Source organism: Sphingobium sp. LSP13-1-1.1 (genome assembly GCF_040676415.1).
Taxonomy (GTDB): domain Bacteria; phylum Pseudomonadota; class Alphaproteobacteria; order Sphingomonadales; family Sphingomonadaceae; genus Sphingobium.
Window position 1 is genome coordinate 497328 of the sequence record NZ_JBEGHU010000023.1, and the last position, 43320, is coordinate 540647.

Here is a 43320-nt window from a genome sequence, read left to right on the forward strand (position 1 = left end):
CTGGCTTTGCCAGTATGTCGCTGGCACCCAGGGCCAGAGCTTCGACTGCCGCGGCGCTCCCCTCCCCGCAATTACCGGACAGGATCACGACCTTGGCCCGCGGATTGGTCTTCAGGATTGCCGGCAGTGCCATGAGGCCGCTCTGTCCCGGCAGCTCTATGTCGAGCAGGATCAGGTCGACCTCATGGTCCCGCAAATAGCCGAGCGCATGTTCGGCGCTATTGGTCTTGTGCGTGACGGAAAATCTGCGATCGGCATTCAATATCCGCTCTATGACCGTCCTTACCACGACCGAATCGTCGACGATGAGGGTGCGCAGCGGCGCATCCTCACCCCGGCTGAAGGCCATGATCGGCACGTGAACGGTCATCGAAGCAAGTCTTTCTGAACAAAGGCGAACTGAACAAGCAAGGAGTGCCGGCGGGGGCACCGGATCCGGACGCGATGCCTAGATGACGCCGACGATCGTCAGCTTGCTTTCCAGAGTTTCGCGGTCGAATGGCTTCATGACATATTCGTCTGCGCCCGCTTCGACCGCGGCCTTGATATGGCTGATGCCATTTTCGGTGGTGCAGAAGATGATCTTGGGCCGAGAGGAGAGCTTGGCATCCGGCAGCGCCTGGAGGAATTCCATGCCGCTCATCACGGGCATGTTCCAGTCCAGCAGCACCACGTCGGGGACCGATGTCTCGCATTGCGTAAGGGCGTCACGGCCGTCGACCGCCTCGCTCACCGACAGGTCGAGCGATTCCAATATGTGGCGGGCGACTTTGCGGATGACCTTGGAATCATCCACCACCAGGCAGTTTTTCATAATGCGTCCCTTATTTTGCGTCCCATCCGTGCAAGTCCTAATCAGCAAAGGCGAGGATTTGGTAAACGCCGGCACGAGATCGTCATGCCCATCCGAAATCATGCCGCCTGCGTGACCGAGCCGCCCTCAATGAAGCCGCTCAGCGACACGAGCAGATAGGGTTGCCCCTCATGCTCCACCAGGCTGCGAGCATAGGGTATCCAGGCAGGGTCCAACTGGCCCCGCAGCGGCAATTCGCCCACCGGCACCTGGCAGATGTCGTGCACGGCGTCGACCATCAACCCATAGCTATGGCCACTGATGTCGGCGATGATCGCAAAGCCACGCTGCTGTGCGGGTGTCTTGCGCCCCCGTACCAGCGCCGCGACGTCGATGACCGTCAACACGCGGCTCCGCAGCGCGGAAAGGCCGGCGACATGTGCGCCCATGCCAGGCACGGGCGAAATGTCGGTGAGCTTGACCACCGCCTCGACCTCCCGGGTCTCTACCGCGATTCTCGTACCGGCCAACGTGGCGAAGAGGTAAAGCTGGTTCATTGGGCTGTCCTCCCGGCCTGACGCCCCGATCCAGCGAGCGCAGCCATCAGCGCGTCCTGATCGTAGCGATAGATGCTGCTGTCCTGGGGGCCGGTCGGACGAGGCGTCGCGCGCAACTGGACAATTCGGCAGCCCAGAAGTTCGTTGGCCGGCGACGTGTCCGATCCGGTGAACAATACCACATCCTGCGGGTCGACCGCCTCGCCAGCGGGCAGGCCCATCACCACCTCATGCCCGGCCTGGCGAAGCAGCGGCGCCAATATTTCACGGGTCCAGCCATCCTCGCTGTCGGCCAGCAGACAGCGCCCCCCAGTCCGCTCCACCATCGGCTGTTCCGGCAGTCCAGCGAAGAGGGCGAACGGGTTGATCACCTCCAGATGCTCGCCATCGATCACGGCGACGCCGCTCAACAAGCCGTGCATCGCCACCATGTCCGGCACGGCAGGCATTTCCACGATATCCAGAACCGCGGCGACCGGGTAGCAGGCCTCCCGCGTACCATCGCGCAGGCGGAGCGCGGCGACCTTCTCCCCGGCAAAGGCGTGATGGCCATTGGCCACCGGCACCAGCCGTCCGTCCAGCCGCACGAAGCCGCGCCCGCCCGACTGGCCGAACAGCCGGGCATCGATGTCCTCCACCCGCTCGATCAGCGAAAGCTTGAGCAGTCGCCGCTCCCCCGAATATTCCTCGAACCGCAAGGCGGACACCATCTCGACGCCCTGCGCTTCTTCCTTTTGCCCCACCCGGCCCTCCGCCTGGTCGTCGACGATGTTGGGCAAACGCGCCGCATTGGCCAGTCCCGCCGCATCCAGCAACAGCATCGGCTTACCATTGTCGGGCAAGGTCATGCCGGCATAGACACCCGACGCCATCACAAGCGGCGAGGCGGGACGGATCACCAATTCCTCGTGATTTTCGACCGCCGACACGCCCATGGCAAAGGGAACGCCGGTTGCGGAACGCACCACCATCAATACGCGCGGTCCGGGCTGCGCGACCCGTTCCATGCCCAGCACATCTTCCAGGTCGATCATGGAATGGCGGACCGACCGGATCGTCGCGATCTTGGCGCCGCCCACTTCCGCGATGGTCAGCATCTCATTGTTGTCATGCAATATTTCCACGACCGCAGCGCGCGGAATGGCGAAATGCAGGTCGCCTGCTCGCACGATCAGTCCCGGAATGATCGTCAGCGTCAGCGGCACCCGCAAGGTTATGGTCAGCCCGCAGCCCGGACGGTTGTCGAGCGCGATGACCCCGCCGATCCGCTCCACATTCGCGCGGACCACGTCCATGCCGACGCCGCGTCCGGAAATGGCCGTGACCTGGTTCGCGGTCGAAAGGCCGGGGTGGAAGATCAGGTCGAGCCTTTCCGCCTCGCTCATTCGCGCTGCGCCATCCGGCGTCAGGCGACCCGCCGCCACCGCCTTGTCGACCAGGCGGCCGGTATTGATGCCCTGCCCATCGTCGGAAATCTCGATGACGATCTGATTGCCCGACTGACGCGCCTCCAGCCTCAGCCGCCCCGCCTCGGGCTTGCCCAGCGCGCGGCGCTTTTCGGGCGCTTCTATGCCATGGTCGATGCTGTTGCGGACGATATGGGTAAGCGGGTCGACGACCATCTCGACCATTTCGCGATCCATTTCGACATCGCCGCCCTCAAGGCTGAGGTCAATGCGCTTGCCCAATTCCCTGCTGAGGTCGCGAACCATGCGCGGGATGGCAGTGAACAATCGATCGACGCGCTGCATCCGAGTCTTGGAAATGGCGTCACGCATGTCAGCGACGCAGGTCGACAGCCGTTCGAAGGCGCTTTCCAGTTCCGGATCAGTCGACCGTTCTCGGAGCTTGCGCGACAGTTCGTTCCGCGCCAGCACCATGTCCGACACGCCATTCATCAATTGGTCGATCAGCGACAGCGGCAAGCGGATCGTACGCGGCGCCGATTGTCCCGCGGAAGTCCGCATGACAATCGGCGCCGACATCTCCTCGTCCGTTACGGTGGGTTCCGTCTCAGCGAGCCTGCCGGTCAGGGCCGCGATCAGATAATCGTCATTCTCCTGCGGCAACGCGGCGCCAATGGCCACCGCCTCGGCAAGTTCCGCGATGCGATCCATGATGCCCAGCACGGCGCTGACAGTAGCAGGATCGGCAATCCGCTTGCCCGCCCGGATTTCCGAAAGAACATCCTCGGCGGCGTGGCTCAACCGTTCGAAGCGCGGCAGGTTCAGGAAACCACAACTCCCCTTCACCGTATGGAAGAAGCGGAAAATGGCATCCAGGCGATCGCGGTCCGCAGGGTCCGCTTCCCAGGCGACGACCTCCCCCGCCAACGCTTCCAACGTCTCGCGCGTTTCCGATATGAATTCCTGGAGTAACTCGTCCATTCCACCGCCTCATGGATAGGCGGCGGACCATGAAGCAGCCGTGGTTAAATCCCCGTTAAAGAGGACCGATCCCGCAATGCAAAAGAAAGGGGCGCCGCGACAGACCGTCGCGACGCCCCCTGCGGCTCGGGTAGAAAGCCTGGATCAGTGCGTCTGGTTCTTCTCAACCGCGTCGGCCGCCTTCTCGCCGGCTTCGCGGGTGGCATCCGCCTTGTTCTCCAGCGCGTCGGCAGCGTTTTCAGCGGCATTTTCGGCATTGCCGCTCAGATTGTCGGCCATCGCTTCCATATTGTCAGCCTGGTTGTCGATGGCGTCCGCCTGATTCTCATACGCGTTCTCGACCTTGTTCTCCTGCTTGGAATCGCACGCAGCAAGTGCGATCAGGCTGGCAAGGCCAAGGACTGATACGAAGGTTTTCACGGCGTTTTCTCCTGTTGCGCCCCCATGGGCTGACGTCATTCGGCAAGGGGACCGGATGCCCGGAACCCTGACGCCCATCAACTGGTCGCGGGAAATATGGTTCCCGCCGCAGGCTCCTTTCGTCGCAGAAACGACCTATTTTTTAAGGGAATCCCGAATTTCGCGCAGCAGTAGCACGTCCTCCGGCGTGGCCGCCGGCGCCTCATCGGGCTTGGGCATCAGCTTGTTCACTGCCCTGACCAGCAGGAAAATGATGAAGGCCAGGATCAGGAAATTGACGAAGACCGTCAGGAATTCACCCCAGCCGAACATGGCGACATTGGCGGCCTTCAGATCGGCATAGCTGTTCGGATTGCCCTTGAACCCGGCGGGAATCTCTCCCAGCCGGATGAAATAGCCGGAAAAGTCGGCGCCCCCGAAGATATAGCCGACGACCGGCATGATCAGATCGTCCGTCAGCGACTTGGTGATGGTTGCGAATGCGCCGCCGATGATCACGCCGACGGCCAGGTCCATGACATTGCCGCGATTGATGAACGTCTTGAATTCGGAAATCAGCCCCATGGCGAACCCCTTGTCCTGATTGCGATATTGACAGCATGGACCGTTGCGCAGGCTTCAACAACCGCCTATTTCGTCACACGAAACAAGCCTGAGGATGTTCCATGACGATCCTGCGCCAGTTCCGACTTTTCCTCCTGCCTCTGTTGGGCGCCTTTGCGCTCAGCGCCTGCGGCATCAACAGCGTCCCTGCCGCAGAAGAGGTCGCCAAGGCCAAATGGGCCGACGTGCAGGCCCAATATCAGCGCCGGGCCAATCTGGTCGGCAACCTCGTGGCCACGGTGAAGGCCGCGGGCAAGCAGGAACAGGACACGCTGGTAAAGGTGACGGAAGCCCGCGCCAAGGCGACTTCGGTCCAGGTCACTGCGGCCGATCTGTCCGACCCAGCCAAGGTGCAGCAGTTCCAGCAGGCGCAGGCGCAGTTGAGCCAAGGGCTGGGCCGTCTGCTCGCTTCGGTCGAAGCCTATCCCGAGCTCAAGACCAACCAGAATTTCCTTGATCTGCAGTCGCAGCTTGAAGGAACGGAGAACCGCATCGCTGTCGCCATCCGCGACTATAATGAAGCGGTGCGCGCCTATAATACCCGCATCCGCACCTTCCCCGATGCGATCGGCGCCAAGATCATCCATGGCGCCAAACCCATGACCCCGTTCCAGGCCACGACGCCAGGCGCGGAAGAGGCGCCGAAGGTCGATTTCGGCAACTGAGCCGGTGATGCTCCGCCGCCTGCTCCTGATCCTCGCGCTGCTGGCTTTCCTGCCTGCCGCGGGGATGGCGGGAATTGCGCCTGCCGCGCAGGCCCAGACCTTTCCCAAGCTGACAGGGCGGGTGGTGGACGACGCCTCCCTGCTGTCCGCGCAGCAGAAACAGGCCCTGACCGACAAGCTTGCTGCGCTGGAAAAGCAGAGCGGGCGTCAGTTGGTGGTTGCGACCCTGCCGGACCTTCAGGGTTATGACATATCCGATTATGGCTATCAGCTCGGCCGCGCCTGGGGCATCGGCTCCAAGGACAGGAATGACGGCGCACTGCTGATCATTGCCCCCAAGGAGCGCAAGGTCCGGATCGAGGTCGGCTACGGTCTGGAGGGCATCATGACCGATGCGCTCTCTTCCCAGATCATCCGGAACGACATCACGCCCCGATTCAAGGCAGGCGACTTGCCGGGCGGCATCGATGCAGGGGTGGATGCGATTGGCAAGCTGCTGAGCCTGCCGCCTGAAGAAGCCAGGGCACTTGCGGCGCAGGCCGAGGCCAAAGCACGCGACGCGTCGGACGATGGCGGGACATTCATGCTGATATTCTGGCTCATCGTCGTCGCGATCATCATCGTCGCCATGCTTGCCGGACGAGGCAAAGGACGCCGCTATCGGGGCGGGTCAGGACCGATCATCCTCTGGGGGCCCGGCGATTCCGGCTGGGGCGGCGGGGGCGGATCGGGCTGGGGCGGGGGCGGCTGGGGCGGCGGAAGCGACGGCTTCTCCGGCGGCGGCGGCAGCTTCGGCGGCGGCGGCGCCTCGGGAGACTGGTGATGCGCCTGATCATGAACGAAGCCGATCGCGACCACGTAACGGCCGCCGTCGTCGAAGCGGAGAAGGCTACCGATGGTGAGATCGTCACCATCGTGGCACGCCGGTCCGACGCCTATCATGACGCCGGACTGCACTGGGCGATAGGCGTGGTGTTCCTGGCCCTTTCGGTGGCGGCAGCCTTCCCGCAGCAGTTTCGCCGCCTCTGTTCCTGGCTGCTGCAAAGCTGGGAACATGAGATCGAGGATTGGAAGCTGCTGACGGTCCTGCTGGGCCTGCTGATCCTCAAATTCCTGATCGTCCGCTATGCGCTCGCCTGGATGCCGCTGCGCATGGCGCTGACGCCAAAGGCCACCAAGGCCCGCCGTGTGCGCCGCCGCGCCATCACGCTGTTCCGCGCTGTTGCGCAGGGACGAACGCGCGGGCGGACCGGCGTGCTCATCTATCTCTCGCTGGATGAACATCGGGCGGAACTCGTCGCGGATGCAGCGATCAATGAAAAGGTCGCGCCCGAGGTCTGGGGCAAGGCGATGGCCGCGCTGGTGGATGGTGCACAGGCAGGTCGCGCCGCTGAAGGCATGGCGGAAGCTGTACGGCAGGTCGGCCGGGTGCTGGCCGAACATTTTCCCGCGACCGGCGACAATCCCAACGAATTGCCCGACAGGCTGATCGAACTATGAGCGAACATGACGGAACCTCCCCCGAAGAGATCATGTGGGAGGGGAGATTCATCACGGCCAAGCGGCGGGGGCGCTGGGAATATGTGGGCAGGGCACGGGGCATCCATGCCGCCGTCATCCTGGCCGTGGATGAGGCGGCAGATGGACGGCACGTGCTGCTGGTCGACCAATTCCGCGTACCGCTGGGCCGCCGCTGCATCGAACTTCCCGCCGGGCTGGTGGGCGACCAGGAAGAAGGCGAGGAAGCCATGCTGGCCGCTACCCGGGAACTGGAGGAGGAGACCGGCTACCGTCCGGGCCGTCTGGAAAATCTGGGTGAATATTATAGCTCACCCGGCATGGTGTCGGAAAGCTTCAGCCTGTTCCGGGCGCATGACCTGGTGAAAACCGGGGAAGGCGGCGGTGTGGAGGGCGAGGACATCCGGGTTCATCGCGTTCCGCTGAACGCCATCCATGAAAGGATCGCGGCATGGCGGAAGGACGGTTTCGCCATCGACGTGAAATTGCTTCTGCTGCTTGGCGCAGGATTTGTGGATTAGGACATTGTCACAAGTGGAAATCGATCATCCACTTATGACGATGCGACAATATGAATCCGGAGCGCGCCACCTGCATCTGATGCAACGGCGCTCCAAATGCCTCCCGCCGTCGGATCAGAGACTGCCAAAGCCGGGGGCTTCTCCGCGAGCATTGCCGTCTATGCGCGTCGGTCGTTTCCACCCGATCCGGGGCCGCTTGCGCAGGCGGAGCGTGGGCCAATCGCCCCGGTCGGTACGCTCGGCCAGACGCATCCCCTGGGCACGATAGGCGGCGAGCACCGCGTCGGCCTGTTCCTGCAGCAAGCCTGCAAGCAGGATGGTGCCGCCTTCCTCCACCATCGCGCAGAGCGACGGGGCAAGTTCGATCAGCGGACCGGCCAGGATATTCGCGATCAGCAGGTCATAAGGCGCGCGCGTAGCGATCGCCGGGTGATCCACCCCCGCCGCCGCGTAGAGCGCCAGTTGCCCCTGGCCTTTGCCAAGGGTAACGCCATTCACTGCCGCATTGGCTGCGCTGATCTCGACCGCGACCGGGTCGATGTCAGACGCGGTTGCATAGGCGTGCGACCAAAGATGCAGCGCGGCAAAGGCGAGCAGGCCTGTTCCCGTGCCGATGTCCGCGACATTGCCGAAGCGCATGCCGATCCGGCGCATGCGGTCGAGCATGATCAGACAACCCGCCGTCGTTTCATGCTGGCCGGTTCCGAACGCGCGGCTCGCCTCGATCAGGAAATTGACATGGCCGGGCGCCGCAGGATCACTGGGCAGGTTGCGGACGTGGAAGCGCCCGGCAGTGACGGGTTCCAGCCCCTGCTGGCTGAGCGTTACCCAGTCTTCGTCCGGCAATTGCTCGACCAGCGGCTTGACGCCGGCGGCGCTGGGCACAAGCGAACGGAGCAGCCGGATCGCGGCCTGGCTGGGCCGACCTTCGAAATAGGCGTCCAGCCGCCAGCTATGTTCATTGTCGGGTTCCGCCTCGCTGGTCATCAGCACGGGGGGCCGATCCATCAGGGCAAAGGCGGCGATGTCGCCATCCAGCGCCTCGGCCTCGGCGCGCGTGCAAGGGAAGGTGACTTTCCAGCTTTGCCCCCTGACGGCTGGCGGCGATGATATGGCAAGGTCGTTCATGCCGCCGCCTTTAGACCTTTGGCGGATGAAGGGGAAGCAGGACAGGCTTGATGGCGGAAAATGATCGCCATCGACTCGTCCGGCCTGCCGCCTACCCCGCGTACAGGTTGGTCGGCAGCCCATGCGTGCCGGGGAAGACTTCAAAAAGCGCACCATCATACTCGCTTTCCGGCAGGCCGATTGCCGCCGAACTGACGAACATGCGATCCAGTCTCTCTCCGGCGAAACAGATGTTCGTCACCTGTCCGGCAGGCAGCGCTATCGATCGATCGAGCCTGCCCTCCGGCGTGAATCGGCTGATCCGTCCGCCGCCCCAATGGGCGACCCAAAGATGCCCGTCGGCATCGACGGTCATGCCATCGGGATAGCCATCCTCCTCGGCAAAACGGATGAAAGGCTGGCGGTCTGCCAGGCCGCCGCCGGCCGTCCGGGAGAAACGGTATATCTGCCGCCGCGCCGTGTCGCTGTGATAGAGCCAGTCACCGCCGGGCGAGAAGGCGGGACCATTGGGCACGCGATAGCCGCTGTCCGCGATCGCCCAGCCGCCATCAGGATCGAGCCGGTAGAGCAAGCCAACGTCCTGCCCTCCCGTCATGTCCATGGTGCCGCACCAGATGGCGCCGCTCTCATCCGCCTTGCCGTCGTTCATGCGGCTGCCGGGCAGATGCGGTTCGGGATCGCCCAGCGGCGTGATCGTCAGAGGATCGAGCGTCAACCATTTGAACCCGCTCTGGAAGCCGCCAACGAAGCCCCCGCCCGCCCGTTGAACCACCCAGCCGAGCGGTTCGGGCATGGCCCAGCGCTGGATGACGCCGTCGGCGAGCGACAGACGATTGAGCGCCGGCGCGACTATGTCGGTCCAATAGACCGCATTCTCCCGAGCCGACCATAAAGTCCCCTCGCCCAGCGTATCACGCACGCCGCGGTCGATCTTGCGCCATTCAGCCATGCCGGACATCCCTTCAGCGCTTGACCGACAGGCGGTAGACCATCTGATGGTGATAGGGCTTGCCCGGATCCACCCGCGCCGACAGGAATTTGGGCTGGTTGGGCGAATTGGGGAATTTCTGCGGCTCCAGCGCAATGCCGTCGCCCATGCGGTAGAGATGCCCCTGCTTGCCGATCAGCGTGCCATCGAGGAAATTGCCCGTGTAGAATTGCACGCCCGGTTCTGTGGTCAGCACGTCGAGCACGCGGCCCGAAGCCGGATCTTCCAGACGCGCGGCAAGTTCGGGCGCCTTGGTCGCACCCTTGTCCAATGCAAAATTATGGTCATAGCCGCGTCCAGCGACGATCTGCGCATCGCGCCCGTCGCGGATCCCGTCCGCGACGCGGCGCGGCGCACGAAAATCGAAAACCGTACCCTCCACCGGCTTCAGTTCGCCGGTCGGGATCAGATTGGCGTCCACGGGCGTGAACGCCTTGGCCGGGATGGTCAGCAGATGGCCCAGCGCGCCGTCCCTCGACCCTTCACCTGCCAGATCGAAGATCGCATGGTTGGTCATGTTGACGATGGTCGGCTTGCTGGTCCTCGCGTCGAAGGCGATGCCCAGATTACCTGCTTCGTCCAGCGTATAGGTGACGGTGGCGTCGAGCTGCCCCGGATAGCCGGCGTCGCCGTCCGGGCTGGTGAGGGCCAGGACCAGCGTGGCGGTCGGCCCATCCTTCAGCGACACGACTCTCCATGGCTGCTTGTCGAAGCCCTTGCCGCCGCCATGCAGCGAATTGACCTTGTCGTTGAGCGGCAATTGATAGCTTTTGCCGTCCAGCGTGAACCTGCCCCCGGCGATGCGGTTGGCATAACGGCCGACGGTCACGCCGAAATAATTGGGATGGTCGACATAGCCGGCAAGATCATCATAGCCCAGCAGGACGTCCGCGATCCGGCCATTGCGATCCGGCCCGGCCAGCTTCTGCAGCGTCGCGCCATAGGTGAGGATGGTGGCCGACACGCCCTGCCCGTTCTTCAGCGTGATTGACTCGATCGCGGTTCCATCGGCCAGCGTGCCGGCCGGCGCGCGGCTCGCCTCCGCCGCCAGCACTGTCGAGCTTGTCATCATGAGGGCAGCACCGTATGACAACGTTGACAACACCGATCTGTTCATAAAGGCCTTTCGCATGCGGTTCCTCCCTTGACGCGATTGACGCGCCGTTGGAGGAGATATACTCATACAAAATAATCAGGCGCAACCCCGTTCAGGTGCGCCCCGTTTCGACTCTTCCGGAGAAGGATGAATGGCAGGACCCATTTCCCCCACTGCGGCGCCCGCCGCGGCCCATAATCCCGGCACGCGCTACGGCCCTGCCCTGACGTTGCTGGCCAGCCTCTTTTTCATGTGGGGCTTCATCACGGTCATCAACAACACGCTGCTGCCGCACCTGCGCAGCGTGTTCGAGCTCAGCTATACGCAGACGACACTGATCGAGTCGGTATGGTTCATTGCCTATTTCGTCGCGTCCATTCCTTCGGCCAAGCTGATCGAACGCGTCGGCTACCAGAAGTCGCTGGTCACCGGCCTGCTGATCATGGCCGCGGGCGCGCTGGGCATGATGCTGGCGGCGTCCATCCCCTCTTATGGCGTGACGCTGATCATGCTGTTCGTGATCGCCAGCGGCATCACCCTGCTTCAGGTGGCTGCCAACCCCTATGTAGCGGTGGTCGGCAAACCGGAAACCGCGTCCTCGCGCCTGAACCTGGTCCAGGCGATGAACTCGGCCGGCACCATGCTCGCTCCGATGTTCGGCGCTTACCTGATCCTTGGCCGATCGAAGGGCGGCACCGCGCAGGGCGATATCGTGCTGACGCAGGCTGAGCGGCTGGCCGACGCCCAGTCGGTGATCCTGCCCTATGGCCTGGTTGCCGTCGTGCTGGTCGTGCTGGCGGTCGTGATCGCGCGTTTCCCGCTGCCCGCCATGGGCGCGGCCGCGACGCGCCTCGCCAAGGAAGAGCGGAAGAAACATTCGCTCTGGGCGCACCGCAATCTGGTGTTCGGCATTCCGGCGATCTTCATCTACCTCATCGCGGAAATCGGCGTCGCCAACCTGTTCGTGAACTTCGTCAGCCAACCCGACATCGCCAATCTTACCCATGAACAGGCGGGCCGTTACCTGACCTTCCTCTGGGGTGGCATGATGGTCGGCCGGTTCGCGGGATCGGCGATCATGCAGCGGATCGATGCGGGCAAGGTGCTGGCTGCCTTTTCCGTCGGCGCCTTCATCGTGATGATGATCACCGTCTTCGCTCAGGGGCCGGTCGCCATGTGGTCGCTGATCCTGGTCGGCCTGTTCCACTCGATCATGTTCCCGACGATCTTCACCCTCGGCATCAAGGGGCTTGGACCGTTGACCGAGGAGGGATCGGGTCTTTTGATCATGGCCATCGCCGGCGGCGCGCTGGTGGTGGTACAGGGCTGGCTGGCGGACCATTTCGGGTTGCAGACCAGCTTCCTGCTGACGGCGCTGTGCGAACTCTATATCCTCTTCTACGCACTTTGGGGGTCCAGGCCGACCCACGCGCTGCCTGATCAGCAGATCGGGTGACGGAAAGCTCGAAGTCGGAAAAGGCCGAAGCGGGATGTCCGCTTCGGCCTTTTCCTTATCCCGTCACCTTGCCATGGCGCTCGCCGTATCCTCCAGCGCCAGGTCGACGAGCACGCCCATAGCCTCCGCCGCTGCGGCCGCGTCTCCGGCCGCAATAGCGTCAAACACGCGCGCATGGTCCGGAATGGGATTGCGCGGCAAGGCGCGTGCCCTTTGCTTGTATTGGGTGGTCCAGTTCACCGCCGCGCCGATGCTGGCCGATAGCGTCCGCAATGCGTCGTTGCGCGTCGCATTCAGGATCGCATTGTGAAAGTCGCGATCCGCCCCGCGCCCGGCATCGGTCGCCAGCGTATGGCGGCGCATGGCAGCCAGGGCGTCCTTCATCAGCCTGATGTCTTCCTTGGTTCGTCGCTGCGCCGCGAGTCGAGCCGCCGCGGGTTCGACTATGGCCCGCAGTTCGAACAGATCGCGCACGAACTGCACGTCCGGTTCCCCGGCAAAGGCCCAGGCCAGCACCTCGGGATCCAGCAGGTTCCAGCGATTGCGCGGCAATACCCGGGTCCCCGCCTTGGGCCTGCTTTCGACCAGCCCCTTTGCGGTCAGCACCTGTATCGCCTCGCGATAGGCGCTGCGCGACACTTCCAGTTCCTCGGAAAAGGCGACTTCACCCGACAAGACATCGCCCGGAGCATATTGGCCGGACAATATCGCCGTTCCCAGCTTGTGCGCAATCGCGCCGTGCAAGCGCCTGCCAGGACCACGCACCTCCTTCGATGCACCTCCAGCACCCTCTGCCGTCCCCTTGGAAAGCTGTTTTTCTTTAGCCATTGATGCGCCTCCGCCCCGCTTTCCTAGCAGTCCATCGGATAAGGCGAAACATGTCATAGTCTTTTCGATCATACCGATATCACAAGGCGGCCAGGATCATGCAGGGCCAGAGGCGGTTTGCCATGCTGGACGTGCAAAACCCAATCCGGAACGGCGATCCGATTCAACTCGACCGAAGCTGCTCGAAAGGGCATTGCCACGCTGGCGGGCGGCGCATATTGACCGCCACCATTTGAAAAATGGGAGCGCTTGTGAAGAAGATCGGATTCCTCTCCTTCGGTCACTGGTCCGACGCAGCCTTCTCGGAGGCCCGCACAGCGTCGGATGTCCTGCATCAATCGATCGACCTCGCGGTCGCGGCTGAGGAACTGGGACTCGATGGAGCCTATTTTCGCGTGCATCACTTCGCGCGCCAGCTCGCTTCGCCCTTTCCATTGCTGGCGGCCATCGGCGCTCGCACGAAGCGGATCGAAATCGGCACCGGCGTCATAGACATGCGGTATGAAAACCCCCTCTACATGGTCGAAGATGCCGGGGCGGCGGACCTCATCGCCGGCGGGCGGCTACAGCTTGGCATCAGCCGGGGATCGCCGGAACAAGTGATCGATGGATGGCGCCATTTCGGCTATGCGCCGGCTCAAGGCGAAAGCGGCTCCGACATGGGGCGCCGGCATGGCGAGGTATTCCTCAGATTGCTCAAGGGCGAGGGTTTTGCCGAGCCCAACCCACGCCCGATGTTTCCCAATCCGCCCGGCAAGCTGCGCCTCGAGCCACATTCGGCTGGGCTGCGCGACCGGATCTGGTGGGGTTCGGCATCGAACGCAACCGCGGAATGGGCAGCGCGCATGGGCATGAACCTGCAAAGCTCGACACTCAAGGCCGACGAGACCGGCGAACCCTTTCACATTCAGCAGGCCAGGCAAATACGGGCCTACCGCGAAGCCTGGGCCGCTGCCGGTCATGATCGCCAGCCAAGGGTGTCCGTGTCGCGCTCGATCTTCGCGCTCGTTGACGAACGCGACAGGCGTTATTTCGGACGGGATGACAGCGCGGACCAGATCGGGGTGATCGACAATATGCGCGCGGTTTTCGGTCGATCCTATGCTGCCGAACCCGACAGGCTGATCGAACAGTTGCGGGAGGACGAAGCCATTGCCGAGGCCGACACCCTGTTGCTGACCGTGCCTAACCAGCTTGGCGTCGACTATAACGCCCATGTGCTGGAGGCTATCCTGACCCATGTCGCGCCCGCGCTGGGCTGGCGCTGACTGGGACGCGCCGATGCGGCTGGAGCGCGCGCACTGCGGCAATTCCGACGCAGTGCGCGGCGTGTATCAAGCCAATGTTCGACGACTGTTGATGGCCGGCCCAAGCTCGTGCACCAGGCAATTCACGACTTGCTGGACCTTCTGCGACAGATGACGACGCTGCGGATAGACCGCCCAGATCGGCTCGTCATTGGGTTGCAGATCATCGAAAAGCAGTTCCACCATGCCATGCTTGAGATAGGGCAGGACGTAGAAGTCAGGTAACTGGCAAATGCCCAGACCCGAAACGCAGGCTTCCATCACGGCATGGCCGCTATTGCACCTGAAGCGCCCCCTGGGTCGATGGATGATTTCGCGTTCGCTGACCTTGAAATGCCATGTCGCCGCCGTACCGGCGATGCATTCATGGGACGCCAGGTCCTCGATACGCTTCGGGCGCCCCGCAGATGCAAGATAGCTTGGCGCGGCGCAGGTGTAGAGGCTTCGAGACGCCACCTGTGTCGCTATCAGCCGGGTATCACTTACCGAACCTGTTCTTATCGCGAGATCAAACCCTTCGCCAACCAGGTCGATGACACGATTGGACAGTTCGATGATCACGTTCAGCTTGGGATGCTGCATGGCAAAGCGTCGGATGATCGGCGCCACGAACCGCTCGCCCAGCGCTGTCGAACATGTAACACGCAGTTCGCCCAACAGGTCTCCACTGTCCCCGACAAGCGCAATTGCTTCATCCCTGTCCTGAGCAATGCGCTCACATCGCTCTAGGAAAATGCGACCTGTGTCCGTCAGTTTGACGGTGCGGGTGGTGCGGTGAAAAAGTTGCGCCTGGAGCCGTTGCTCCAGGGCCATGATCGACCGGCTGACATGGGTTGTCGACATTCCCAGGCTCTTTGCACCGTGTGTGAAGGACCCCGTCGTAGCGACGCTGATGAACTCGTCGATACCGTCCCAGGCGGACATCTCATTATCCCTTCAGAGAAATAAACTTTTGCGAAAAGATCATATTATCACTTCGCTGAAAAAGCGCTAGTGTCCGGCATCAAGAGGGCCTTCCGTGGTTTGCTGCCATCATTCGCATGGGCGCGAAGCTTACCAGCCATGCCACGGCATGCTCGCTTCTAAAAAATCCGAACGGAATGAGGACTGAGACATGAAAACCCGCGCCGCAGTCGCCTTTGAAGCAAAAAAGCCGCTAGAGATCGTGGAAGTGGACCTGGAAGGCCCCAAGGCCGGTGAGGTTCTTGTCGAGATCATGGCGACCGGCATCTGCCATACTGACGCCTATACGCTGGACGGTTTCGACAGCGAGGGCATCTTCCCCTCGATCCTGGGCCATGAGGGCGCGGGCATCGTGCGTGAGGTTGGCCCCGGCGTAACCAGCGTGAAGCCGGGGGACCATGTGATCCCGCTCTACACGCCCGAATGCCGCCAGTGCAAAAGCTGCCTGTCCGGCAAGACGAACCTGTGCACCGCGATCCGCGCCACGCAGGGCAAGGGGCTGATGCCTGACGGCACGACGCGCTTTTCCTACAAGGGCCAGCCGATCTTCCACTATATGGGCTGCTCGACCTTCTCGAACTTCACCGTCCTGCCCGAGATTGCAGTGGCGAAGATCCGTGAGGACGCCCCCTTCCAGTCCAGCTGCTACATCGGCTGCGGCGTGACGACGGGCGTCGGCGCGGTCATCAATACGGCCAAGGTTCAGGTCGGCGACAATGTCGTCGTCTTCGGCCTCGGCGGCATCGGCCTCAACGTGATCCAGGGCGCGCGCCTTGCCGGCGCCAAAAAGATCATCGGCGTCGACCTCAACCCCGATCGCGAGGAATGGGGCCGCAAGTTCGGCATGACCGACTTCCTCAATTCAAAGGGCCTCTCGCGCGAGGAAACCGTTGCGAAGGTGGTCGAACTGACCGACGGCGGCGCCGACTATACGTTCGACGCGACCGGCAATACCGAGGTGATGCGCACCGCGCTGGAGGCATGCCATCGCGGTTGGGGCACCTCGATCATCATCGGCGTGGCCGAGGCGGGCAAGGAAATCTCGACCCGTCCCTTCCAGCTTGTGACGGGCCGCAACTGGCGCGGCACCGCCTTCGGCGGCGCCAAGGGCCGCACCGACGTTCCCAAGATCGTCGACATGTACATGACCGGCAAGATCGAGATCGACCCGATGATCACCCACGTCATGGGCCTGGAAGAGATCAATACCGCTTTCGACCTGATGCACGCCGGCAAGAGCATCCGCTCGGTCGTCGTCTTCTGACCCTAGTTACTTCCACCTGCAAGGAGAGAAAAAATGGCCGATCCAGTGATTTCCGGAAACGAGGTCTTTTCGCATACATGCATCGGCGCGAGCGATCTTGCCGCATCGACGAAGTTCTATGACGCGGCGCTCGGTGCGCTCGGCATCAAGAACATGGGTCCCTTTGGCGACAGCTGCTTCCTCTACGGCAAGGACAAGCCCGCATTCCTGGTGCTGAAGCCCGGCAATGGCGGCGAGCCCAGCAGCAACGGCGTCACCATCGGTTTCTCCGCTGCCAGCCCGGCAGAGGTCGATGCCTTCCATGCGGCGGGAGTGGCCGCCGGCGGTACGGATGAGGGTGCAGCCGGTCCGCGCGGCCACCTGCCCGGCGCCTATGCCGGTTACCTGCGCGATCCGGCAGGCAACAAGGTCTGCGCCTACACCTTCACGGACGGCAACTGACCCATGGCGATGGAGCAGGTCAGCACGAACCGGTCCTTCGGCGGTGAGCAGGGCGTGTATAAACATGCCTCTGCCGCCACCGGGACAGAGATGACCTTTTCGGTCTTCGTTCCCCCGCATCAGCCCGGGACGAAGCTGCCGGTCGTCTGGTATCTGTCCGGGCTGACCTGCACGCACGCCAATGTTACGGAAAAAGGCGAGTTTCGCGCGGCTTGCGCGGAACTCGGCCTGATCTTCGTCGCGCCCGACACCTCGCCGCGCGGAGAAGGCGTGCCGGATGATCCGGCTGGAGCCTATGATTTCGGTCTGGGTGCCGGCTTCTATGTCGACGCGACGCAGCCGCCCTTCGACCGCCACTATCGGATGTGGTCCTATGTGACCGAAGAACTGCCTGCCCTGATCGCAGAAAATTTCCCCGTGGACATGGATCGCCAGTCGATCATGGGCCATAGCATGGGCGGTCACGGTGCCCTCACCGTCGCGCTCCGCAATCCGGGCAAATATGCATCGGTGTCGGCCTTTGCGCCCATCGTCGCGCCCGGCCAGGTGCCCTGGGGGGAAAAGGCACTGACCGGCTATCTGGGCCAAGATCGCGCGACATGGCGCCTGCATGATGCGGTGGCGCTGATCGAGGACGGCGCCCGCGTGCCGGACCTGCTAGTCGACCAAGGCAGCGCGGATCCTTTCCTGGAAAAGGAATTGCGGCCGGAACTTCTCAAAAGCGCTTGCGAGGCGGCAGGCATCGACCTGACGCTCAACCTGCGCGAAGGCTATGACCATAGCTATTATTTCATTTCAACTTTCATGGCCGACCATTTGCGCTGGCATGCGGCCCGCCTCAGCAAGGATTGATTGATGGTTCAGATTTTCGTGACTGGTCGCGACGGCACCGAACATGCAGTGCAGGCCGAGGCTGGTCTGTCGCTGATGGAAGCGATCCGGGACAATGGCCTTGACGAGCTGCTCGCGCTTTGCGGCGGATGCTGTTCCTGTGCGACCTGCCATGTCTATGTGGAGGAAGGCCCCGAAACCTCGTCGGTCAGCGAAGACGAGAATGACCTGCTCGACAGCAGCGACCATCGCAATGGCCTGTCGCGCCTATCCTGCCAGATTGCGCTGACGGCGGAACTGGATGGATTGCGCGTCACCATCGCGCCGGAGGACTGATGAACGAAACCCTTCTGTCCCGCTATTATGACGCCTTCAACCGTGGCGATGCCGGGGCCATGCTCGACCTGCTGACGGAGGATGTCGTGCATGAGCCCTCGCAGGGCGAACCGCGCCATGGCAAGGCCGCCTTCGCTGCGTTTCTCGATCACATGAACCGCTGCTACCGCGAGCAGGTGATCGATCCGGTCTTCCTGAGCTCGTCGGACGGTACCCGCGCGGCGGCCGAATTTCAGCTGGAGGGCGAATATCTCCTGACCGACAGCGATCTGCCGCGCGCGCGCGGTCAGCGCTATCGGCTTCGGGTCGGCGCCTTTTTCGACATTGTCGACGGCCGGATCGCGCGGGTCAGCAACCATTACAACCTCGCCGACTGGCTGCGGCAGGTCAGCGAAGCGGCATGATGGCCGATCAGGCCGCGCCGCTGGTGGTAGAGCGGATCGGCCGCGACGACCTGTCGCTGCGCGCGCTCGCGACGCTGCGCATGACTGTGTTCAGGACGTGGCCCTATCTCTATGACGGCAGCCTGGATTATGAAGCGGCCTATCTGGACGAATTTCTGAGCGCTGACGACGCGATCGTCATCGTCGCGCGGGTCGGCGACATTCCCGTCGGCATGGCGACCGCTTCACCCATGGCGACGCAATCGGACGTGATCAAGCGACCCTTTCTGGCTGCCGGGGTCGATATCGGAACGACTCACTATTTCGGGGAATCGGTTCTGCTTCCGCAATTTCGCGGACAGGGCATCGGCCATCGCTTTTTCGACGAACGGGAAACCGCAGCTAAGGCAGCCGGTGCGGATTGCACCGCCTTTTGCGCTGTGGTGCGGGAGGAAAACGATCTGCGCCGTCCCGATGACGCGCGGGATTTGCATGATTTCTGGCAAAAGCGCGGCTATCGCCTTGCCCCTCACTACGACACGCATCTGTCGTGGAAGGAGGTCGGGGATGTGCAGGAGAGCGAACATCTCATGCGCTTCTGGATCAAGAAATTCTAGAATGATTTCCAGGCGACCCGAACCGATCGCCGGTCAGGAAATACGAGGAATGCAGCATTCGGGCGGTGATCTGATCCCATCAGATCAAAATCCGCCGTCGGAAAGGCATTAACCGGGGGAACGGGACGAAGGTGGAAGAAGTTCGGATCGCGGCGGCACAATATCCGATCGAGCTGCTGCCAAGCTATGAAGCGTGGGAAGCCAAGATCAGCCTATGGGTGGCAGAGGCGGCTGGCCAGGGTGCTCAACTGCTGCTTTTCCCAGAATATGCAGCGATGGAACTGGCTGGCTGCGATCCGGCGGCTGCATCCGACCTTCAGCGCTCATTGGAACTGGTGATGGCACTCAGCGACCGGGCGGACGAACTGCACCGGCGTCTCGCCAGACGCCATGGGCTGGTGATCGTGGCGGGCAGCGGCCCGGTGCGCGACGACCGCGGGTTGATCGTCAACCGCGCGCGGCTTTTCTGTCCTGACGGCAGCATGGGCTGGCAGGACAAGATCGTGATGACCCGCTTCGAACGCGAAATCTGGGGTATTTCGGGCGGCACGCGGATCAACACTCTGGACACGCCCTTCGGCCCGGTCGGCATCTCCATCTGCTACGACTCGGAATTCCCATTGATCGCGCGCGCGCAGGCTGAGGCCGGAGCGCGGATCATCCTCGTACCTTCGGCGACCGACAGCATGCAGGGCTATTGGCGGGTGCGGATCGGCGGACAGGCGCGCGCGCTCGAAAATCAATGCTATGTGGTACAGGCGCCAACGGTGGGACTTGCCCCCTGGTTACCCTCGCTCGATGAAAATTACGGCGCGGCGGGCGTCTATGGCCCGCCGGATGGCATCACCCCGGATGACGGCATCTTTGCCATCGGCCATGCCAATGACGGTCAATGGTTGTTCGCGGATGTCGATCTGACTCAAGTCGATGAGTGGCGGCGGAACGGCAGCGTCCTGCCTTTCCGGCACTGGTCCGAACAAATGGTCGGCCAGGCATCGATGCCCGCCGGCATCGCCAATGACAATGCGGTGGAACCTGTAGAGAGGCAGAATGGCAGCACCCTGCCGTTGGTTGAAGGGCTGAACGAATGAGTTATTATGACGTTCTGATCGTGGGCGCGGGTCATGCTGGTGCCCAGGCGGGGATATCGCTGCGGCAGCTTGGCTTTGAAGGGTCGATCGGGATGATCGGCGATGAGAAGGATCCGCCCTATGAGCGCCCTCCCCTTTCGAAGGAATATTTTGCGGGTGACAAGAGCTTTGAGCGCATCCTGATCAGGCCGGCGAGCTTCTGGGCAGAACGCGGGATCGACATGCTGCTGGGCCATCGGGTCAAGGCGGTGGATCCGGTGGGCAAGTTCGTGACCATGGGCGGCAAGGAAACGGGCGATCGGGAAATCGGCTATGGCAAGCTGATCTGGGCGACGGGCGGCTCGCCGCGCATGTTGACCTGCACCGGCGCCGAAGCATCCAATGTCCACGCCGTGCGCCGTCGCGACGATGTCGACGCGATGATGGCGAAGATCGACCAGATCAACCATGTGACGGTGATCGGCGGCGGCTATATCGGGCTGGAGGCGGCCGCGGTGCTGAGCAAGTTCGGCAAGAAGGTCGTGCTGCTAGAGGCTCTGGACCGCGTGCTGGCGCGCGTTGCAGGCGAGGAGCTGTCGCGCTTCTACGAAGCGGAGCATCGCGCCCATGGCGTCGACCTGCGCACCGGCGCGCGCATGGACTGCATCGAAGTGACCGATGGCGATGCGGGTCCTCGGGCGACCGCCGTGCTGATGCAGGATGGCGAGCGGATCGAGACCGACATGGTCATCGTGGGCATCGGCATTATCCCGGAAACCGGCCCGCTGATCGCGGCGGGCGCCGTGGGCGGCAATGGCGTGGATGTGGACGAATATTGCCGCACCAGCCTGCCCGACATCTATGCGGTGGGCGATTGCGCCGCCCATGCCAACAGCTTCGCCCGCGGCGCGCAGATCCGGCTTGAATCGGTTCAGAACGCCAATGACCAGGCGAAGACGGCCGTCAGCCATATCATGGGCAAGGAAGAACCCTATCATGCCGTGCCCTGGTTCTGGTCGAACCAATATGACCTGAAGCTCCAGACCGTGGGCCTTTCAACAGGGCATGACCAGACGATCCTGCGCGGCGACCCGGCAACCCGCAGCTTCTCTGTCCTCTATCTCAAGTCCGGCAGGCTCATCGCGCTCGACTGCGTCAATGCGGTCAAGGATTATGTCCAGGGCCGAGCCCATGTCATTTCCGGCGCACTGCTCGACCAGGCACAGCTCGCCGACCCCGGCGTCCCACTCAAAGAAGTGGGCGAATATTCGGCCTGAACCATTTCCCGATCAGCGGCAGGTGTCGGTCGCCCGGAATCAATCTGGAGCGGGGTCGGTCTGATTAAATCAGATCGACCCCGCTCCAACAAAGCGGTTCTACCACATAGCTGCCGGGCGACAGCAGAAGCATGGGCAGTTTGGCGGCAGTCCTGTGGACTGCCGCGTGGCTAGTATCAGCCCTGTGCGACCAGACCGGCCGCTGCAATACCCGCGAGTGCAGCCGCCTCGTCATTGTCGGACGTGTCGCCGGTGATGCCGACGGCGCCCACGATCTTGCCGGCAGCATCCTTGACGATGACGCCGCCCGCCGCCGGAATGATGCCTGCCGCTGCAATGGGGCCCAGCGAAGCGACAAAGCTCGGACGCTCAGCAGCCATGTCAGCGATTGCCCGCGAGTTGATGCCAAGCGCGAGCGCACCCGAAGCCTTGCCGGTAGCGATCTGCGGACGCAGCGTCGAAGCGCCATCGGCACGCTGGAAGGCGATCAGATGACCGCCCGGGCACAGCACCGCGATCGACAGCGGCTTGAGGTTCAGCTCCTTGCCCTTGGCAAAGGCAGCGGCGATGATGATATTCGCCTGATCAAGGGTGATCACACTCATGAGTAACTCCTGTTGAAATGGGGTACCGGGGATCGGGCGGCTGGTTGTCCGGTCAACCGGTTCGGATCGCAGCGCAGCTTAGTTCCGGCCGACGTCTTCACCGAATGACAGGGCAGGACTAGATGCCGGCCATGCACAGATATTTGAGTTCGAGATAGTCCGCGATCCCGTGCGATGAACCCTCTCGCCCGACGCCGGACTGCTTGATTCCGCCGAACGGCGCCACCTCGTTCGAAATCAGGCCGGTGTTGATGCCGACCATCCCGCATTCAAGCGCTTCGGCGACGCGCCACACCCGACCAAGGTCGCGACTGTAAAAATAGCCGGCCAGTCCGAACTCGCTGGCGTTGGCCAACTGGACAGCCTCATCCTCCTTATCGAACAGGAAGATGGAGGCGACAGGTCCGAAGGTTTCCTCATGCGCCACAAGCATCTCGGTGGAACAGCCCGCCAGCACGGTCGGCTCGAAGAAGCTTCCGCCCAGCGCGTGCCTCTTGCCGCCCACGACCAGCCTGGCGCCCTTCGCCACCGCATCGGCGACATGCTCTTCGACCTTGACGACTGCAGCGTTGTCGATCAGCGGACCTTGCGTCACGCCTTCATCGGTTCCGCGGCCAACGCGCAAGCCCGTGACAGCCTTGGCCAGCTTCTCGATGAATGCGTCGGCCACCGCTCGCTGCACATAGATGCGATTGACGCAGACGCAGGTCTGGCCGCTGTTCCGGTATTTCGACACCATAGCGCCCTCGACCGCCGCATCGATGTCCGCGTCATCGAACACGATGAAAGGCGCGTTGCCGCCCAGTTCCATCGACATCTTCTTCACCGTCGCGGCACTTTGCTCCATCAACAGGCGGCCGACCTCGGTCGATCCCGTGAAGCTTATCTTGCGTACGGTCGGGTTGGACGTCAGTTCGCCGCCAATCTCGCGCGACCGCCCGGTCACGACATTGAGAACGCCGTCGGGCACGCCGCTGCGCTCGGCCAGGGCAGCCAGGGCCAGAGCCGTCAGCGGCGTCTGCATGGCGGGCTTCAACACCATGGTGCATCCAGCGGCGAGCGCCGGCCCCGCCTTGCGCGTGATCATCGCAGCCGGGAAATTCCATGGCGTGATCGCAGCCGTGACACCGACCGGCTGCTGGATCACCACGATCCGCGCGTCCGTGCGTGGGCTGGGGATCACCTCGCCATAGGTGCGCTTGGCTTCTTCCGCGAACCATTCGATGAAGCTGGCGGCGTAGATTATCTCACCGCGTGCTTCGGCAATCGGCTTGCCCTGCTCGCTGCTCAGGATCAGCGCCAGATCGTCGGCGGCATCAAGTATCGCCTGATACCAGCGCCGCAGAATCTGCGAACGCTGTGCCGCAGTCCGTTCCCGCCAGCCGGGAAGCGCAGCCTCTGCGGCCTCGATGGCCTGCCGTGTCTCATCCGCGCCATAGTTCGGCACAGCGGCAATTTTCGCGCCGCTGGCCGGGTCGGTCACGTCGATTTCGGGTGAACCGATCCATGCACCACCGATCAAGCACTGATCTTTCAGGAGGGACGGATCCCTTAAAGGCAAAGTCATGGAAAACCTCCTATCAGAGCATCAGGCGCAAGGGCTGCTCGATGAGCGCCTTGAACGCGGCCAGGTATCGCGCACCAACAGCGCCATCGACGGCCCTGTGATCGACGGACAATGTGCAGGACATGACGGTCGCCGGCACGCAGGCGTCGCCCCGGACGACCGGCCGGCGCTCGGCAGCCCCCACTGCCAGAATGCAGCTTTGCGGCGGATTGATGATCGCGGAAAAAGCCTTCACGCCGAACATGCCGAGATTGGAAATCGTGAAGCTTCCGCCCTGATATTCCGCAGGCTGAAGGAGGCTGTCGCGGGCGCGCGCCGCCAGTGCCTTTACCTCTGCCGAGATGCTGGCGAGTCCGGCGCGATCGGCCTGTTTGACGATCGGCGTGATCAAGCCGCCATCGGTCGCAACCGCGACAGAGACGTCGACATTGTGGAACTGAAGGATCGCATCGTCGGTCCAGGCCGTATTCGCCTCCGGGACCTGACGCAGCGCCAGCGCGGCAGCCTTGATCACGAAATCGTTGACCGAAAGCTTGTACTGCCCCTCGCCTTGCGAATTGAGCGTTTCCCGCAGATCGAGAAGCGCATCGATCTCGCAATCCGCCTCCAGGTAGAAATGCGGGATCGTTGATTTCGCTTCGGTCAGCCGGCGAGCAATCACCTTCCTGATGTTGGTCAGTGGTATTTCGTCATGAGGCTGGTCGACCGGTGCCGCCGGGCGTGCCCGTGTCGGGCTCGACGACGGCGCCACGTCAGCCGCGGATGCGCGGGCCGGCTCCGGACGCGCTGCGGCTGCGGCCTCTATGTCCACCCGCACGACGCGACCCCGCGGCCCGCTGCCTTTCAGGCTTTCAATCTCCACGCCCTTTTCCTGGGCAAGCCGGCGGGCGAGCGGGGAAGCGGGACTGCGACGATGCGCCAGCCCATCCGTGGACGATCCTGCTGCGGCAGACACCTGCTTCGCGACAGAAGCCGGTTGGGCGGGTGCCTGTTGAGCAGGGGCCTTTTCGTCCCCGGCGACCTCTACCGCGTCGGCGCCGAGATCGTCCGCCTGTTCACCCTCGGCGAGCAGCAGGGCGATGGGTGCGTTGAGAGCAACCGTCGCTCCCTCGGCGGCAACGAGCCTGCCAATCGTACCGGCCCGCTCCGCCTCCAGTTCCATGGTCGCCTTGTCGGTTTCGATTTCGGCGATGACTTCACCGACGGCAACCGCATCCCCAACGGATTTCAGCCAGCGCGCGATGGTCGCTTCTTCCATGCCGGCGGACAAGGCCGGCATCACGATCGTATGTGGCATTGCTATTCCTCGCGCGTTCAGGCCAGGGGCCGGCCCTGGCCGGCCATTGCCAGGCGCAGCCCAGCCTCGATATCTTCCGGTCCGGCAAAGGCCGCGGATTCCAGCACCTTGGAAATGCTGGGCGACGCCTCGCTCCCGTGCACGCGCTGGACCGGCTGGTCGAGCATGTCGAAGCAGCGGTTCTGGATTTCAGCGGCCAGCCAGCCGCCATAGGAGGTGCCGCTCGCGCCCTGCTCCACGATCAGGACGTTGCCCGTCTTGTCGATCGACTGCTCGATCAGGGCCCAGTCGACCCCAGCCCGGTCCAGACTCCGCAGGTCGATCACATCGGCATCGATGCCCAGCTTCTCGACCGCCTCCAGCACCGGCCGCACCATCGCCAGGTAGGTCAGGACGGTCAGATGCTGACCCGTCCGCACCCGCTTCGCCTTGCCCAGCGGGATGAAATAGTCGAGGTCGCCCACCGGCGCGGGGCCCTTGCTGTTGTACAGGTCGACATGCTCGAGCACCAGCACCGGATCCTTGCACCGCAGCGCGCTGTTCATCAGGCCCACATAATCATAGGGGGTGGAGGCGGCGACGATCCGCCAGCCCGGCGCCGTGGCGAAGATGCCGGCTGGATCCATCGAATGCTGCGACCCGTAGCCGGTGCCCATGGCAACCTTGGTGCGGAGCACGAGGGGCACTTCGCCGTCCCCGCCGAACATGTGGCGCGCCTTGCCGATCTGGTTGAACACCTGGTCAGCGGCCACCCACATGAAATCGGGATACATGAATTCGACCACGGGCACGAAGCGGCCGTCCATCGCGATCCCGCCCGCCAGGCCGACAAAGGCGTTCTCGGCGATCGGCGTGCCCAGAACCCGATCAGGGAAACTGCTGGACAATCCGCGGGTGGCGCCGTTCGTGCCGCCCTTCAGGCGGTGCACGTCCTCACCCATGACGACGATGCCGTCATCCTCCCGCATGCGCCGTTCCATCACGTCGGCAACAACGTCGACGAAGCGGCTCTCGGTGATCTCGCCGGTAAACTCCTCCTGCTCCACATAGCGGACATCCCGCAGTTCGGACAGGTCGCCGCGCACCCCGAAGTCGCGGAAATCGGGAGAAGGCCACAGCGACGGGACAATGCGCCGCTTGCCTTCATGCTGTTCGACCAGCTCGGCTGCCGTCTCTTCCATCAGCGCCGCGGCGCGCGCCCTCAGCGAAGCAACCTGCTCATCGCCGATCAGCTGGCGAGCCGCCATTTCCGCCGCGACCCGATCAATGGGATCGCGCGCGCGCCAGGCCTTTTCCTCATCCTTGCTCCGATATCCGAAGGCGCTGCCGGGCAGTGGCCCATTCTGGTGAAAATAGCGATAGACGTCGACTTCGATGATGGTCGGACCTTCGCCCGCGCGCATCGCCTTCACCGCCGCTTCGGACGCCAGATATACAGCGAGCGGATCCATGCCATCGACTTTCCAGGCGGGGATGCCGAAAGCCAGCCCGCGCGAGGACAGCCTCGGCTCAGCGGTCGCCTCCTCCACCGTGGTCGATACTGCATAGCGGTTGTTTTCGATGAAGAAACACAGCGGCAGCTTCCACGCCGCCGCCAGGTTCATCGTTTCCAGCACGGACCCGATGTTGACCGCGCCGTCGCCGAAATAGGTGAAGGCCACATCACCGGTGCCAGCGCGCTTGTGCGCCCAGGCGGCACCCGCCGCTCCCGGAACGCCGCCACCGACAATCGCATTGGTGCCCAGATTGCCTGATTCCGCCCAGCGCAGGTGCATGGAGCCGCCCCGGCCCTTGCAATAGCCACGCGCCAGCCCGAGGATTTCGGACATCGTGCGATCAGCGATCGTCCTGACGTCATCGCCGAACGGAGCCGCGGATTCCAGTCCCTGCGGCGCGACATACTGCAGCGCTTTCGCCAGGAACTGGTGGTGCGCGCGATGCGAACCGTTGATCTGGTCGGAACCGCGCATGGCAAGCACCGATCCGACGGCGCCCCCTTCCTGCCCGATCGCAGAATGGGCGGGGCCGTGAACAAGACCCTGCCCCGCCAGTTCCAGCACCTTCTCCTCGAACGCGCGGATCAGCACCATCGACGTCAACATCGAGTCGAGCAGCTTGGGATCAGCGGCTGCCCACGCGGCGGAATTGGTCGCCAGCGACACCCATGGAGTGCTCGGCTGCAAAGGCTCAGTGATGATTGCGTTCACGGTGTATCCTATCCGGTCATCTTGCGCCGCCGAACAACCATGATGGCGGGGAAATGTCAATGATTGGATCCGATCTTGGCATTTTTTCTTGACTGATCCATCGATTTTGCACAATTTTCCATGAATAGAATCCAATTGGAGACATTCATGGAACATCGCGGCGGGCTTCCGGGGCTGAGGGGCGTGGAGCATATTGGGTTCACGGTTCCGGACCTTGAAGAGGCCACGCGCTTCTTCGTCGACGTGATCGGATGCGAATATTTCTATTCGCTCGGACCGATCGAGGATGCCGAGGGCGATTGGATGGTCCGTCACCTCAATGTTCCCGCCCGCACCCGCGTGCGCGAGTTGCGCTTCTTCCGATGCGGCTTTGGCCCCAATTTCGAGATTTTCGAATATGGCGGGGACGGCCGGAACGCGGTGCCGCCCCGCAATTGCGATGTCGGCGGCCATCATCTCGCCTTCTACGTCGATGACTTCGATCTCGCGCTGGCGCATCTGAAGCGGCACGAGCTGCGCATTCTGGGCGAGCCGACCGTCCGCGCCACGGGGCCCAGCGGGGGGCAGACATGGGTCTATTTCCTCACGCCCTGGGATATGCAACTGGAGTTGGTGAGCTTTCCGGGAGGCAAGGGCTATGAGTCGACTACCACCCGACGGTTGTGGCACCCTGCCGATCCGGCCGCCTGAGGAGTGGAGACGATCGACAGGACAGCACCCGCGGAAACGAGCACGCATGAGACGTCGCTTACCACCGACCGCGTTACGGAAGGCATACGCGCGCTGATCCTCGCGGGTGAGCTGCCCCCGGGCAGCCGTATCGGTCAGGAAGAGCTCGCCGCCCGCTTCTCGGTAAGCCGGATTCCCGTACGCGTTGCGCTCGGCCGGTTGGAGAGTGACGGGCTCGTCGTGCTGAAACCGAGCAGCGGCGCCTGGGTGGCGAGGGTCGACCTGGCGGAATGCCTCGAAATCTACATGATCAGGGAACGGCTGGAGCCCCTGGCCTTGGCGCAATCAATCCCTAACATGACCGACGAACACATAGATCTGCTCGAGCGGCTGGTTGAAGACATGGCCGCATCAACGGACACCGAAACCTTCCTCAAACTGGATCGCATGTTTCATCTGGCGTCCTATGCGGACGCTGGAATGAAGCAGTTGCTCGCGATGATCGAGCGCTTCTGGAACACGACGCAGCACTATCGCCGCGCGTTCACCAGCCTGCTGGGTCGCGAACGCAACTGGATCATACATGCAGAACACAGGCTCATGGTCGATGCCATAAGGCGGCGTGACACGGAGGGTGCGGCGCATTTGCTGACGGAGCATATCCGTCGTACCCGGTGCGAACTGGCTCAGTGCGCGGATATGTTTCCCAATCCCGAATCGCCCCGCAAAAGACGTCGGAAAAGCGTATAGCGGCGACTTAACGATATTGGTGGAATGAAGTCTAATATCGGCTGAATCTGCCAGTTTTCACTGCTGCTTATGTCAATCCAGCCGGCGGCCGCCAGCAAGTTCTGACGGCCGCCGATATGGTACAACTCAGCGCTCGACCAGCGCCAGCACGCGGCAGGGGCTGCCCGAACCGTTCTTGATCTTGAGCGGCGGTGTGATCAGCATTGCCCCGGTAGGCGGCAGGAGGTGCAGGTTGTTCAGGCTCGACAGGCCGAACTTGTTGTTTCCATGCATGTTGTAGTGGCACGGCAGCGGTTCCGCAAAGGTGGAGGACTGCCCTGAGTCCGTGCCCACCGGCTCTGTTCCCACACCGATAACATCGCGCTCCTTCGCCAGGAACTTGGCAACCTCGGGATGGTTGCCCGGCCAGTGGCCGCCATCTTCACGGACGTTCAGAAATGCGTCGGTATAGTTGCGCGATGCCCAACCCGTGCGGATCAGTGCCCAGGATCCTGCGGGGATGCGGCCATGTTCGGCTTCCCACTTCTCGATGTCCTCGACGGTGGTGAGATAGTCTTCATGGACGCGATCGGTAATGTCGATGACGCAGGCGGGAGCGATGAACCGCTTCACGGGAATCGTGTCGACCGCACCATCCTCGTAATGCCGGCCGGAAATCCAGTGGACGGGCGCATCGAAGTGCGTGCCGGTATGCTCGCCGCAGCTGAAGTTGTTCCAGTACCAGTCCGGCCCACGCTCATCGAAGCGGGAAATCTCTTCCATGTGGAAAGGCCACTGCTGATGATTGGGCTCGGGAAGCGGAATGATCGGCGTGCGCTCCTCCAGCGTGTGCGTCAGGTCGACGACCTCGACGCTCCCCGCCGACAAAGCCTGGGCCAGTTGTTGCAAGATTGCCATCGTTAGTCTCCTTGGTAGGTCTATTGTCTCTGGAAATTCACCGACGCTTTCGACGCCGGTCAGCCTGTTTCGCCATCCGAAATCGCCACCGCGTCACCAAGCCGCCGGGGCGCCGCGCCAGGTTCAAGGACGGCCGCGGAAGAATGCGGAAGGCTCGGCTTCAGCACCGTGGTGCGCAGGATCGGATAGATGATCATCGACAGGAACAAGGTCATGACAGCCTCGATCGGCACGATCTTCGCGAGGACATAGTGCACAAGGCCGACCGAAGCGACCAGGGTCACGACACCGGCCCAGTTGATGTTCTCAGGCGTCTCTGGGACGATCGTCGATTCCTTCCCCAGCCACGCCTTGACGACATAATAGTCCGCCACGATGATGCCCGCGAAGGCCGTTACGATGACACCGAGGAACGTGACCCAGAGTTCGATCAGTTCGAGGAGATGCCCATAGAGCATGAGCAGCGCGATGATGTTGGCCAGAATGACGAAGGTCAGTCGCCCCATCCTCAGGTTCAACGCGTCGAACAGGTTCGAGAGCGAAAGAGACGCGCTATAATTGTTGAGAACCTGTGTCTTCCCCTGCGCCAGAACGAGTAGGATTGCCCCAAACGCGCCGCCCAGGACGACGAACGCAGCAACGATGCTGTCCGGATTTTGCAGAGACGCCTTCTGCGCCGCCTCTACCGTCATGCCGGTGTGGTTGACATAATAATCCACCAGCGCCGGCCCACCGGCATACATGATGATCCCGCCAACGCAGAGCATCAGCAGGACGGACAGCACGCCGAACGTCGTCGACACGCCGGCATCAACCGAGCGGCGCGCATATCTGGCAATATCCGCACCGAAAAGCGCCATGCCACAGGCGGCTCCGAACAGGACGTTGACGGCAAAGATGAATTTGCCCATCTCGCTGCCCGCCCCCATCTGCTGCAACGCGTCCGGGGAAAATTGCGATCCGAACGAGAGCAGTTCACCAACGGGCTGCTTGCCGCCGGACACCACCAGATAAGTGATATAGGCCAGCACAGCCAACGACAGTGTCAGTGTGACCGACGAAGCCTTGGCGATCAGTTTGAAGCCGTATGATGTCAGCAGGATCCAGGCCAGCGTCATAAGTCCGTAGATGACGATACGGGTCGTGACGGTGTCCGCAAGCTCGAAATAGAATATGAAGCCGCGATACAGAAGGGCATTCTCAAGCGCGAGAAAGCCGATGATCATAAAAGAGAAAATGAGGGAAGCGACGACCGAGCCGCGACGACCGAAGGCGAAATAGCGCGAGAGCACAGTGCTGGAGAGGCCCGTACGATAGGCGACATGGGCGCTGGCCCAGCTCAGCGGGATGCACACGATCGCAACGATGACGCCGGCCAGAAGCGCGAGTTTGAAACCCGCGACAAATGTCACCAGCGCGCCGAAGAACAACTGCACCAGCGAAACCACCACGCCTGCCGTGTTCCATGACAGGGCCAACCATCCCTGACGGGCGTCGTCCGGCACGCGTTCAAGGGCGTGGTCCTCGATGGTTTCCGAAAGGCTTTCAGCGCTCACTGCAGAAGTCCCTTCGTCAGGTTGCTCACTTGCATCGAATACCCCTTCGCGGGCCAAGGTTGGTAAGAAACCTCGTCCGCCCGATCCACGGTAAGGCCGTGGATCGGGCCGACCGGTGGCAGTTTATTTCACCGCATGCGCGGTCAGCTTGAGCGATTTGTAACCGCGCAGGACGTTGTTCAAAATGCGCTCTGCACCGTGAAGCTCGAACCGCTCGACCCGGGGTATCAATGCCGAGAGTATCGCCGACATTTCCAGTCGGGCGAGGTTTGCACCCATGCACATGTGAATGCCGTGGCCGAAGCCCACCTGCTCGGCGGCTCGGCGCGTGATATCGAACCGTTCCGGGTCTTCCCAATGCCGTTCATCGCGATTCGCGGATGCAAACAATATAAGGACCCGATCACCCTTGTTGAGCCGTTGATCTTCGACCGAAAAATCGTCCGTCAACACGCGGGTAAAGCCCTGCGCCGGCCCCTCGAGCCGCATGGCTTCGTTGATCGCGTTAGGGATCTGCGATGGGCTCGCGCGCAGCTTGTCCCACTGGTCGGGGTGCTGCGCGAACAGGGCGATCATGCTGCCCGTTGCAAGAATGGTCGTGTCGAGGCTCGGGCCGAGATAATCGCCCATGACCGGCCCGACCTGCTCGGGGCGGAGCTCACCAGCCTCTGCCGCTTCGTACAGCTTGGCAACCCAGCTGCCAGGTTTCACGCGATCGGCGGTGCAACTGCGTGCATAGGTCACCATCTCTTCCATGATCGGAAACGCGGCCTCGGTTCGCTCAACGCCCCTTGGGCCAAAGGAGTTGAACACCGCGCTCGCCCATATGAGCATCCGTTCACGCCCTTCCTCGGGCAGACCGACCAGTTCAGAGACCACCGTAACCGGCAGAAATGGCGCGAGTTCGGCCGCGGCATCGAAATCACCCTTCGCAACCAGGCCCTCGACCAGTTCTTCCGCGAGGCTGTAAAGGCGCTGGCGGAGCTCGGCCAATCGGGCGGGCGCGAGCGGTCGACTGACAATCGCACGCAGTTCGCTATGGTAAGGGGCATCCGTGAAGAGCGTGCTGCCCATGATCGCCTTGTTCATCAGGTCGTTCATCGCAACGCCGCTTCCGGAGGAAAACAGCATATTGTTCTTCAGGGCTCCCTGCACGTCCGCAAACCGCGACATGACGTAGAGGTCATATTTGGGAAGACGCACGATCGGCGCGGTGTCCCGGAAAATTCGATAGTTCTCGAACGGATTGGCCAGCGCCTCCGGTGCGAAAACATCGACGTCCACGTCAGGAATATTGACTGCCATATCGGTACTCCGGGATTTATTTCAGATTGACAGCGGCTTCTCCGCAGCGGCGATGGGCGTCGTCGCGAACGGGCCTGCACCACTTGACTGCGCGCTCGGTTGTCTCAGCACCTGAGCGGGGTGTTCGATGTGCCTACACCTTACGCCTGACTGTGAAGCCCGACGATGATGCAGCACAAACCCCAGAACATGTGAAACTCGCAACCACCCAGGTTCCAGACCCAACGTCCCTTGGAGACTTTGAACGCTGCCAACCCCGCGCAGATCATGAAGATGCCGCCCAGCCACGCTGCGTAGAATACGTAGATTCCCAGTACCAAACCGAGCAGTACGAGCGTCTGAACGACCAGCGCAGTCCGCACAAAAAGCCACGCGGGTTTGAGCCCAGCGGCCTCGAAAAAGCCGAAGACGGCATCCTTGGCAGTAAACTGTGCAAGGATGTGGGGAATAAACAGGAGACCACAGATAATGCGAAGTTGAACTATAGCGTCAGTGAGATCCGGAAAAACGATGGCGTTCACAATACCCTCCCAGTGTACCGCCTCAAATTCGCAACATTGAGGCCTTCCCCGCTCGAAATGCCTGCATTTGCCCCTGGCCAGTGTTGCGGCCAGGGGCAAATGCGAAGCGATCAGTCGACCTTTGCCGCGATGGCTTCCATCTCGACGACCCAGTTGGGATTGGCGAGCGCCGACACTACAACCCAGGTCGAGGTCGGCAGGTAACCTTCAGGCAGATACTTCTTCCGGTGCGGCGCCAGGAAGCGGATAGCGCTTGCATCGGTCGAATAGACGTTGAGGTGAACCAGGTTTTCCGGACCCATGTTCGCTTCGGCGAGAATGGCCAGAACGTTCTTCCAGATTTCCTCGTGCTGCGCCTCGAAGCCCTCAGCCAGCGTTCCATCGGGCCGGATGCCCGCCTGTCCAGCGATCGACAGGATGCGCGCACCGGCCGGAATCTCGACCGAATGGCTATATGCCCCCACCGGGTTGGCGATCGACTGGGGATTTCTAACTACAAACATGATATCCGTCCTTTATAAATTGAAGGGTTTGGGATTGAAGATCGGTTTCAACTGCGGTGCAGTCGTCCTCTAACCACCTGACAACGGGACCAAGCGGAGCGAAAGCTTCTCGAAACCGCGCAGGATGGCGTTGTCGGCCCGCTTGGCATCTATCAGTTCGATCGCCCTAACCTTGCCGACGAGCGCCGTGAGCATCGCGGTGATTTCCATCAACGCCAGGTTCATACCCACGCACCGGTGCGCCGAATGCCCGAAGCCGATGTGATCCGTACTGTCGCGTTCGATCTGGAAACGGTCCGGATTCTCGAAGCGACGGGGATCGCGATTGGCCGAGGCATAGATGACGAATATGCGCGAACCGGCCTTGATCGGGGTGCCGTCGATCTCCGTGTCCTCCGTTGCCACGCGCGAGAAGAACTGTACCGGGCTCTCGAGCCTGATGGCTTCGTGAATGGCGCGCGGAATAAGACTGGTGCGGGACCGCAGCAGCTCCCACTGGTCCGGGTTGTTTGCCAGCAGCCACAGCAGGTTAGACATCGCGAAGATCGTCGTGTCGAGCGATGGCATGAGATAACCCTGCAGCATGCTGAGAAACTGCTCGTAGTCGATCTCGCCGCTCACCGATGCCTCGTGCAGCTGGGCGGACCAGCTGCCGGGCCGCAGCCTGCCAGGCAGGCTGGGGTCCGCGATATAGCCCATCATCTCGCCGATCGTGGCCAGCGCCGGAGCCGTGCCGGGCATGATATCGGGGGCCATGCCATTGAAACTGGCGGCAGCCCAGGGAAGCATGCGGTCGGTGGCATCGTCAGGCATCCCGACCAACTCGGTAACTACCGAGAGCGGCAGGTGACAGGAGATCTGGGACACCGCCTCTACCTCGCTACCGTTTGCCAGGATGCGCTCGACCTGCCGTGCGCTGAGCTCGGAGAGCATGTCGCGCATCGGGGCGAGCCGCGCCGGCGTCAACGGGCGGCCGAGGATCGCGCGCAGGCGGGTGTGCTCCGGCGGGTCGGTGCCGACGATCGACCCCGCCATCGCTGCATTCATCGCGGCATTTTGCACAACGCCTTGCGCAGACGAGAAAACCCGCTGATCGGCGAGGACCCGGCGCACGTCGGCGAAGCGGCTGACCGCGTAGAGATCGAGCGTTCGCAGGTGCACGACAGGGCCCATCTCCCGCAGTTCTTCGTAGAACGCGTAGGGCTCTAGCCGCCGTTCAAGCTCGAACGGATTGACATCCGAAATGGGGATCGAAGCCACCATAGTCTTAGTCCTCAAAACAGTTTGACATTCATCATGCGGCGCATTCCGGTTTGCGCGCTGTTCGGTCTTCCCGGATTCGACAGCATGAACGGGCGATCGGCTCCTCAGGTGTGAATGATTTTCTGGGCAGATACGTCAGGCCGCCTTGTGGTGTCGTCCTGACGCAGGTTGACCTCCGCGATCGGATTCCCACTCGGTGCCACCCATGAATTATGGCGATCCCACACCTTGGGATCGTGCCCAGGAATGACCCGGTCGATCTTCTGCTTCAACGTCTCCCGAATCTGGCGGAAGACGCTCAACTGGTTCATCACGTTGCCCTGATGATAGCCCGAAGGCCACATGCTCTCGATGTTCGAATACCAGTAGACAACGTCGCCAACGACGGCGAACGGGCCGTTGCGGGTCTGCACCTCGAACCATTGGCTGCCGAAGGTGTGGCTATCCTTGGCCAGCCGCGCCGTGATACCCGGCAGAACCTCCTCGTCACCGCGAATGAAACGCACGCGCCCCTCGGCTACGCCCTGTGCGGCGCGGATCAGATCCTGGGGATCGAACGACGAAAAGATGAAAGCCTTTTCCTCTTCGGTCTCATACTGGTGCGCGGAGCACACAATGTCCGACCAGCCGAGATATTCGTCGATCTGGATGTACAGCTTGGCATTGGGAAACGCCTCGAAATTTCCAATGTGATCGAAATGCATGTGGGTAACCAGGATCACTTCGACATCTTCGGGCGTGAAACCGACGCGGGCCAGCACGTCACGCGGCTCCTCCCAGCTGGCAAACCCGTATTTCGCCGCCCAATGGTCATTGCGAAAACCGCAATCGACCAAGGCGACGTGCTGTTTGCCACCGACTTCGCCACCGACCAGCAATGTGTAGATCATTGGCACGCGAATTGTGCCCATATTGCTGAACTTGATGGAGCCACCAAAGAAATCTTGCGGCATTTCCGACTGGCAATATGCCAAAGGCCAGATCGAGTAATCGGTATCAAGCCGCGGCCCGAGACCAATGATTGGGGTACTCATTGCACAAAACTCCAGGATATTCTGTCGAGCGAATAGTTATAAACCCATCTTGGCGAAGACGCTGGCCCAATCTGCCCGGCGCATATGCGAGGTCGGGCCAAACGCCTCCTCGAGCAAACATGGCGGGCAAGGTCAGCCATCTGCGATTGCTTCCTCGCTCCACCGTGGACTTTTCTGGCGCTTGCGCGGTGCGGTTTCGACCAGGCCGCACATCAGGACAGCACCAAGCATCAGCCCACCGAGCGCCAGATAGAGCATATACTGGATCCCGAAGGTTCCGATGATATAGCCGGCGAGAAGCAGCGCCACGCCGCCTCCGAAGATCTCCCCGACACCGATGATCAACCCCGAAGCAGTAGAGAGCATCCCCGGGGGAGCGGACTCTGCGGCGACTGGCCCGGTGAGCAGAGAGAGAACCCCGAAGCTGGAAGCGGTCGCTCCGAACAGCGAGGCAAACAGATAGCCTGGCTGCGCACCCAGCGTGATGAAGCAATAGGTGAATGCAGCGCCACCCGCGAAGCCGATGATCGCCATCACCCGGCGGCCAAAGATGTCCGACAAGGCCGGGAGCATCCAAAGGCCGACAAATCCGCCAAAACCGATGGCCGAGGTCACAAGCCCCACCTGCATCGACGGCAACTTCAAATATTCGGCCAGATAGATTGGCACATTCGCGCTGACCACGAAAATGCCACACATCGCGCAGAGCAAACCGACCATTGCAAGGCGGATGTTACGCACCATGAGGACCTCGCGGATCGATGTCGGCGGTGCGGGCGTGCCAATGGTCTTCTGGTTCTGGCCGGGTTCCCTGATAACCTTCCACAACAGAATCGTGAGAATGATGCCAGGCAGTCCGACAATGGCAAAAACCCCACGCCACGACGTGAAGCCGAGCAGCCAGGTCGCGAGAATGGGACCAATCCCCAATCCGAACAAGGCGAACATGCTCTGCTGCAGGCCTTGATTGAACCCTATGCGGGAGGGCCTGGATGCTTCCGCAGTCGCCGCGAAGCTCACCGGACAAAAGGCACCTTCCGACACGCCCATCAGACCGCGGATCAAAAGCAGACTGGTGAAGCCGCCGGCCAGACCACTGAACGCAGAAGCGAGCGAGAAGATAAGAAGAGCCGGCAGCATGACCTTGCGACGACCGATCCGGTCCGAGAGGTTGCCCATGGCAACTGCGGCCACGCCCCAGGTTACACCCAAAATGGCGATCAGGACATTGATGAGCGGCAGGCTGATCCCAAGGTCCCGCATGATGGCGGGCGCCAGCGGAGCGATGATCCAGCGGTCCAGCCCCACAAGGCCGAATCCGAGGCTCAGCAGCGCCACGGCCTTCCACTCGTAACCCGGATCGTAATCGCTGGCCGGATAACCTGCCATCACCGCCTCCTTCTAGTGCCCGATCGCCTTATGTCCCGGCCGGTCGTCAGACCGGCCGGGACGCTCATTCATACTTTCATCGCGCTGTTTCTTCCTTCCGGGCGCGAACCGTTTTCACGACTGATGCAATCAGAAGTTGTAGCGCGCGCCGAGCTGGAAGAAGCGGGGCGGCTTGTAGGAAACCTCGTTGCAACCGCAGAAAGTCGCCAGGTCGAAGCCCTGGACACCCTGGTGCACGTTGGTGAGGTTCCTGATGCGGAAGTTCAGTTCCCAGCTTTCGTTCGACCAGCCAAGACCGGCATTGACCATCACAGTCCTGCCAAACTTGTCCGCGTCGAAATTGCGGAGGTTGTAGAAGAAGGGATCGGTATAGCTGGCGTCGCCCTGAACCGACAGCTTGCCGCCAAGAGCTTCCCATTCATACCGGAGGATGGCGCTGCCCTGAAGCGGCGGCGCATAGTTGGGCTGGACGTCGCGACTGATCGGACCTCCGGCACGAAGCGGCACATCCTTCACCTTCGCATCGAAGTAGGACACGGCAAGCCCGACATCGAGGCCCCTGACCGGCGAGGTGAACAGGTTGGCTTCGCCACCGATCGTCCTCGCGTCGGCATTGATGACGATGCCGCCAACGCCGGAGAAGAGGAATGCCTGATAGTTCTTGTAATCATAATAGAACGCGGATGCGTTGAACCGCGTCTTGCCGTCCGGGAACGTATATTTGATGCCGCTCTCATAGTTGGTGAGAGTTTCCGCCTTGTAGGGAAGCGCGCTGGTGGGAACCGGCAGACCGCCCGGAACGGGAGCGTTGTAGCTGCCCGCCTTCACACCGCGGTTGATGCCTGCATAGAGGAGCAGATCCGGGTTGACCTGGAAGTCGAGCTGGACCTTGCCTGCCCAAAGCGTCTTCTTGGACTTGTCCGAATAACCGGTCGGCCCGTTCGGACCGAATATCGGGCCGATGACGATCGGTGTCCCGATCTGCGTCTCACGCGAGTCAGTGGTGCCCCATATTCCCTGGAAGAAGCTCATATCCTTCTGTTCGCGAATGATGCGCGCGCCGGTGATCAAGGTGAGTTGCGGGGCGATGTGCCAATCCAATTGGCCAAAGGCCGAGTAGGAATTAGTCTTCAGCGTCGCATCGGCGCCGACATCAAATGGCGCCCCCGGCACAACGCTGCCCACGGGGAATTTCAGTCCCGAACGCGAGTTCGCCTTGATGTGCAGATAATAGAGCCCCGCCGTCCAGTCGACGAGATCGGTCTTCCCTGACAGGCGGACTTCCTGGCTGAAGGTGGAAGCGCGAACGCCCTGATACACGCCGGACTGGTTGCCCGGTCCAGAATCCGTGTCCACGAAAGCGATCTTGTAGAAATGCTTGTAGTCGCTCACCGCCGCCAATTTGACGCTGTCGCTCAAGTCGAACTCGCCATTCAGGTTGACGCCCCAGGTCCTTACACGCCCATGATCGCGGAAGGCAAAGTCGCTCGACGTGCGAGGGCCGCTGCCATCGGGATCCTTGTAGCCGAAGAAGTCGCCGCCGGGGACCGGACGGCCGAAGGGAGCACCGAAGCTGCCGGTGTTGCCGGGGTCCGAACCGCCATCGGAACCGTCAGCCGCAATCGAAGCGCGCGTTTCGTTGGGGCCTGCATTCAAAACATTGACCAGTTCGCCGGCCGAATTGAATACGCCTATCGTTGGCTTCTGCTGATACGGCGCCGTTGCCATCCGGGTTCTCGCCGCATTGACGGACAGCAGCACGCGGGCGCTGTCATTGGGCTCGAACAAGGTGGTCATGCGTCCTGCGAGCGTATCGTCATCGCCCATATTGGCGCCGGCGCCCGGACCAGGCGAACCACCAACCGCGCCCGCCGGATATTCGTTGCGCAGCCAGGGCTGAGCCTTGTTCCACATGACGGCGAAACGAGTTGCCATCATGCTGCCCATCGGCAGGTTGATCGCCGCTTCACCGTGGAACGCACCGGGCGTGCTCAGGGAGTCATAGAGCCCGTAATTGACGTCGACAAAGCCCTCGACCTTGTCCAGATTGGGCTTGCGCGTGATGTAGCGGACAAGCCCGCCGGTCGCGTTGCGGCCGAACAGCGTGCCCTGCGGCCCCTTCAGCACTTCGACGCGGTCGATGTCGAACAGGGCGAAAGTCTGGCCCTGGCCGATCGCGATGTAACCATCGTCCAGATAAACCGCGTTCGGCGCCTCGACGATATCGTTGAAGTCATTCTGGGTCACACCGCGGATCGTGTACTGGCTGTTCTGGCCAGCAAGCGCGCCGCCGAGGTGCACGCCCGGCGTAAGTCCCGCCAGTTCGCGTGAATCGGTCACGTTGAGCGCGCGCAACTGTTCGCCGGAATAGGCGGTGATGGCGATACCCACCTTCTGGATGCTCTGCTCGCGACGCTGCGCCGTCACGATGATCTCGCCCGACAAGGCCGAGCCGCCCGTGTCCGCATGATCTTGAGCCGCTTGATCCTGCGCGGGGGCGGCGGCGGGCTCGTCCTGCGCCAATGCAGGGCTGGCGAGCGCACCAATTGCAACTGCGCAAAGTAGGCTTGTTCGGATTCTAAGATCTTTCCTCATTATTATTCCCCTTAAAGTTATAATAAGACCCAACTTCCCCCTGCGAGAACCGAACTTTTTGTTATTTATCAATCAAACCAAATATTCGTATCCGTTCATTATTTCTCATCAAGGTACTCAACATGGGAGACTAGAAAATCTCGCATCCCGGCAGGCCGCAGGAAATGAGTCGGTCCGACGGGAAGTTCGTAATGATTTCGCAACCGTCCTTGGTAACAACCACTTCTTCCTCGATGCGGGCAGCACCCGATCCGTCTTCGGCGCCGCACCAGGTTTCAAGCGCGAACACCATGCCTTCGCGCAGTGGCTGGTTCTGACCGCGATAGCGCTTGGAAATGATCGGCCGCTCCCACAGCGACAGGCCCACGCCGTGACCATATTGCAGGAGAAACGCCTCGGCCTCGTCGCGATAGCCGAATTCGGTGGCATCCGGCCAAACATCCGCAATCTCGTCAGGCGTGACACCCGGCCGGATCATGTCGATCGAGGCGCTGATCCATTTCGACGCCTTCTCATAGGCATCGATCTGATATTTGTTGGGCTCCCCGCAAATGAAGGTCCGGTAGTAACAGGTCCGGTAGCCGTTGAACGAATGCATGATGTCCAGGAACACCATGTCGCCCGGCTGGATCATGCGATCGGAAAATGTGTGCGAGTGCGGGCGGCCGCGTGGACCCGACACCGAATTGACACATTCAACGCGTTCCGACCCCATGCGGAACAGACGGTCATTGGCGATCGCCACAAGTTCGTTTTCGCGCGTGCCGGGCCGGATCGCCTTGGCGATGTCCACATAAGTGGCGTCGACCATCGACGCAGCCATCTTGAGCAATTCTATCTCGTCCGGCGTCTTGATTTCGCGGGCGTCCAGCAGTGCCTGCTGACCGTCGACCACTTCGATACCCTCGGCCTCGAGCGCCCGGAGCATCGGAAGTTCCATGATATCGATGCCGAGCGGCTGCTTTTCGATCCCGAAATGAACGAGCGCCTTCTTGATCTGCTTTGCGAAATCGCCCTGCACGTTCATCCACGGCGGAAGTCCGCCCTGCATGGTCGAGATCGGCGCGGCCACATTGTCCGCGATCCACGGCGACGACAGCCGCTTGGCGGGCGGCGCCGGATCCCAGAGAAACGGAGGTCCTTCGGCCGGACAAAGCGCATAGCGCATGAACTTGTCGCGCGCCCATTCGCCGATATGCGTACCCGTAACATAGCGGATATTGTCGAAATTGAAGCACAATACCGCACCAAGGCCCGCGTGACGTACCGCCTCCTGCGCCCGCTTCAATCTTGCCTTGAACAAGCGGTCGTAATCGATGCCGCGCTCCCAGTCTTTAGCCTGGGTGCCGAAGCTTGCGCCAGCATGTGGTCGATTATACTTCATTATCAGCTTTCCCTCTCGGACGCCTAAGGCGTAATTCCGACATGCGATCACATTAGATCGCCAATCCAATATTTCGCCAAATACTTCTAATTCGTGGATATCATTAATTCTAAGGCAGAATCAGCGGACGATGATTGCGGACTGAGGCGAAAGGCATTTCTGACCCTCAAGCCATTCCTGACTGCAGCCTTCGACTTCATGAACCTCCCTGATGGGCCTGCCTTGCCCGGTGCCTTGATGCCGTCGTGAGTAATTTCGCACGAATGAAATTTACAGGCGTTAATTTCGTTAGTTTTGGCCTTTGAGCAAAGTTTGTCGATTTTTCTTGCGCTGTCAAGCGCCTCTCCATATTAAATTATGGCAACCCCGCCCTTGGACGCCGAAAAGCGAACAGAGTGGGATCGTGGCAGCATGATCTGGGCGGATAATGGCGGGCCGGCGTGCCCAAAGGCAGTGGAGGAATGCGCCGTGGACAGCGCCTTCGACATGACGAATGGCTATGCCGTGCTGAGGGTCTTGTGCGGCGCCTTCTTCATCCCTCATGTGGTTGGGAAAATCACTGCGCGTCAGGCCTCGGTAGCCTTCTTCAAGCAGGCCGGCCTGAACCCGCCCCAGTTCTGGTCCTATGTGGCCATGGGACTCGAGATTGTACTGGCAGCCTGCCTGATGCTCGGCATCCTGCCGGATTACGCCGCTTATCTCGGGTGCGTTTACCTGCTTGTCGCCGCAGCCGCGAACTTCAAAGTTTCGCGCCGGTGGTTATGGCATATTGGCGGGAGCGAATGGCCAGTGTTCTGGGCGCTTTGCTGTGCGGTTGTCGGTTATTACGGCTCGCATTGATGGACGGGCGCGGTGGACACGGAGTTTTGTAATGAAGGTAGTTTTCATAGGTCTTGGACGCATGGGGCAGGCGATGGCCCGGCGGCTGCTGGATGCGGGCCATGACCTTGTGGTGTGGAACCGCACGCCGGATCGGCTGCGCGAACTGCTTGACCTGGGTGCGACGCAGGCCGATTCGATCGCGCAGGCCGCCGCGCTTGGCGCGCCTGTCATCACCATGCTCGCCAATGACGAAGCCCTGGCACAGGTCGCCCAGGGCCCCGGCGGCCTGATCGAGAGCCTGCCGCCCGGCGGCCTGCACATCGCGATGGGAACCCACCGCAGCGACACGATCCGCGACCTGACCGCCGCGCATGCGAAGGCCGGCCAGATACTCGTCGCAGCGCCCGTGCTGGGCCGGCCTACCGCCGTGGCGGCAGGGCAGCTCGGCATCATCGCGGCTGGGCCCGCCGACGCCGTCGCGCACGCGCAACCGCTGTTCGACGCCATCGGCAGGCGGACTTTCGCCGCCGGGTCCGATCCCGCCACCGCCTCGCTGCTCAAGCTCACCAACAATATGGTGCTGGCCTGCGCGATCGAGGTCATGGGCGAGGCGTTCAGCCTGGTCGAGAAGTCCGGAGCCGATCCCGAAGCGATGCGCGATATTCTGATCGAGGGTCTGTTTTCCGGTCCGGCCTATAGCGGCTATTCGCGCGCGATCCTGGATCGCAGCTGGGATAATGTCGGTTTTACCGCAACCCTTGCCCTCAAGGATGTCGATCTCGCCCTCGCCACGGGCGCTGCCAATGACGTTCCCCTGCCCAGCGCCGAGGTCTGCCGCGAGCGACTGGTGCGCGCGATCGCCGATGGCGATGCCGAGCGGGACTGGATCGTCATGGCCCTCGCCCAGGCCCGCGCCAGCGGACTTGCCTGATTTTCAACCCAATCCTATCTGCTCAACCATCAAGAGAAAGCCTTCAACCCATGACCAGCAAGCTCTTTTCGCCGATTACGCTGCGCGAACTCACCCTCTCCAACCGCATCGTGGTCTCGCCCATGTGCCAGTATAATTCCAACGAGGGCTCTGCCAATGACTGGCATCTGGCCCATCTGGGCGGTTTGTCGATGGGCGCCGCGGGCCTGGTCATGGTCGAAATGACGAACGTCGCCCTGGACGGCCGGATCTCGCCGCGCTGCGCCACCCTGTGTTCGGACGAGAATGAGGCCGCGCTGAAGCGGGTCGTGGATTTCTGCCGCACCTATGGCGTTGCCAAGATGGGGATCCAGATCGGGCACGCCGGGCGCAAGGGCTCGCAGCAGCCGCCGGCACTGGGCGGCAAGGCATTGACCGCAGAGGAAGGCGCCTGGGAAACGGTCGGACCATCGGCCATCCCGTTCGGTGACTTTCCGGCGCCCCGCGCGCTGACCAGGGCCGAGATGCTCGACCTGATCGAAGCCCACCGCCAGGCCGTCGCGCGCGCCGAACGGATCGGTTTCGACCTGATCGAGA

The 43320-nt window shown here is 62.0% G+C and carries 43 protein-coding genes and 1 pseudogene (1 of these 44 cut by a window edge); 19 read left to right on the forward strand and 25 right to left on the reverse strand.

Annotated elements, in window-relative coordinates; translation table 11 throughout:
* The 6 genes from MRBLSP13_RS14565 to mscL form a co-directional block, all read right to left on the reverse strand.
* A protein-coding gene (locus tag MRBLSP13_RS14565) for a chemotaxis protein CheB (protein ID WP_363734411.1) crosses the window boundary here: on the reverse strand, positions 1 to 370 show its 5' end (the start). 710 nt of this gene lie to the left of the window's left edge; the window shows 370 of its 1080 coding nt (coding positions 1-370); the start codon lies at positions 368 to 370; its stop codon lies beyond the left edge, outside the window.
* Between the two features lie 78 nt (positions 371 to 448).
* On the reverse strand, positions 449 to 814 hold the full coding sequence (locus tag MRBLSP13_RS14570) for a response regulator (RefSeq protein WP_133654787.1): 366 nt from the start codon (positions 812 to 814) through the stop codon (positions 449 to 451).
* A gap of 98 nt (positions 815 to 912) precedes the next feature.
* A complete protein-coding gene (locus tag MRBLSP13_RS14575) occupies positions 913 to 1350 on the reverse strand; it encodes a chemotaxis protein CheW (RefSeq protein ID WP_133654786.1) in 438 nt (145 codons plus the stop codon).
* Entirely contained in the window at positions 1347 to 3737 is a 2391-nt protein-coding gene (locus tag MRBLSP13_RS14580) for a chemotaxis protein CheA (protein ID WP_363734410.1), read from the reverse strand. Before MRBLSP13_RS14580 ends, MRBLSP13_RS14575 begins: the two co-directional genes overlap by 4 nt.
* 144 nt (positions 3738 to 3881) lie before the next feature.
* Positions 3882 to 4157, reverse strand: coding sequence for a hypothetical protein (locus MRBLSP13_RS14585; protein WP_363734409.1), 276 nt, complete (start codon positions 4155 to 4157; stop codon positions 3882 to 3884).
* Positions 4158 to 4292: 135 nt separating this feature from the next.
* A complete protein-coding gene (mscL, locus tag MRBLSP13_RS14590; RefSeq protein ID WP_363734408.1) occupies positions 4293 to 4721 on the reverse strand; it encodes a large conductance mechanosensitive channel protein MscL in 429 nt (142 codons plus the stop codon).
* 101 nt (positions 4722 to 4822) lie between these two features.
* Here mscL and MRBLSP13_RS14595 point away from each other — a divergent pair, with 101 nt between their 5' ends.
* From MRBLSP13_RS14595 to MRBLSP13_RS14610, 4 genes are read left to right on the forward strand one after another with little or no spacing between them, the layout of a single operon-like run.
* Complete coding sequence (locus MRBLSP13_RS14595) at positions 4823 to 5425, forward strand: LemA family protein (protein ID WP_363734407.1); 603 nt, start codon at positions 4823 to 4825, stop codon at positions 5423 to 5425.
* Between the two features lie 7 nt (positions 5426 to 5432).
* On the forward strand, positions 5433 to 6248 hold the full coding sequence (locus tag MRBLSP13_RS14600; RefSeq protein WP_363734406.1) for a TPM domain-containing protein: 816 nt from the start codon (positions 5433 to 5435) through the stop codon (positions 6246 to 6248).
* Positions 6248 to 6925, forward strand: coding sequence for a TPM domain-containing protein (locus tag MRBLSP13_RS14605; RefSeq protein ID WP_363734405.1), 678 nt, complete (start codon positions 6248 to 6250; stop codon positions 6923 to 6925). Before MRBLSP13_RS14600 ends, MRBLSP13_RS14605 begins: the two co-directional genes overlap by 1 nt.
* Positions 6922 to 7464, forward strand: coding sequence for an NUDIX hydrolase (locus tag MRBLSP13_RS14610; RefSeq protein WP_363734404.1), 543 nt, complete (start codon positions 6922 to 6924; stop codon positions 7462 to 7464). The genes MRBLSP13_RS14605 and MRBLSP13_RS14610 overlap by 4 nt, the downstream gene beginning before the upstream one ends.
* Positions 7465 to 7578: 114 nt before the next feature.
* Here the strand turns inward: MRBLSP13_RS14610 and MRBLSP13_RS14615 are convergent, their stop codons facing one another.
* From MRBLSP13_RS14615 to MRBLSP13_RS14625, 3 genes are all read right to left on the reverse strand, one after another.
* Entirely contained in the window at positions 7579 to 8592 is a 1014-nt protein-coding gene (locus MRBLSP13_RS14615; protein ID WP_363734403.1) for a 50S ribosomal protein L11 methyltransferase, read from the reverse strand.
* Between the two features lie 91 nt (positions 8593 to 8683).
* The gene (locus MRBLSP13_RS14620) at positions 8684 to 9541 is read right to left on the reverse strand and encodes an SMP-30/gluconolactonase/LRE family protein (protein WP_363734402.1); all 858 of its coding nucleotides are present in this window, start codon (positions 9539 to 9541) and stop codon (positions 8684 to 8686) included.
* Between the two features lie 13 nt (positions 9542 to 9554).
* Positions 9555 to 10652: an aldose epimerase family protein gene (locus tag MRBLSP13_RS14625; protein ID WP_363755212.1), complete on the reverse strand. Its 1098-nt coding sequence runs from the start codon at positions 10650 to 10652 to the stop codon at positions 9555 to 9557.
* A 175-nt stretch (positions 10653 to 10827) separates the two neighbouring features.
* Between MRBLSP13_RS14625 and MRBLSP13_RS14630 the strand changes: the two genes are divergently transcribed.
* Positions 10828 to 12132 carry a sugar MFS transporter gene (locus MRBLSP13_RS14630; RefSeq protein ID WP_363734400.1) on the forward strand — a complete coding sequence of 435 codons (1305 nt, stop codon included), beginning with the start codon at positions 10828 to 10830 and terminating at the stop codon, positions 12130 to 12132.
* A gap of 63 nt (positions 12133 to 12195) precedes the next feature.
* Here MRBLSP13_RS14630 and MRBLSP13_RS14635 read toward each other — a convergent pair whose 3' ends face one another.
* Positions 12196 to 12960, reverse strand: a complete 765-nt coding sequence (locus MRBLSP13_RS14635) for a FadR/GntR family transcriptional regulator (RefSeq protein WP_363734399.1) — start codon at positions 12958 to 12960, stop codon at positions 12196 to 12198.
* Between the two features lie 239 nt (positions 12961 to 13199).
* On the opposite strand from MRBLSP13_RS14635, the gene MRBLSP13_RS14640 reads away from it, so the two are divergent.
* A complete protein-coding gene (locus MRBLSP13_RS14640) occupies positions 13200 to 14228 on the forward strand; it encodes an LLM class flavin-dependent oxidoreductase (RefSeq protein ID WP_363755214.1) in 1029 nt (342 codons plus the stop codon).
* Positions 14229 to 14294: 66 nt separating this feature from the next.
* Here MRBLSP13_RS14640 and MRBLSP13_RS14645 read toward each other — a convergent pair whose 3' ends face one another.
* On the reverse strand, positions 14295 to 15191 hold the full coding sequence (locus MRBLSP13_RS14645; RefSeq protein ID WP_363755216.1) for a LysR family transcriptional regulator: 897 nt from the start codon (positions 15189 to 15191) through the stop codon (positions 14295 to 14297).
* Positions 15192 to 15381: 190 nt separating this feature from the next.
* On the opposite strand from MRBLSP13_RS14645, the gene MRBLSP13_RS14650 reads away from it, so the two are divergent.
* From MRBLSP13_RS14650 to MRBLSP13_RS14685, 8 genes are all read left to right on the forward strand, one after another.
* On the forward strand, positions 15382 to 16494 hold the full coding sequence (locus MRBLSP13_RS14650) for an S-(hydroxymethyl)glutathione dehydrogenase/class III alcohol dehydrogenase (protein WP_363734396.1): 1113 nt from the start codon (positions 15382 to 15384) through the stop codon (positions 16492 to 16494).
* Positions 16495 to 16527: 33 nt separating this feature from the next.
* Positions 16528 to 16935: a VOC family protein gene (locus MRBLSP13_RS14655; RefSeq protein ID WP_363734395.1), complete on the forward strand. Its 408-nt coding sequence runs from the start codon at positions 16528 to 16530 to the stop codon at positions 16933 to 16935.
* A 9-nt stretch (positions 16936 to 16944) separates the two neighbouring features.
* Positions 16945 to 17787: an S-formylglutathione hydrolase gene (fghA, locus tag MRBLSP13_RS14660; protein WP_363755274.1), complete on the forward strand. Its 843-nt coding sequence runs from the start codon at positions 16945 to 16947 to the stop codon at positions 17785 to 17787.
* Between the two features lie 3 nt (positions 17788 to 17790).
* Positions 17791 to 18102 carry a 2Fe-2S iron-sulfur cluster-binding protein gene (locus tag MRBLSP13_RS14665; RefSeq protein ID WP_363734394.1) on the forward strand — a complete coding sequence of 104 codons (312 nt, stop codon included), beginning with the start codon at positions 17791 to 17793 and terminating at the stop codon, positions 18100 to 18102.
* Positions 18102 to 18506, forward strand: coding sequence for a ketosteroid isomerase-related protein (locus tag MRBLSP13_RS14670; protein WP_363755218.1), 405 nt, complete (start codon positions 18102 to 18104; stop codon positions 18504 to 18506). Before MRBLSP13_RS14665 ends, MRBLSP13_RS14670 begins: the two co-directional genes overlap by 1 nt.
* On the forward strand, positions 18503 to 19102 hold the full coding sequence (locus MRBLSP13_RS14675; RefSeq protein ID WP_363755220.1) for a GNAT family N-acetyltransferase: 600 nt from the start codon (positions 18503 to 18505) through the stop codon (positions 19100 to 19102). The genes MRBLSP13_RS14670 and MRBLSP13_RS14675 overlap by 4 nt, the downstream gene beginning before the upstream one ends.
* 131 nt (positions 19103 to 19233) lie before the next feature.
* Entirely contained in the window at positions 19234 to 20193 is a 960-nt protein-coding gene (locus tag MRBLSP13_RS14680) for a carbon-nitrogen hydrolase family protein (protein WP_363734391.1), read from the forward strand.
* A complete protein-coding gene (locus MRBLSP13_RS14685; RefSeq protein WP_363755222.1) occupies positions 20190 to 21449 on the forward strand; it encodes an NAD(P)/FAD-dependent oxidoreductase in 1260 nt (419 codons plus the stop codon). The genes MRBLSP13_RS14680 and MRBLSP13_RS14685 overlap by 4 nt, the downstream gene beginning before the upstream one ends.
* A gap of 176 nt (positions 21450 to 21625) precedes the next feature.
* Here the strand turns inward: MRBLSP13_RS14685 and MRBLSP13_RS14690 are convergent, their stop codons facing one another.
* The 4 genes from MRBLSP13_RS14690 to MRBLSP13_RS14705 all read right to left on the reverse strand — a co-directional run bounded on the left by MRBLSP13_RS14690 (position 21626) and on the right by MRBLSP13_RS14705 (position 27125).
* Positions 21626 to 22054 carry a GlcG/HbpS family heme-binding protein gene (locus MRBLSP13_RS14690; RefSeq protein ID WP_363735876.1) on the reverse strand — a complete coding sequence of 143 codons (429 nt, stop codon included), beginning with the start codon at positions 22052 to 22054 and terminating at the stop codon, positions 21626 to 21628.
* Positions 22055 to 22172: 118 nt separating this feature from the next.
* Positions 22173 to 23621 (reverse strand): NAD-dependent succinate-semialdehyde dehydrogenase, encoded by a 1449-nt coding sequence (locus MRBLSP13_RS14695; RefSeq protein WP_363735875.1) that lies wholly within the window; start codon positions 23619 to 23621, stop codon positions 22173 to 22175.
* A 13-nt stretch (positions 23622 to 23634) separates the two neighbouring features.
* Positions 23635 to 24918 (reverse strand): pyruvate dehydrogenase complex dihydrolipoamide acetyltransferase, encoded by a 1284-nt coding sequence (locus MRBLSP13_RS14700; RefSeq protein WP_363735874.1) that lies wholly within the window; start codon positions 24916 to 24918, stop codon positions 23635 to 23637.
* Positions 24919 to 24935: 17 nt separating this feature from the next.
* Positions 24936 to 27125 carry an alpha-ketoacid dehydrogenase subunit alpha/beta gene (locus MRBLSP13_RS14705; RefSeq protein WP_363755224.1) on the reverse strand — a complete coding sequence of 730 codons (2190 nt, stop codon included), beginning with the start codon at positions 27123 to 27125 and terminating at the stop codon, positions 24936 to 24938.
* A 147-nt stretch (positions 27126 to 27272) separates the two neighbouring features.
* Here MRBLSP13_RS14705 and MRBLSP13_RS14710 point away from each other — a divergent pair, with 147 nt between their 5' ends.
* Positions 27273 to 27815: a VOC family protein gene (locus tag MRBLSP13_RS14710; protein ID WP_363735872.1), complete on the forward strand. Its 543-nt coding sequence runs from the start codon at positions 27273 to 27275 to the stop codon at positions 27813 to 27815.
* A gap of 3 nt (positions 27816 to 27818) precedes the next feature.
* Positions 27819 to 28544: a GntR family transcriptional regulator gene (locus tag MRBLSP13_RS14715; protein WP_363735871.1), complete on the forward strand. Its 726-nt coding sequence runs from the start codon at positions 27819 to 27821 to the stop codon at positions 28542 to 28544.
* Between the two features lie 126 nt (positions 28545 to 28670).
* Here the strand turns inward: MRBLSP13_RS14715 and MRBLSP13_RS14720 are convergent, their stop codons facing one another.
* From MRBLSP13_RS14720 to MRBLSP13_RS14765, 10 genes are all read right to left on the reverse strand, one after another.
* Complete coding sequence (locus MRBLSP13_RS14720; protein WP_133654761.1) at positions 28671 to 29441, reverse strand: cyclase family protein; 771 nt, start codon at positions 29439 to 29441, stop codon at positions 28671 to 28673.
* Positions 29442 to 29500: 59 nt separating this feature from the next.
* Positions 29501 to 30997: a purine-cytosine permease family protein gene (locus tag MRBLSP13_RS14725; RefSeq protein WP_363735870.1), complete on the reverse strand. Its 1497-nt coding sequence runs from the start codon at positions 30995 to 30997 to the stop codon at positions 29501 to 29503.
* Between the two features lie 123 nt (positions 30998 to 31120).
* On the reverse strand, positions 31121 to 32302 hold the full coding sequence (locus tag MRBLSP13_RS14730) for a cytochrome P450 (RefSeq protein WP_363755226.1): 1182 nt from the start codon (positions 32300 to 32302) through the stop codon (positions 31121 to 31123).
* Positions 32303 to 32442: 140 nt separating this feature from the next.
* Complete coding sequence (locus tag MRBLSP13_RS14735) at positions 32443 to 32823, reverse strand: DoxX family membrane protein (protein ID WP_363755228.1); 381 nt, start codon at positions 32821 to 32823, stop codon at positions 32443 to 32445.
* Between the two features lie 110 nt (positions 32824 to 32933).
* Positions 32934 to 33326 carry a RidA family protein gene (locus MRBLSP13_RS14740; protein WP_133654757.1) on the reverse strand — a complete coding sequence of 131 codons (393 nt, stop codon included), beginning with the start codon at positions 33324 to 33326 and terminating at the stop codon, positions 32934 to 32936.
* A gap of 69 nt (positions 33327 to 33395) precedes the next feature.
* The gene (locus tag MRBLSP13_RS14745) at positions 33396 to 34589 is read right to left on the reverse strand and encodes a cytochrome P450 (protein ID WP_363735867.1); all 1194 of its coding nucleotides are present in this window, start codon (positions 34587 to 34589) and stop codon (positions 33396 to 33398) included.
* A gap of 104 nt (positions 34590 to 34693) precedes the next feature.
* On the reverse strand, positions 34694 to 35623 hold the full coding sequence (locus tag MRBLSP13_RS14750) for an N-acyl homoserine lactonase family protein (RefSeq protein ID WP_363735866.1): 930 nt from the start codon (positions 35621 to 35623) through the stop codon (positions 34694 to 34696).
* A gap of 132 nt (positions 35624 to 35755) precedes the next feature.
* Positions 35756 to 37012: an MFS transporter gene (locus MRBLSP13_RS14755; RefSeq protein ID WP_363755230.1), complete on the reverse strand. Its 1257-nt coding sequence runs from the start codon at positions 37010 to 37012 to the stop codon at positions 35756 to 35758.
* 129 nt (positions 37013 to 37141) lie between these two features.
* Entirely contained in the window at positions 37142 to 39535 is a 2394-nt protein-coding gene (locus tag MRBLSP13_RS14760; protein ID WP_363755232.1) for a TonB-dependent receptor, read from the reverse strand.
* A 202-nt stretch (positions 39536 to 39737) separates the two neighbouring features.
* Positions 39738 to 40991, reverse strand: a complete 1254-nt coding sequence (locus MRBLSP13_RS14765; protein WP_363735863.1) for a M24 family metallopeptidase — start codon at positions 40989 to 40991, stop codon at positions 39738 to 39740.
* A gap of 372 nt (positions 40992 to 41363) precedes the next feature.
* Between MRBLSP13_RS14765 and MRBLSP13_RS14770 the strand changes: the two genes are divergently transcribed.
* From MRBLSP13_RS14770 to MRBLSP13_RS14780, 3 genes and pseudogenes are all read left to right on the forward strand, one after another.
* Complete coding sequence (locus MRBLSP13_RS14770; RefSeq protein WP_363755234.1) at positions 41364 to 41831, forward strand: DoxX family protein; 468 nt, start codon at positions 41364 to 41366, stop codon at positions 41829 to 41831.
* 31 nt (positions 41832 to 41862) lie between these two features.
* The gene (locus MRBLSP13_RS14775; protein WP_363755236.1) at positions 41863 to 42744 is read left to right on the forward strand and encodes an NAD(P)-dependent oxidoreductase; all 882 of its coding nucleotides are present in this window, start codon (positions 41863 to 41865) and stop codon (positions 42742 to 42744) included.
* A gap of 50 nt (positions 42745 to 42794) precedes the next feature.
* Positions 42795 to 43320 (forward strand): annotated as a pseudogene (locus MRBLSP13_RS14780) (oxidoreductase); the annotation flags it as partial.

Bases quoted from the DNA above. Each gene is read 5' to 3' on its own strand.
- MRBLSP13_RS14570 (WP_133654787.1), bottom strand. From the start codon at position 814: ATGAAAAACTGCCTGGTGGTGGATGATTCCAAGGTCATCCGCAAAGTC.
- MRBLSP13_RS14575 (WP_133654786.1), bottom strand. From the start codon at position 1,350: ATGAACCAGCTTTACCTCTTCGCCACGTTGGCCGGTACGAGAATCGCG.
- MRBLSP13_RS14580 (WP_363734410.1), bottom strand. From the start codon at position 3,737: ATGGACGAGTTACTCCAGGAATTCATATCGGAAACGCGCGAGACGTTG.
- mscL (WP_363734408.1), bottom strand. From the start codon at position 4,721: ATGGGGCTGATTTCCGAATTCAAGACGTTCATCAATCGCGGCAATGTC.
- MRBLSP13_RS14595 (WP_363734407.1), top strand. From the start codon at position 4,823: ATGACGATCCTGCGCCAGTTCCGACTTTTCCTCCTGCCTCTGTTGGGC.
- MRBLSP13_RS14600 (WP_363734406.1), top strand. From the start codon at position 5,433: ATGCTCCGCCGCCTGCTCCTGATCCTCGCGCTGCTGGCTTTCCTGCCT.
- MRBLSP13_RS14605 (WP_363734405.1), top strand. From the start codon at position 6,248: ATGCGCCTGATCATGAACGAAGCCGATCGCGACCACGTAACGGCCGCC.
- MRBLSP13_RS14610 (WP_363734404.1), top strand. From the start codon at position 6,922: ATGAGCGAACATGACGGAACCTCCCCCGAAGAGATCATGTGGGAGGGG.
- MRBLSP13_RS14615 (WP_363734403.1), bottom strand. From the start codon at position 8,592: ATGAACGACCTTGCCATATCATCGCCGCCAGCCGTCAGGGGGCAAAGC.
- MRBLSP13_RS14620 (WP_363734402.1), bottom strand. From the start codon at position 9,541: ATGGCTGAATGGCGCAAGATCGACCGCGGCGTGCGTGATACGCTGGGC.
- MRBLSP13_RS14625 (WP_363755212.1), bottom strand. From the start codon at position 10,652: ATGATGACAAGCTCGACAGTGCTGGCGGCGGAGGCGAGCCGCGCGCCG.
- MRBLSP13_RS14630 (WP_363734400.1), top strand. From the start codon at position 10,828: ATGGCAGGACCCATTTCCCCCACTGCGGCGCCCGCCGCGGCCCATAAT.
- MRBLSP13_RS14635 (WP_363734399.1), bottom strand. From the start codon at position 12,960: ATGGCTAAAGAAAAACAGCTTTCCAAGGGGACGGCAGAGGGTGCTGGA.
- MRBLSP13_RS14640 (WP_363755214.1), top strand. From the start codon at position 13,200: ATGGGAGCGCTTGTGAAGAAGATCGGATTCCTCTCCTTCGGTCACTGG.
- MRBLSP13_RS14645 (WP_363755216.1), bottom strand. From the start codon at position 15,191: ATGTCCGCCTGGGACGGTATCGACGAGTTCATCAGCGTCGCTACGACG.
- MRBLSP13_RS14650 (WP_363734396.1), top strand. From the start codon at position 15,382: ATGAAAACCCGCGCCGCAGTCGCCTTTGAAGCAAAAAAGCCGCTAGAG.
- MRBLSP13_RS14655 (WP_363734395.1), top strand. From the start codon at position 16,528: ATGGCCGATCCAGTGATTTCCGGAAACGAGGTCTTTTCGCATACATGC.
- fghA (WP_363755274.1), top strand. From the start codon at position 16,945: ATGGAGCAGGTCAGCACGAACCGGTCCTTCGGCGGTGAGCAGGGCGTG.
- MRBLSP13_RS14665 (WP_363734394.1), top strand. From the start codon at position 17,791: ATGGTTCAGATTTTCGTGACTGGTCGCGACGGCACCGAACATGCAGTG.
- MRBLSP13_RS14670 (WP_363755218.1), top strand. From the start codon at position 18,102: ATGAACGAAACCCTTCTGTCCCGCTATTATGACGCCTTCAACCGTGGC.
- MRBLSP13_RS14675 (WP_363755220.1), top strand. From the start codon at position 18,503: ATGATGGCCGATCAGGCCGCGCCGCTGGTGGTAGAGCGGATCGGCCGC.
- MRBLSP13_RS14685 (WP_363755222.1), top strand. From the start codon at position 20,190: ATGAGTTATTATGACGTTCTGATCGTGGGCGCGGGTCATGCTGGTGCC.
- MRBLSP13_RS14690 (WP_363735876.1), bottom strand. From the start codon at position 22,054: ATGAGTGTGATCACCCTTGATCAGGCGAATATCATCATCGCCGCTGCC.
- MRBLSP13_RS14695 (WP_363735875.1), bottom strand. From the start codon at position 23,621: ATGACTTTGCCTTTAAGGGATCCGTCCCTCCTGAAAGATCAGTGCTTG.
- MRBLSP13_RS14700 (WP_363735874.1), bottom strand. From the start codon at position 24,918: ATGCCACATACGATCGTGATGCCGGCCTTGTCCGCCGGCATGGAAGAA.
- MRBLSP13_RS14710 (WP_363735872.1), top strand. From the start codon at position 27,273: ATGGAACATCGCGGCGGGCTTCCGGGGCTGAGGGGCGTGGAGCATATT.
- MRBLSP13_RS14720 (WP_133654761.1), bottom strand. From the start codon at position 29,441: ATGGCAATCTTGCAACAACTGGCCCAGGCTTTGTCGGCGGGGAGCGTC.
- MRBLSP13_RS14730 (WP_363755226.1), bottom strand. From the start codon at position 32,302: ATGGCAGTCAATATTCCTGACGTGGACGTCGATGTTTTCGCACCGGAG.
- MRBLSP13_RS14740 (WP_133654757.1), bottom strand. From the start codon at position 33,326: ATGTTTGTAGTTAGAAATCCCCAGTCGATCGCCAACCCGGTGGGGGCA.
- MRBLSP13_RS14745 (WP_363735867.1), bottom strand. From the start codon at position 34,589: ATGGTGGCTTCGATCCCCATTTCGGATGTCAATCCGTTCGAGCTTGAA.
- MRBLSP13_RS14750 (WP_363735866.1), bottom strand. From the start codon at position 35,623: ATGAGTACCCCAATCATTGGTCTCGGGCCGCGGCTTGATACCGATTAC.
- MRBLSP13_RS14755 (WP_363755230.1), bottom strand. From the start codon at position 37,012: ATGGCAGGTTATCCGGCCAGCGATTACGATCCGGGTTACGAGTGGAAG.
- MRBLSP13_RS14765 (WP_363735863.1), bottom strand. From the start codon at position 40,991: ATGAAGTATAATCGACCACATGCTGGCGCAAGCTTCGGCACCCAGGCT.
- MRBLSP13_RS14775 (WP_363755236.1), top strand. From the start codon at position 41,863: ATGAAGGTAGTTTTCATAGGTCTTGGACGCATGGGGCAGGCGATGGCC.